Source organism: Nocardioides currus, from assembly GCF_003057875.1.
Lineage (GTDB): Bacteria > Actinomycetota > Actinomycetes > Propionibacteriales > Nocardioidaceae > Nocardioides > Nocardioides currus.
The window spans coordinates 1-55449 of record NZ_PYXZ01000013.1; the positions used below are offsets into that span (position 1 = coordinate 1).

Below are 55449 nucleotides of genomic sequence, written 5' to 3' on the forward strand. Positions count from 1 at the left end.
CAGACTATGGGGTTGATAGGCCGGAGGTGTACAGCAGTAATGCCTAGCCGACCGGTACTAATAGGCCGAGGGCTTGTCCCAACACCGTACAAAACCAATCACCACACGTACGAGACACAGACATACCCCGCGCACCATGAGAGCCGCTACAAAGCAGCCCGCGTCCACATGCAGTTCCCAACCAACACACCCACCATTGATACCCGGGTAGTGACGGCCACCAGAACCGAACAGCAGAACCGAACAACAGAACTGAACAACGAGCACAACATCAAGCTTGGAACACCCCCACACCAGACAATCGTGGGTGCGTGTGTTCCGCCAGAGTTACGGCGGCCATAGCGAAAGGGAAACACCCGGTCCCATACCGAACCCGGAAGTTAAGCCTTTCAGCGCCGATGGTACTGCAACCGAGAGGCTGTGGGNGGCAGAGGCCACCTGGTGACAGGTGGCCTCTGCTGCATTTGCGCGCCGCGCCCAGTAGCGTGGCAGCGCACCAGACATCAGCACAGCGAGCAAGCACCCCCGAAAGGTTCACGTCGTGGCCGAGGAACGTCGTAGTCAGCGCCCAGCAAGCCGGGGCGGGTCGAAGCCGCCCGCACGGGGAGGCAGCTCGACCGGCCGTGGGGGCAAGCCCGAGGGCCGGGGCGGCAAGCCCGAGGGCCGTGGTGGCAAGCCCGAGTCCCGCAGCGGGCGACCCGAGGCACGCGGCGGCAAGGCCGGCTCGCGAGACGCCCGCGGAGCCGGCTCCCGCGGTGGCTCGTCGCGCGCTCCCCGCGAGGGCGACTGGAAGCGCCCGCGGGAGGAGCAGCGTCCGCGCACGGTCGACCAGGCGGAGTACGACGGCCCGCCGCTGCCCGAGGAGATCACCGGCCAGGAGCTCGACCGTGCGGTGTCCAACCAGCTCAAGGGCCTGCCGGAGAAGCTGGCCGCTCGCGTGGCCCGTCACCTCGCGGCCGCCGGGATGTTCCTCGACGACGACCCCGAGACGGCGTACAAGCACACGCTGGCGGCGCGGGCGCGCGCCTCACGCATCGCCATCGTCCGGGAGGCCGTGGGCGAGGCGGCGTACGCAGCCGGTCACTATTCCGTCGCGCTCGCCGAGCTGCGCGCGGCCAAGCGGATGAACGGCGCCACGGCGTACCTGCCGATGATGGCCGACTGCCACCGCGCGCTCGGTCACCCCGAGCAGTCGCTGAAGCTGGCGAAGAGTCCGTCCGTGGCCAACTTCGCCCCGGAGGCCAAGGCGGAGATGACGCTGGTCGAGGCCGGCGCGCGTCGCGACATGGGGCAGCTCGACGCGGCCCTCCGCACGCTCGAGCTGGCGCCGCTCAACTCCAAGACGCGCGCCCCCTGGGTCGTCCGGCTGCGCTACGCCTACGCCGACACCCTCGAGGTGGCCGGCCGCGAGGCCGACGCCCTGGCGTGGTTCCACCGCACCAACGCGATCGACAGCGAGCAGCTGACCGACGCGTCCGACCGTGCGGACCTGCTCGAGAAGAAGATGGGCTGACGCAGCCCGTCCCATTGGCAAACTCAGGCCCCATGGGCCACAATGGACCCCTAATCACATACGTGTCACTCAAGCACCCTTGAAGCCGTCGCACAGACCGCTGGGGAAGGCGCATCTCAGCGTCGGAACTTCAAGGAGGTCACGGTGACCACACGCACTCACGCCCGCCCCGAAGCCGTCGGGACCCGGGGCATCCTCTACGTGCACTCAGCACCCTCTGCTCTCTGCCCGCACGTCGAGTGGGCCGTGGGTGGAGTGCTCGGCGTTGCCGTCAGCCTCGACTGGACCCCGCAGCCCGCTCAGCCCGGCAGCTACCGCGCCGAGCTGTCGTGGACCGGCTCCGTCGGTTCCGCGGCGTCGGTGGCGTCCGCGCTACGCGGCTGGAACCACCTCCGCTTCGAGATCACCGAGGAGCCCACCAGCGTCAGCGAGGGCACGCGCTTCTCCTACACGCCCGAGCTCGGCGTCTACCACGCCGTCACCGGCCTGCACGGCGACATCATGATCCCGGAGGACCGCCTCAAGGCGGCGGTCGTGAAGGCCGCGCTCGGCGACACCACGCTGCTCAACGAGATCGACAAGCTGCTGGGCAAGCCGTGGGACGACGAGCTGGAGACCTTCCGGCACGCGGGCGACGGCGCGCCCGTGCGCTGGTTGCACCAGGTCGTCTGAGCGCTCGTGGGTCACGGCCACGGCCACTCGCACTCCCACCGCGCTCCCGACGTCCACACCTCGGGCCCGATCACGCGGTTGCTGCTGGGGTTGCTCGCCCTCACCGCGATCGCCACCCTCGTCGGCGTGGTGGTCCTGTGGCCCGACGGTGAGCGGCCCACCACGCCGTACTCCGCCGACGGCGTCACCTATCCCGACGGTGAGGTGCTCCGGGTCGGCGAGGCCTGCCCGGTCGTGACGCAGGACTCGACGGACTTCCCGGAGATCTGCGACGACGTCGACGTCCGCCTCGACGACGCGGGCACCGTGGACGGCGTGCGGGTGCGACCGGGCGTCGTGGACGTGCTGCAGGTCGGGGACCGGGTCACGCTCGTCGCCGTACCGCAGCAAGGCGCCGACGAGCCGAGCTACGGCTGGGTGGGGGTCGACCGCAAGCCGCCGCTGGGCTGGCTGGCGCTGGTCTTCCTGCTCGTCGTCGCAGTGATCGCCCGCGTGCGCGGACTGCTGGCCATCCTGGGGCTCGGGTTCGCGGGGACGGTGATCGGCTGGTTCATGCTCCCGGCGCTGCTGGCCGGCAGCTCCGGCCTCGCCGTGGCGCTGGTCGGGTCGACCGCCATCATGTTCGTCGTCCTTTACCTCGCCCACGGTCCGTCGGTGCGTACGTCGACCGCGTTGGCCGGCACGCTGATCGGGCTCGCCATCACCGCCGGCGTCGGTCTCGTCGCCATCCACACGGCGCGGCTGAGCGGGCTCGGCGATGAGTCCAGCCTGCTCCTGCGCAACCAGGCCGACCAGCTGGACTTCCGCGGCCTGCTGACCTGCGCGGTGATCGTCGCGGGGCTGGGTGTGCTCAACGACGTGACCATCACCCAGAGCTCGTCGGTGTGGGAGCTGCGGCAGGCTGCGCCGCACCTGAGCCGGCGTGCGATCTTCACCTCCGGGATGCGGATCGGCCGCGACCACATCGCCTCCACGATCTACACGATCGTGTTCGCCTACGCCGGCACGGCCGTCGCGACCATGCTGCTGATCTCCCTCTACGACCGCCCGCTGATCGACGTCCTGAGCGACGAGGCGATCGCCGAGGAGGTCGCGCGCACGCTCGCGTCCGCGATCGGGCTGGTGCTGGCCGTGCCGGTGACGACGGCGATCGCCGCCGCGACGGTGGCCCCCGCCGTACGCCCCGACGGATCCCTCAGCGACGAGCGAGCCGGAAGCGTGTGACGGGCACGTAGGCGGGGATCGGCTCCGACGGGTCGTCGTACCAGTTGAGCACCGAGCGGATCCGGAACTTGCCCGGGACCGTGGCGTTGCGGCACAGCGTGAACACGGCGGTCCGGGTCTTCGGGTCCACAGGTCCCAGGAAGGCGAAGGACGCGACCGCCTGGCCGCGGCGGTCGACGATGGAGACCTCCATCGACCAGTCCTCGGTCGGGACCTGCACGGCGTAGGCGAAGCGGTAGTCCTGGCACCCCTTGCGCAGCACGCCGTCGAGCCCGGTGGTGTTGCCACCGATCACCTCGGTGTCGCGTGCCGCCGCGGCGGGCGCCGCGACCAGCGACACTAGCGTGACGGCCGACGCGAGCAGCAGGGCGATGGGGCGCGACATCGAGCATCCTCTCCGGAGTGACCACGGACACACTTCTCAACGTCCGTGGCGCCCGGGCGTTACGCCCCTCGCGTCAGAGCGGGATGTTGCCGTGGATGCCGCGGTGCACGCCGGAGGTGTCGATCTCGTGGCGGAACGCGGCCGCGATGGCGCTGCGGGTGCGGTCGGGCTCGACGACCTCGTCGACGACCCCGATCTCGACGGCCTTGTCGACGCCACCCGCGATGCGCTCGTGCTCGGCGGCCAGCTCGGCCTCGACCTGCGGTCGGATCTCGGGGGAGACCTCGGCGAGCTTGCGCCGGTGCAGGATGCGGATCGCCGCGACGGCACCCATCACCGCGACCTCGGCCCCGGGCCACGCCAGCACCCGGGTGGCACCGAGCGAGCGCGCGTTCATGGCGATGTAGGCGCCGCCGTAGGTCTTGCGGGTGACCAGGGTGACGCGGGGCACGACGCACTCGCCGAAGGCGTGGAGCAGCTTGGCCCCGCGGCGTACGACGCCGTCCCACTCCTGCCCGACGCCGGGGAGGTAGCCCGGGACGTCGACCAGCACGATCAGCGGCACGCCGAACGCGTCGCACATCCGCACGAAGCGCGAGGCCTTCTCGGCCGACAGGGAGTCGAGGCAGCCACCGAGGCGCAGCGGGTTGTTGGCCACGACGCCGACGGTCCGGCCGCCGAAGCGGCCCAGGGCGGTCACGATGTTGGGCGCCCAGCGGGCGTGCAGCTCCTGGGAAGTGCCCTCGTCGAGGACGGCCTCGACGAGCGGGTGCACGTCGTAGGCGCGCTTCTTGGACTCCGGCAGCATGGCGGCGAGGTCACGGTCCTCGACGGCGTCCTCGTCGAGGCTGCCCTGCGCGCCAAGCAGCGAGGCCACGCCGCGGGCGCGGTCGAGCGCCTCCTGCTCGGAGTCGGTGAGGATGTGCACGACACCGGAGCGGCGCCCGTGGGGCTCGGGTCCGCCGAGGCGGAGCATGTCGACGTCCTCGCCGGTCACCGAGCGGACGACGTCGGGGCCGGTGACGAAGATGCGGCCGTCGGGGCCGAGGATCACGACGTCGGTGAGCGCGGGACCGTAGGCGGCGCCACCGGCGGCGGGGCCGAGCACGACCGAGATCTGTGGGATCTTGCCGGAGGCCTGCGTCATCACCTGGAAGATGCGTCCGACGGCGTGCAGCGAGAGCACACCCTCGGCGAGCCGGGCGCCGCCGGAGTGCCACAGGCCGATGATCGGCACGCCGTCGGTGATGGCGCGGTGGTAGGCGTCGACGACCACGCGGCAGCCGACGTCGCCCATCGCGCCGCCCATGACGGTCGCGTCGCTGCAGAAGGCGACCGCGGTGGTGCCGTGGACCCGGCCGATGCCGGCCAGCATGCCGGAGTCGTCGTCGGCGGTGAGCAGCTCGAGGGTCCCCTCGTCGAAGAGCGCCGTCAGCCGGTGGACCGGGTTGCGGGGGTCCTCCTCGCGCGGCAGCTTCGCGGGCTTGGCGGCGGGGGCCTGGGTGGCGGTCACGACGCGCTCCCGAAGGCCACCGCGACGTTGGCGCCGCCGAAGCCGAAGGAGTTGTTGAGGGCCACGATGTCGCCGTCGGGCAGCGTGCGCGCGGACGTCGGGATGTCGAGGTCGACCTCGGGATCCTTGTCGTCGAGGTTGATCGTCGGCGGGCTGGTGCGGTCCTGGAGGGCCATCACGGTCGCGACGGCCTCGAGGGCGCCGGCGCCGCCGAGGAGGTGGCCGGTCATCGACTTGGTGCTCGTGACGACGCACTGGTCGACGTGGGAACCCAGCACGGTGTGCAGCATCAGACCCTCGGCGATGTCGCCCTTGGGCGTGGAGGTGGCATGCGCGTTGACGTGCACCACAGTGGCCGGGTCGACGTCGCCCTCGCGCAGCGCCATCTGGATGGCCCTGGTGCCACCGCGTCCCTCGGGATCGGGCTGGGCGATGTCGTGGGCGTCGTTGCTGATGCCGGCGCCGAGCACGGTGGCGTAGATGTGGGCGCCACGGGCATTGGCCGACTCCTCGGACTCGAGCACGAGGACGGCGCCACCTTCACCGAGCACGAAGCCGTCGCGGGCGACGTCCCACGGACGCGAGACGCTCGCGGGGTCGCGGTCGTCGTCGGTGCCGGTCTTGGACAGCGCCATCATGTTGGCGAAGGCGGCCATCGGGAGCGGGTGCATGGCGGCCTCGGTGCCGCCGGCCAGCACCACGTCGGCGCGACCGAGGCGGATCAGGTCGATGGCCATGGCGATCGCCTCGTTGCCCGACGCGCAGGCCGAGGTGGGGGCGTGGACGGCCCCGCGGGCGCCGTACTTGAGGCTGACGTTGGCCGCCGGGGCGTTGGGCATGAGCATGGGTACGGCGAGGGGCGAGACCCGACGCGCGCCCTTCTCGAGCAGCGTGTCGTAGTTGGAGAGCAGCGTGGTCACGCCGCCGATGCCCGAGGCGAGCGAGACGGAGAGGCGCTCGGGCTCGAGGCCGGAGCCCTCGAGGCCGGCGTCGGCCCACGCCTGGTCGGCGGCGACCATCGCGAACTGGCTGGCGCGGTCGAGACGGCGGGCCTTGACGCGCTCGAGGACCTCGGAGGGATCGACGGCGACGCGGCCGCCGATCTTGACCGGCAGCTGCTCGACCCACTCGTCGTCGAGGTGCCGGATGCCGGAGCGACCCGCGAGCAGGGCGTCCCAGGTGGTCTTGACGTCACCGCCGACCGGGGAGGTGGCTCCGAGTCCGGTGACGACTACGCGGGTCGAGGTCATGAGAAGTCCGTTCTGGTGGGGATGTCGCCGGCTCGAGGAGAGCCCGGCCGTGGAGCAGGGGAGCGGCCGGACCGCGGGTGGCGGTCCGGCCGCGGGTGGATCAGTCCTGCGCGCGCTCGATGAAGGCGACGGCGTCACCGACGGTCTTGAGGTTCTTGACCTCGTCGTCGGGGATGGTCACGCCGAACTTCTCCTCGGCGGCCACGACGACCTCGACCATGGAGAGCGAGTCGACGTCGAGGTCGTCCACGAAGGACTTGTCGAGCTGCACGTCGTCGGCGTCGATGCCGGCGACCTCGTTGACGATCTCGGCGAGGTCGGCGCGGATCTCTTCGGTGGTGGCCATGGGCCTTCCTTCCATTGATGGGTTGAACACTCGGGTGGGGGTGGTGCAGAACTACGGGATGGTGATGACCTGGGCGGCGTACGCCAGGCCGGCGCCGAAGGCGATGAGCAGGGCGGTGTCGCCGCTGCGGGCCTCGCCCTCCTCGATCATCCGGTCGAGCGCGAGCGGGATCGAGGCCGCCGAGGTGTTGCCCTGGTCGGCGATGTCGCGGGCGATGCGGACGTGCTCGGGCAGCTTCATGGAGCGCGCCATCGCGTCGATGATGCGCATGTTGGCCTGGTGGGGCACGAAGACGTCGAGGTCGTCGAGGGAGACCCCGGCGCGGTCGAGCGCCTGCTGGCCGATCTTGGCCATGGCGAAGGAGGCCCAGCGGAACACCGGGTTGCCCTGCATCACCAGGTGCGGCATCACTCCGCTGCCGGGCCGGTCGTCCGACCCGACGACGTCGCGCCAGTCCTCGCGCTGGCGGATCAGGTCGAACTGCTCGCCGTCGGAGCCCCACACGACCGGGGCGATGCCGGGCGTGTCACTGGGACCGACCACCGCGGCGCCGGCGCCGTCGGCGAAGATGAAGGCGGTGCCGCGGTCGGTGAGGTCGAGGATGTCGGTCAGGCGCTCCACGCCGATGACCAGGACGTAGCGCGCGCTCCCGCCCCGCACGAGGTCGGAGGCCATCGCGATGCCGTGGCAGAAGCCGGCACAGGCCGCGGAGATGTCGAACGCGGCGGCCTGCTCGGTGCCGAGCTCGTGCGCGATCGCGGTGGCGACGGCGGGCGTCTGGAGCAGGTGGCTGACGGTGGCGACGATGACGCAGTCGATCTGGCGGGCGTCGAGGCCGGCCCGCTCGATCGCGATCCGGGAGGCCGCGACCGACATCATCTGGACCGACTCCTCAGGCCCGGCCCAGCGACGCGTCCGGATGCCCGAGCGCTGCTGGATCCACTCGTCGCTGGAGTCGATCGCGTCGACGACCTCGGAGTTGGGGACCAGTCGCTCGGGGCGGTAGGCGCCGATCCCGAGGACCGCGGCGTGCGTGGCGCCGGGCGCCGGGGCAAGGGCGCTCATCAGTGGCCACCACCCTGCGGGTGCAGGCGCACCAGCGGCTGACCGGGGGAGACGATGTCGCCGTCCTCGACGAGCCACTCGACGACGTCGCCCCCGTGGAGGGCGACGATCGGCGTCGTGTCGCGGGTGCTGGCGACCTCACCGATGAGGCAGCCGGGCGGGAGGCTGTCGGAGCTCGCCGCCTCCTCCGAGCGGTGGAAGGTGCCCTTGCCGGGGGAGACGACCATCCGCCACGTCGGCGTGGTCTCGATGACCGAGCGCTCGCCGTGCTTGTCGACGAAGGCGCGGGCGTCGTCGAGCTGGTCGGGGGTCTTGAGGGCGAAGGTCTCGACGCCCTTCATCGCCCGCTTGGCGATGCCGGTGAGGGTGCCGGCCGGAGGCATCTCCAGGATGCCGGTGACGCCGAGGTCGAGCATCGCGTCCATGCACAGGTCCCAGCGGACCGGCGCGGCGATCTGGCCGACGATGCGGGCGAGCACCTCGCGTCCGCTGTGCACGACCTGGCCGTCGCGGTTGGAGATCACCGCGGTGCGGGGGTCGTGGACGGAGACGGACCGCGCGAGCGAGGCCAGGCGGCCCACGGCGGGCGCCATGTGCTCGGTGTGGAAGGCGCCGGCGACGCTCAGCGGCATCAGTCGCGCCTTGGCGGGCGGTGCGTCCGCGAAGGCGGCGAGCTGGTCGAGGGTGCCGGCGGCGACGATCTGGCCGGGGCCGTTGTCGTTGGCCGGGGTGAGCCCCTGGGCGGTGATCGCGGCAAGCACCTCCTCGCGGTCGCCACCGAGCACCGCGGTCATGCCGGTGGGCGTCTGCGCGGCCGCCGCGGCCATCGCGTTGCCGCGCTCGCGCACCAGGACCATGGCCTGCTCGGCGGTGATCACCCGGGCGCCGGCGGCGGCGGCGATCTCGCCGACGCTGTGGCCGGCCACGGCGCTGACGCGCTGGAAGGCGTCGCTGGGGTGCGGGAAGAGGTCGAGGGCGGCGATCAGTCCGGTCGCCACCAGCAGCGGCTGGGCGATCTCGGTGCGCCGGATGGTCTCGGCGTCCGCCTCGGTGCCGTAGTGGGCCAGGTCGATGCCGGCCACGGTGGAGAGCCAGTCGAAACGACTCGCGAACGTGGGGTCTTCGAGCCAGGGCGTGAGGAAGCCGGGGGTCTGGGCCCCCTGGCCGGGAGCGACGATGACGAGCACACCTCAAGAGTGACGGGTCCCGGGCTCTCGTTCGCGTCGGACCCGCACGAAACTTGCCGGTGATTGTTTGTCGGGTTCCTACAAAGACGTCTCGGGTGCTTGACGACCCGACTGGCGACCGAGTACGAGGGCGATCTGGAGCGTGAACGCCTCGCGGGGCGACGTCGGGGCGAGCCCGGTGACGTCGGTGGCCTGCCGCAGGCGGTAGCGCACGGTGTTGGGGTGGACGAAGAGGTGGCGTGCGGCGCCCTCGATCGAGGTGCCGTGCTCGAAGTAGGCCTCCAGCGTGTCGATCAGGGTGCCACGGGCGCCGAGCAGGGGCAGGTAGACCCGGTCGACGAGGTGGCGACGGGCGTGGCCGTCGCCGGCCAGCGCGCGCTCGGGGAGCAGCTCGTCGCTGCGGACCGGGCGCGGGGCGCCGGGCCAGCCCCCGGCCGCGCGGTAGGCCGACATCGCAGCCCGGGCCGACTCCTGGGCGTGCCCGAGGTCGGCCGTGACCGGCCCGACCACCACCGGCCCCGGCCCGAAGTGCTCGACGATCCGCGAGGCCGCCGAGTGGGGGTCGCGGACCCCGCCCAGGACCACCACGAGGCGGTCGCCCTGCGTCGCGCACAGCGCGTCCATGCCGGCCGCCTGCGAGACGCGTCGCACGTGCTCGAAGATGTCGTCGGGCGTACGCCGACCGGGCATCGCACCGAGCACGACGGCGACCTCCCCGCGGGCGCCCCAGCCCAGCGCGCTCGCCCGCGACAGCACCGCGTCGTCGGTCTCGGACCTCAGGGCGGCGTCCACGACCAGGGCCTCGAGCCGGGCGTCCCACGCTCCGCGCGCCTCGGCGGCACGGGCGTAGACCTCGGCCGTGGCGAACGCGACCTCGCGGCCGTAGCGCAGGATCGCCTGGTGCACGTCGAGGGCGTCGGCCGGGTCGATGAACGCGTCGATGTTGGCCTCGACCACGGTGATGCTGAGCCGGACCAGGTCGACGGTCTGCTTCAGGTCGATCACCCCGGTCAGCTCGCGCGGGGCGGCGCCGAAGACGGCCGCGGCGAGCGGGGCGGTGCCGTCGGTCTGGCTCTCGTCGCCGTACCAGTCGATGAAGCCCTTGATGCCGGCCTGCACGATCAGGCCCACCCAGGAGCGGTCCTGGGCGCGGAGCTCCTCGAACCAGTCGAGGTCGCTGGCCATCTTGGACATCGCCGCCGTGCTCAGCGCTCCGGTCGAGCGCTGCAGTGCTTCGGCGGCGCGCCGGCGGGACGTCTCTCTTGTGGACACCCGACGAATCTAGTCCCACCGTTCACTTCCGTCACCTGGGTGCACGAGCGGGTAACGAATCGGACCAGTTGTGCCGTTCGACCCCGGGGGGCGAGGCGAAACGGGAACGTGTTCTGGTTGAATCGCGAAAATCATCGACCCGGGAGTGCGTGTGAGCGAAATGCCAGAGCTCGAGTACGTCGACGTCCACGGACACCGACGTGCGTTCGTGAGGACGGGGTCGGGCCCGGCACTGCTCCTGCTGCACGGTCTCGGCTGCGACCACACGACCTGGGCGCCGGTCATCGCGTCGCTGGCGAAGCGCTACACCGTGATCGCGCCGGACCTGCTCGGGCACGGGTCGTCGGCGAAGCCGCGCGCGGACTACAGCGTGGGTGGCTACGCCAACGGCATGCGCGACCTGCTCACGGTCCTCGGCATCGACCGGGTCACCGTCGTCGGCCACAGCTTCGGCGGCGGGGTCGCGATGCAGTTCGCCTACCAGTTCCCCGAGCGGTGCGAGCGACTCATCCTCGTCAGCAGCGGTGGCCTGGGCCCGGAGGTGACGCCGGCGATCCGGGCCATCACCACCCCGGGCTTCCACCAGGCGATGGGCCTGCTGACCCTGCCCGGCCTGCGTCACATCGGTACGGCGGGCATGCGCGCGCTCGCCGCCACGGGCAGGCGCTCCCTGCGTGACCTGGGCGAGGCGGCCGACATCTTCGAGTCGTTCAAGGACCCCCACACGCGGGCCGCCATCCGGCACGTCGTGCGGGCCGTCGTGGACTGGAAGGGGCAGATCGTGACCGTCTCCGATCGTGCCTACCTGACCGAGGCGATGCCGATGTGCGTGATCTGGGGCCGCAACGACCAGATCATCCCGGTCCGCCACGCCGGCAACGCGGCCGTCCTCGCGCCGTCGGCCCGGGTCGAGGTGCTGCCCAACGCCGGGCACTTCCCGCACAAGGACCACCCACAGCGGTTCACCCGGATCGTCAACGACTTCATCCGCACGACCGAGCCGGCGACGTACGACCGGGAGCGCTGGCGCGACCTGCTCGAGGCCGGACCACAGGTCGTGCCGCTGCAGTCCGAGGCGGGCGAGGCGCCCGTGGCCCCGGTGCACGTGCTGGGCGCCGGAGCCTGAGACGACGAGACCACCGGGCCCCAGGGGCGCGGTGGTCTCGACGTGACGGGTGGTGGCGCCTACGCGTCGCCGCCCTCCTGCTTGACGTCCTTGACGGCCGTGGGGTCGTCGATGCGGTACTTCGCGGCGGCCTCGGCGACCTTCTCGGCCGGGATCTCGCCGGCGTCGGCGAGGGCCTGGAGCGCCTGCACGACGACGGACTGCGCGTCGATGTTGAAGAACCGTCGCGCGGCCGGCCGCGTGTCGGCGAAGCCGAAGCCGTCGGCACCGAGCACGCGGTAGTCGCCGGGGACCCAGCGCGCGATCTGGAGCGGGACGGCCCGCATGTAGTCCGACACCGCGACGACCGGTCCGCTGACGCCGGCGAGCTTGTCGGCGACGTACGCCGTCCGCTTGGCGTCGGTGGGGTGGAGCAGGTTGTGCTGCTCGGCGGCCACGGCGTCGCGAGCCAGCTCGTTCCACGACGTGACGGACCACGTGTCGGCGCGGACGCCCCACTCGTCGGCGAGGATCTGCGCCGCCTCGCTCACCCACGGCATGCCGACCCCGGAGCCCATCAGCTGGACCCGGGGACCGTCGCCCTCGGCCGTGCCGACCTGGTGGATGCCCTTGAGGATGCCCTCCACGTCCACGTCGTCCGGCTCGGCCGGCATCGAGACCGGCTCGTTGTAGACGGTGATGTAGAAGATGACGTTCTCGGCGTCGGCGCCGTACATCCGCTCCAGGCCCGACTGCATGATGTGCGCGACCTCGTAGGCGTAGGCCGGGTCGTAGTGCACGACCGCCGGGTTGGTCGCCGCGATCAGCGGGGAGTGGCCGTCGGCGTGCTGCAGGCCCTCACCGGTCAGCGTCGTGCGACCGGCGGTGGCGCCGATCAGGAACCCGCGGGCCAGCTGGTCGGCCATCGCCCAGATCGAGTCGCCGGTGCGCTGGAAGCCGAACATCGAGTAGAAGATGTAGAACGGGATCATGTGCTCGCCGTGCGTGGAGTACGCCGATCCCGCCGCCGTGGCCGAGGCCATCGCGCCGGCCTCGGAGATGCCCTCGTGCAGCATCTGGCCCTGCGTCGACTCCTTGTAGGACAGCAGCATCTTGCGGTCGACCGGGTCGTACTGCTGGCCGCCGGGGTTGTAGACCTTCGCGCTCGGGAACATCGAGTCCATGCCGAACGTGCGGTACTCGTCGGGCGCGATCGGGACGAGGCGGTCGCCGATCTCGGGGTTCTTCATCCAGTCGCGCAGCAGCCGGACGACGGCCATGGTGGTGGCGAACTTGTTCTTGCCCGAGCCCTGCTTGAGCTCGCCGTAGGTCTCGTCGCCGGGGAGCTTGAGCGACGAGGCGCGCAGCACGCGTCGGGGCACGGAGCCACCGAGCTGCTTGCGGCGCTCCATCATGTACTCGATCTCGGGGGAGTCCTGGCCGGGGTGGAAGAACGGCGCCCCGCCGGTCTTCTCGTAGGACTCCTCGAGGTCGCGGTCGCTGATCGGGAGGTAGAGCCGGTCGCGGAACTTCTTCAGGTCCTCCGGAGTCAGCTTCTTCATCTGGTGCGTGGCGTTCTTGCCCTCGAGGGCGTCGATCGTCCAGCCCTTGATGGTGTGGGCGAGGATCACCGTCGGCTGGCCGACGTGCTTGGTGGCGGCGTCGAACGCGGCGTACACCTTGCGGTAGTCGTGGCCACCGCGCGGCAGCTTCTCGATCTGCGAGTCGCTCATGTGCTCGACCATCTTGCGCAGCCGCGGGTCGGCGCCGAAGAAGTCGTCGCGGACGAAGCCGCCGTCCTCGGTGGAGTAGGTCTGGAACTGGCCGTCCGGGGTGGTGTTCATCCGGTTGACCAGGACGCCGTCGACGTCCTTGGCGAGCAGGGCGTCCCACTCGCGGCCCCAGATCACCTTGACGACGTTCCAGCCGGCGCCGCGGAAGTTGGCCTCGAGCTCCTGGATGATCTTGCCGTTGCCGGTCACCGGGCCGTCGAGCTGCTGCAGGTTGCAGTTGATGACCCACGTCAGGTTGTCGAGCTCCTCGCGGGCGGCGATGCGGATCGCGCCCAGCGACTCGGGCTCGGCCATCTCGCCGTCACCCATGAAGGCCCACACGCGCTGCTGCGAGGTGTCCTTGATCTTCCGGTTGTGCATGTAGCGGTTGAACCGCGCCTGGTAGATCGAGTTGATGCCCGTCAGGCCCATCGACACCGTGGGGAACTCCCAGAAGTCGGGCATCAGGCGGGGGTGCGGGTAGGACGGCAGGCCGGCACCGACACCGTGCTGGACCTCCTGGCGGAAGCGGTAGAGCTGCTCCTCGGTCAGGCGGCCCTCGAGGAAGGCGCGGGAGTAGATGCCAGGGGAGCCGTGGCCCTGGATGAAGAGCTGGTCGCCGCCACCGGGGTGGTCCTTGCCGCGGAAGAAGTGGTTGAAGCCGACCTCGTAGAGGGAGGCCGACGACTGGTACGTCGCGATGTGCCCGCCGACCTCGAGGCCCTTGCGGTTGGCGCTGGAGACCATGACCGCGGCGTTCCAGCGGATGAAGGCGCGGATGCGGCGCTCCACCTCCTCGTCACCGGGGAACCACGGCTCGCGCTCGGGCGGGATCGTGTTGATGTAGTCGGTGCTGCGCAGGGCCGGCACCCCGACCTGCTTCTCACGCGCGCGCTCGAGGAGGCGCAGCATGACGTAGCGCGCCCGCTCGCGACCCCGGTCGTCGAGCATCGCGTCGAAGGACGCGATCCACTCGTTGGTCTCGTCGGGGTCGATGTCGGGCAGCTGGGTCGGCAGGCCCTCGTGGATCACCGCGCGCGCGGCCGGCGCAGGAGCGGGGGTGGTGGATTCGGTGGGGGTGGACTCATCACTCACGCGAGCATCGTTGCACGCCGTCAGGCGCCACGAAATCTACTGACGAGTTGCACACCCGACGGTCACTACGCGGGACGGGCTTGCGTGTGTGTCGCAACTCCGGTGGACTACCCCCACTCCGCCTCGCGCGTGACGCAGGGGGGAGCATGGGAAGCCGCCAGCAGGCGGACATCGACGAACGGAGGCGTGGCGTGAGCTCGACGATGGGTGGCGGAGCCGCCCAGGCAACAGGTGCCGCAGAGCGGCTGGGCATCACGCCCGGCATGGTCGTCCAGGAACTCGGCTGGGACAACGACACCGACGACGAGCTCAGGGTCGCGATCGAGGACGCCATCGACGCGGACATGGTCGACGGTGACTACGGCAACGTCGTCGACGCCGTCCTGCTGTGGTGGCGAGAGGACGACGGCGACCTGGTCGACGGCCTGGTCGACTCGTTGACCGACCTCGTCGGGGGCGGGGCCATCTGGCTGCTCACCCCCAAGGTCGGGCGTCCCCACGCGGTGGACGCGGCCGACATCGCGGAGGCGGCCCCGATCGCGGGGCTCTCGCAGACCACGACGGCGGCAGTCAGCAAGGACTGGCAGGCCACGCGGCTGGTCACGCCCAAGACCCCTGCGTGACGCCTCCTCGTCGACCCACGACCTCCAGGAACCCCGCATGAGCAAGCTGGCCGATCGCGCCTCCGACATGGCCACCTCGCTGAGGATCCTCGGCGGCGCCGGCATCATCCGGCCCTACGGCCCCCGCACCCTCGCCGGACTGGGACGCACGGTGCTGCGCTGGGGAGTCGGACCAGCGGGCGGCTTCATGACGTTGGCGGTGCGCCACCCCGACCGCGTCGGCGTGGTCGACGAGCTCGGTGAGCTGACCTTCGCCGAGCTGCACGACCGCAGCAACGCGCTCGCCCGGGGGCTGGCCGCGCTGGGCGTGCGCGAGGGCGACTCGGTCGCGGTGATGTGCCGCAACCACCGCGGCTTCGTCGACGCGACCATCGCGGTCGCCAAGCTCGGGGCGGACATCCTCTACCTCAACACCGCCTTCGCCGGTCCGCAGCTCGTGGACGTGATCGCCCGCGAGAAGCCAGCCGTCGTCATCCACGACGAGGAGTTCGGCGCCATGCTCGAGGCCGCCGACGTCCCGCAGCGCGTGGTCGGGTGGATCGACAGCGACGACCAGGGCGGGCTGCCCACCCTCGAGTCACTCATCGCCGCGAACGACCATTCGGACGTCGTACCCCCCACCCGGCACGCGCGGATCGTGATCCTGACCTCGGGCACCACCGGCACCCCCAAGGGCGCGCCGCGCCGCGAGGCCGGGATCCCGGCGGCCGTCTCGCTGCTGTCTCGGATGCCACTGCGGTTCGGCTGGCGCACGCACATCGCGGCACCGCTGTTCCACACGTGGGGCTTCGCGCACTTCGCCCTGGCGATGCTGCTCGGCTCGACGGTCGTGCTGCGCCGTCGCTTCGACCCCGAGGACGCGCTGCGCGTCGTCGAGGAGAACCGCTGCCAGTCGCTGGTCGTCATCCCGGTGATGCTGCAGCGCATCCTGGGCCTCGACGAGGCGGTGCTCGAGCGCTACTCGCTGCCGAGCCTCGAGGTCGTCGCCTCGTCCGGGTCGGCGCTGCCGGCCGAGCTGGCGCTGACCTGGATGGACCGCTTCGGCGACAACCTCTACAACATCTACGGCTCCACGGAGGTGGCGTGGGCGACCATCGCCACGCCGGAGGACCTACGAGCCGCCCCGTCGTCGGCCGGGAAGCCGCCCCACAACACGGTCGTGCGGATCTTCGACGACGCCGACCAGCCGGTCCCGCTCGGCGGCACCGGGCGCATCTTCGTCGGCAACAGCCTGCTCTTCGAGGGCTACACCGGCGGCGGCTCCAAGGCGATGATCGAAGGCCTGATGTCGAGCGGCGACGTCGGTCGCTTCGACGAGGACGGCCGGTTGTACGTCGAGGGGCGCGACGACGAGATGATCGTCTCCGGCGGCGAGAACGTCTTCCCCAAGGAGGTCGAGGACTGCCTGGTCGGCCACGCCCTGGTCGTCGAGGCGGCGGCCGTCGGGGTCGACGACCCCGACTTCGGCTCGCGCCTGCGCGCGTTCGTCTCGGTCACCGGCGAGGTCACCGAGGACGAGCTGAAGGAGCACGTCAAGGCCAACCTCGCCCGCTTCAAGGTCCCCAAGGAGATCGTGATCATCCCCGAGCTGCCCCGCAACGCGACCGGCAAGATCCTCAAGCGGGAGCTGTCGAGCTGGGACGACGAGGCATGAGCGACCCCACGACGGGGCTCCAGCTCGGCGGCCCCGCCCCTGACTTCACCCTGCGCGACCAGTTCGGACAGGACGTCACGCTGAGCAGCTTCCGCGGCCGCAAGGCGGTGGTGATCCTCTTCTACCCCAACGCGTTCACCGGGGTGTGCACCGGCGAGATGGCCGGCATCCGCGACCGCCTGGCCGAGTTCATGACCTTCGACACCGAGGTGCTCGGGATCTCCTGCGACCCGGTCTACTCCTTGCGCGCGTTCGCCGACGCCGAGGGCCTCAACTTCCCGCTGCTCTCGGACTTCTGGCCGCACGGCGAGGTGGCGCGCTCCTTCGAGGTGTTCGACGAGGTGCGGGGCACGGCCCGCCGGTCGTCGTACGTCGTGGACCGCGACGGGATGCTGGCGTGGGCGGTGCACAACGCGAATGCGGACGGTCGCGACCTCGACGAGCACCTGAAGCAGCTGCGCGCACTGGTATGAGGACACGGGTCTAGACCAGTCGGCGCGTTTTGCGGCGTTCGCCTGACAGGCCTTGAACGCCCCCGTAATCTTCATGGTGTTGAACCGCTGGTGACCCGAGACGCCAGCGGTTCAACTCATTTCATAGGGTGTTCCCCTGCGCGTCGGTAGCTCAGCGGTAGAGCACTCGGTTTACACCCGAGCGGTCGGCGGTTCGAAACCGTCCCGACGCACCCGAGACCGTGCTTTCGGGCAGGTCCACCGCGAGGGGAGCCGTGCCAGAGTAGGCCGCATGTTCGTTCCCTTCTCCGTGACCGACTTCCTGGACCGCGCCGAGACCGTGTACGGCGAACGCGTCGGCGTGATCGACGAGCCAGATCAGCCCGCGGCCTCCCTCGGCGAGCTGACCTACGCGCAGATCGGGGCCCTCGCGCGCCGCCAGGCCGCGAAGCTCGACGAGCTCGGCCTCGAGGTCGGTGACCGGGTCGCCGTCGTGTCGCACAACAGCGCCCGGCTGCTGGCGTCGTTCTTCGGGGTCGCGGGGTCGGGCCGCGTGCTGGTGCCGGTCAACTTCCGGCTCCGACCCGACGAGGTGTCCTACATCGTCGAGCACTCGGGTGCGCGCGTGCTGTACGTCGATCCGGAGCTCGACGAGGCGCTCGCGGGCGTGACGGCGGAGCACCGGTTCGTGCTGGGCGACGACGACGACCTCTACGCGTCCGAGGGTGTCGAGCCGCGCGCGTGGGAGCCGGACGAGTCGGCGACCGCGTGCATCAACTACACCTCGGGGACCACGGCCCGGCCCAAGGGGGTCCAGATCACCCACCGCAACATCTGGGTCAACGCGGTCACGTTCGCGATGCACGCCGCGGTGACCGACCGCGACGTCTACCTCCACACGCTGCCGATGTTCCACGCCAACGGCTGGGGGATGCCCTTCGCGATGACCGGCCTCGGCGTGAAGCAGGTGGTCCTGCGCAAGGTCGACGGCGCGGAGATCCTGCGGCGAGTCCGCGACCACGGCGTGACCGTGATGTGTGCCGCCCCGGCGGTGGTCGCCGCCGTGCTCGACGCGGCGGCCGACTGGGACGGCGAGATCCCGGGCCGGGACACCGTGCGGATCATCTGCGCGGGCGCGCCGCCGCCCACGAAGACCGTCGTCCGCGTCGCCGAGGAGCTGGGCTGGGAGTTCATCCAGATCTACGGGCTGACCGAGACGTCGCCGCTGCTCACCTTCAACCGCACCCGCGCCGAGTGGGACGACCTGTCGGCGGAGGACCGCGCGGCCAGGCTGGTCCGCGCCGGGGCGCCGGCCCTCGGCGTGCGCCTGACGACCGACGCGGAGGGCGAGGTGCTCGCTCGCTCCAACGTGGTGCTCGAGGGCTACTGGGAGCAGCCGGAGGAGTCGGCGAAGGCGCTGGCCGACGACTGGTTCCACACCGGCGACGGCGGCGTGATCGGCGACGACGGCTACCTCACGATCAGCGACCGCAAGAAGGACGTCATCATCACCGGCGGCGAGAACGTCTCCTCGATCGAGGTCGAGGACGTCCTGTTCTCGCACCCGGCCGTCGCCGAGGTCGCGGTAATCGGGGTGCCGAGCGAGAAGTGGGGCGAGACCATCAAGGCCCTCGTCGTGCTGGCGCCGGGGGAGTCGGTCGACGAGGCCACGCTGATCGCGTGGTGCAAGGACAAGGCGGCCGGCTACAAGGCGCCGACCTCGATCGAGTTCCGTGACGAGCTCGCGCGTACGGCGACGGGCAAGCTGCAGAAGTTCAAGCTGCGTGAGCCCTACTGGGCGGGGCAGGAGCGGCAGGTCAACTAGTCCGTCCCCGATAATCAGCGCATGCCCACGCTCGCCGATGTCGTCGACCTCCTCCACGGGTGGTACCCACCCTCCACGGCCGACTCGTGGGACGCGGTGGGGCTGGTGGCCGGCGACCCGTCGGCGCCCGTCGTGAAGGTGATGTTCGCCGTCGACCCGACGCTCGAGGTCGCGCAGGAGGCGGTCGAGTGGGGCGCCGACCTGCTCGTCGTGCACCACCCGCTCTTCCTGACGCCGGTCAGCTCGGTGGCCGCGACGACGCCGAAGGGCCGGATCCTCCACACGCTGACCGCGGGCGGCTGCGCGCTCCTGACCGCCCACACCAACGCCGACCAGGCGGTCGACGGGGTGTCCGAGGCGCTGGCCCTGGCGCTGGGGCTCGAGGACCTCGCGCCGATCCGACCCGCGCGCGGCCTCGCGCTCGACAAGGTGGTCACCTTCGTCCCGCACGAGCACGCGGAGCCGATGCGCGCCGCCCTGGCCGCGGCCGGCGCCGGCGCGATCGGCGACTACGACTCCTGCACCTTCTCGACGCCGGGCGAGGGACGGTTCCGGCCCCTCGACGGGGCGGCTCCGGTGATCGGGTCGGTGGGCGAGCTCGAGACCGTGCCCGAGACGCGGGTCGAGACGGTGCTGCCCCGGTCCCGGCGGGCGGCGGTCGTCCGGGCGCTGCTCGAGGCGCACCCCTATGAGGAGCCGGCCTTCGACGTGATCGAGCTCGCCGACCCGCGCACGGCGGCGACCGGCACCGGCCGGGTGGGGACCGTCCCGGCGACGACGCTGCGCGAGCTCGCCGAGAAGGTGGCCGCGGCGCTGCCCGACACGGCGCACGGCGTGCGAGTCGGGGGAGCCCCGGACCGCGCCGTACGCCGTGTGGCGGTGTGCGGCGGAGCCGGGGACTTCCTCCTCGACGAGCTGGCCTCCTCGGACGTCGACGTCTACGTCACCAGCGACCTGCGACACCACCGGGCGGGCGAGTTCCTCGAGCGCGGCGGGCCAGCACTGGTCGACGTGGCGCACTGGGCGGCGGAGTGGACGTGGCTGCCGGTGGTGGAGGCGAAGCTGCGCGCAGCGATGGGCGATACGGTGAGCACTCGCGTCAGCACCCGCTGCACCGATCCCTGGCAGTTCCGCGCGTAGCCGCCCAGCTCATCGCACCTGAGGAGTCCCACGTCTTGAAGGCCGACCCGTCCGCACAGCAGCAGCTCCTCACCGTCCAGGAGCTCGACTCGCGCGTCGACCAGCTCCGCCACCAGCGCAGGTCGCTGCCCGAGATCGTCCGCATCGGCGAGCTCGAGACCGGCCGCGGTGACGTGGACGACCGGCTGCGCGACGCCCGCATCGTCGTCGAGGACCTGACGGCCGAGCAGAAGAAGGCCGACGCGGACGTGGAGCAGGTGAAGACGCGGCGTACGCGTGACCGGGACCGGATGGACCAGGGGCTGATCACCAACCCCAAGGACCTCGAGCGGATGCAGCACGAGCTCGAGTCGCTCGAGCGACGGATCACGACCCTCGAGGACGCCGAGCTCGAGATCATGGAGCAGCTCGAGGAGGCGCAGGGCACGGAGAGCACGCTGTCGGCCCAGCTCGCCGAGACCGACGCCCAGATCGCCGAGCTGGCGCAGGCGCGTGACGCCCGATGGGTCGAGATCGACGCGTCGCTGGACGAGGCGTCCGGGCAGCGGGCCGCGGCGGTCGAGGGGCTGCCCGACGACCTGCTCGCGCTCTACGAGCGCCTGCGCGCCCAGAAGGGCGGGGTCGGCGCTGCCGCCCTGCGCGCCCGCCAGTGTGGCGGCTGCCAGCTCACGATCGACGCCGCCGAGCTCGCGGTCATCCGGGCCGCCGCCGCCGACGAGGTCGTGCGCTGCGAGGAGTGCCAGCGGATCCTGGTCCGCACCCCGGAGTCGGGTCTCTAGACCTCGCTGACGACCACGTCGAGCTGGGTGCCGCGCGCCGTCGCCTCGCCGGTCTCGACGTGCCAGCCGAGGTCGCCGAGCGCGCCGGCGAGGGCCTTCGGCGTGCGCGGGTTGGCGCCGGCCTCCAGCAGGTCGCGCACGATCCGGCCCTTGGTGGCCTTGTTGAAGTGGCTCACCACCTTGCGGGTGCCGTGGTGCTCGTGCAGCACCCGCACGGTCGCCACCCGGATCGGGCTCGTGGCCGGCGGACGCCAGAAGGCGGCATACATCGTCGAGCGGAGGTCCACCAGGAGACCGGGCCCGACCGCCTCCGCGACCGCCGGGCCGAGGGCCTCGCGCCAGACGCCGGCGACGGGACCGAGGCCGGGCAGGGTGACGTCGCCCGAGAGCCGGTAGGACGGGATCCGGTCGCCGGGACGCACCAGGCCGAAGACCGAGCTGGTGATCGCGACCCGGCTGGTGGCGCGGCGCCGTGCCGCGCTGGAGAGGCCGGCGAAGCCCAGCGCGTCGTAGAGGACGCCGGTGTAGACGGCGTCGGCGCGGGCCGTCGGTGCGGTCCGGATGCGGGCGTTGAGGGCCACCAGGTCGGACTGCGTGCCACCGAGCCCCAGCACCGTCGCGGCATCGGGCCGCTCGGAGAGCGTCACGAGGGCCTCGATCACCTGCTCCCGGGCCGGTGTCAGGGCGGGAGCGGCGAGCCCACCGAGGTCGAGCGGGCGTCCGCGCCGGGGAGCGGTCTTGCCCTCGCTGGGCGGCAGCAGGATCAGCACGCGCGCAAGAGTAGGTGGAGGCACGGGGCCGTCACTTGGCTAGGGTGCCAGTCATGGCCAGCTCCCGTGTCATCACCGTCCGTGCGTCCGGCTCCGACCCCGACTCCGTGGCGGGGCACGCGCTGCGTGACGGCATCGCCGCCATCCAGGCCGAGATGAAGGTGTCACCGGAGTTCCCGGCCGCGGTCGAGGAGGCCGCGGCCGCGGCGGCCGCCGCCCCGCGCCTGCCCGACCTCGACCTGACCGACCTGCCGTTCGTCACCATCGACCCCGAGTCGTCCATGGACCTCGACCAGGCGATGTTCCTCGAGCGCGACGGCGACGGCTACGTCGTGCACTACGCGATCGCCGACCTCGCCGCCTTCATCACCCCGGGCGACCCGGTCGACGTCGAGGCCAACCGTCGCGGCGAGACGCTCTACGGCGCCGACTCCAAGGTCCCGCTCCACCCGACCTCGATCTCCGAGGACGCCGGCTCGCTGCTGCCCGACCAGGTCCGGCCGGCCCTCGTCTGGAGGATCACCGTCGACGAGACCGGCGAGGGCATCGACGTCACCGTCGAGCGGGCGCGGGTGAGGTCGCGCGCCAAGCTGTCGTACGCCGCCGTGCAGGCCGACCTCGACGCGGGCACCGCCGACGAGATGTTCACGATCCTGCGCGAGCTGGGCGAGCTCCGGCTGGCCCGCGAGGCCGCCCGCGGTGGGGTCTCGCTGCCGCTGCCCGAGCAGGAGGTCGTGGACGAGGACGGCACGTGGCACCTGGAGTTCCGCTCGATGCTGCCGGTCGAGAGCTGGAACGCGCAGATCTCGCTGCTCACCGGCTTCGGCGCCGCCTCGTTGATGGTCTACGCCCGCGTCGGCCTACTCCGCACCCTGCCTCCGGCCGATCCTCGCGACGTGCAGCGGCTGCACCGCACGGCCCGCGCGCTCGGGATCGACTGGCCTGCCGAGATGCTCTATCCCGACTTCATCCGCACCCTCGACGTGTCGAAGCCCAACCACGCGGCGATGGTGGTGGCCTGCACCCGTCTCCTGCGCGGCAGCGGCTACGTCGGCTTCGACGGCGAGCTGCCCGAGCAGGCGCAGCACTCGGCGCTGGCCTCGGAGTACGCCCACGTCACGGCGCCACTGCGGCGCCTCGTCGACCGCTACGCGCTGGAGATCTGCGTCGCGCTGTGCGCCGGTGAGGAGGTGCCCGACTGGGTGCTGACCAAGCTGCACGACCTGCCCGACACCATGCGCGAGTCCGGGCGCCGCGCCAACCAGTACGAGAACGCGGTGCTCAACCTCGTCGAGGCCGCGGTCCTCGAGCCGCGGGTGGGGGAGTCGTTCCCCGGCGTGGTCGTCGAGCTCGACGAGGAGGACGACCACCGCGGCGAGGTCACCATCCAGGACCCGGCCATCGAGGCCGTCGTCACCGGGTCGGAGGCCCTGCCGCTCGGCCAGGACGTGAACGTCACGCTGACCACCGCCGACGTGAAGACGCGGAAGGTCGAGTTCACGCTGGAGTGAGCGGCGGCGGGTGGTCGTAGTACCACCGGACGATGGCGGCGGGCCGGCGGGCGGAGGAGGCTGGGCCTCCACGTCGTACGGCAAGGAGTCAGTCATGAGCAGGTCCGCTCGCCACCTGGCGTGCCTGACCCTGCTCGTGGCCGGGCTGGGAGCGCCGGTCGCGGCCCACGCCCACGACGACGACCGGGTCGAGCGCCGCGGGTCGTGCCGGGGCGACGGCGACTGGCGGATCAGGGTCGAGCCCGACGACGGCAGGCTGGAGGTCGACGTGGAGATCGACCACGTCCGGGGCGGCCAGCGGTGGTCGTGGGTCCTGACGCACAACGGCACGCTGTCGGCCCGCGGGACGTCACGGGGTCGCGGCGGCTCCTACGAGGTGAAGCGCCAGACCGTCGACGCCGCCGGGGTCGACACCTTCCGCTTCCGTGCCCGGCGCGGCGGCTCCGTGTGCGTCGCGACCGTGACGTACTGAGCGCTCGGCATACTTCCCCCATGCCCGCACCGCAGCCGACCCGTGTCGGGCCGACCTGGCGCAGTCCGCTGTCGGTGTTCCTGGTCGTGGGGCTCCTCGCGCTGGTCGCCATCGTGGTGGGAGCCCGGGTGCTGTCGTCGCAGGCGGCCCGCGAGGAGGCGCTCTCCGACGCGGGCGCGACGACCTGGCTGCTGGCCCGCTCGGTCGCCCAGCCGGCCGTCCCGCGGGGGCTCGCCGAGGGCCGCGCGGGTGCCGTCGACCGCTTCGACCGCCTCGCCACCGACCGGCTGCTGGTGGGCGACGTGCGCCGGATCAAGATCTGGGACGCGGACGGGACCATCGTCTACTCCGACGAGGTGCGGCTGATCGGGGAGACCTTCCCCCTCGACGACGAGGAGCTGGAGGTCCTGCGCAACGGCGGGTCCGACGCGGAGCTCTCCGAGCTCGACGAGCCCGAGAACAGGTACGAGCAGGGGAACGAGGCGCTGGTCGAGGTCTACACCTCCATCACCTCGCCCGAGGGCGTGCCGCTGCTCTTCGAGGCCTACTTCACCCTCGACCGCATCGAGGCGCGCCAGGCCCAGGTCATCGCGCCCTTCCAGAAGATCACCCTGGGCGCCCTCGCCCTCGTCGTCGCCGTCGCCACCGGGCTGCTGTGGTTGCTGACACGGCGCGTACGGCGCACCGCGGCCGACCGCGAGCGGCTGCTGGTCGGCGCCGCGACCGCCTCGGACGCCGAGCGACGCCGGATCGCCCGGGACCTGCACGACGGCGTGGTGCAGGACCTCGCCGGCTCCGCGTTCGCGATCGCCGCGCTGGCGCGGGAGACCGACGGCGCTGCCCGCGCGACGCTGCTGGACACCTCGACCTCGCTGCGCCGCAGCCTGCGGTCGCTGCGGTCGCTGCTCGTCGAGATCCATCCGCCCGACCTCGACGCCGCCACCCTGCCCGCCGCGCTCGAGGACCTCTGCGCACCGGCGTCCGCCGTCGGTGTGCAGGTCGACGTGACGGTCGGCGACCTCGAGGGGCTTCGTCAGGTCGACGCCGAGCTGGTGTGGCGGGTCGCCCAGGAGGCGGTCCGCAACACGTTGCGGCACGCCCGGGCCGAGACGATGACCGTCGACGTGCGCCGCGAGGGCGCCTCGGTGGTGCTCGCCGTCCACGACGACGGAGTGGGTTTCGACCCGGCGTCGGTGAGCGGCACGGCACACTACGGACTGCGCGGGCTGGCGAGCCTGGTCCGCGACCACGGGGGATCGCTCGTCATCGACTCGGCTCCCGGCCACGGCACGACGACGCGACTGGAGACCCGAGCGTGACGATCAAGGTGGTGCTGGTCGACGACCACGCGGTCCTGCGCAGCGGGCTGGAGAGCCTGCTGGCCGGCGAGGACGACCTCGAGGTCGTCGGCACCGCGGCCGACGGTGCGGAGGCGCTGGACGTCGTGCGCCGTACCCGACCCGACGTCGTCCTGATGGACCTGCAGATGCCCGGCACGGACGGCGTGACCGCCACCCGCCACCTCGTGGCCGAGGGGGGCGTGGACGTGCTGGTGCTGACGTCGTTCTCCGACGCCGACCGGATCGTCGCGGCCCTCGACGCCGGTGCGGTCGGATACCTCCTCAAGGACGCCGACCCCGACGAGGTGATCGAGGGCGTGCGTGCCGTGAGCCGCGGCGAGTCGCCGCTCCACCCGCGGGCCGCGCGCCAGCTCCTGGGGGCCCGCAGGTCGCGTCCCGAGGTCGACCTGACGCCGCGCGAGATCGAGGTGCTGGTCCTGGTGCGCCAGGGACTGGCCAACAAGCAGATCGCGCGACGGCTCGGGATCTCCGAGCGGACGGTCAAGGCCCACCTCACCAGCGTCTTCGCGCGGATCGGCGTCGCCGACCGCACGCAGGCCGCACTGTGGGCGGAGCGCACGGGGCTCGGCGAGTCCTAGTACCTACGGACATCTGCCAAGCCGGACCCGACTGCTCCTAGCGTCGGGGGCAAGGAGAACGGCCGCCGACCGGTGGCCCTCTCACCCCCCGATGAAAGGAACTGTCATGGGCTTCAGCGCCTACCAGGCACGTGGACGTGGACGTGGACGAGGCCGCGGTGGCAACACCTCGACGCGCACCGGCACCAGCACGCGGGGTGGCACCAGCACCGGCACCCGCACCCGCACCGGTCACTGACCGGTCAGCCCGGACGAGCGGGGATCCCCCCCGGACCCGCTCGTCCGGCCCCGGGCCGACGGACCACCACCACCCAGGAGGACGCGTGAGGGACAGCGCGAGGACGAACGAGCCGCAGGCACCGCGGGTGCGCGACGTGCTGCGGCGGTTCTGGCCCCATGCCGCCCCCCGCAAGGGGTGGATGGGCGTCGCCCTCCTGCTCGCGGCCGTCTCGCCGGCGCTGATGTCGCTCGAGATCTGGCTGTTCAAGGTCGTCGTGGACGACGTGCTCATCCCGCGCGACTTCCGCCTCTTCTGGCTGGTGGCGGCGACGTACGTCGGCCTCACCCTGGTCCAGGCGGCCTGCGACGGCGCCGAGCGCATGCTCTCCACCTGGCTCAGCCAGCGCTTCCTCGTCGACGTGCGTACGGCGCTGCTCGACCACCTCCAGCGGCTGCCGCTGGAGTTCTTGAACCGCAACCGCCTCGGTGACGTGATGAGCCGGGTCGCCGGCGACGTCGCGGCCATCGAGGCCTTCCTCGTCTCGGGATCGAGCGCGGCGGTCTCCTCGCTCCTGCAGCTGGTGTTCTTCACCGCTGCCCTCTTCGTGCTCCAGCCCGTCCTGGCCCTCGTCGCGCTGGTCGTGACGCCGCTGTTCTGGGCGACCTCGCGCTACTTCGCGTGCCGCCTCAAGGCGATCTCCCGCGAGCGGCAGCGCCTGTCCGGCCGCCTCAACGCCTCCCTCGAGCAGACCCTCAGCACCCTGCCCCTCGTGCAGGCCTACGACGCCGGCGACCGCGAGGTCGGGCGCTACGTCGCGGAGGCGGAGGCCAAGTCCCGCGCCGAGATGGCATCCGCCCGGCTGCGCTCGGTCTACGCGCCCACCCTCGACCTGATCGAGCTGCTGGGCGTGCTCGTCGTGATCGGCACCGGCGCGTGGCTGCTGTCCCAGGACCGGATGAGCGTCGGTGCCCTGCTCGCGTTCCTGACCTTCGTCACCAGGCTCTACGGCCCGGTGCGTGGCCTCGGCAGTGCCGTGACCGGCGCCTTCTCGGCGGCTGCGGGAGCCGAGCGGGTCGTCGAGCTGCTCGACGAGCCGACCCTCCCGGCCGACCGACCGACCGCCGCGACCCTGCACACCGCGCGGGGCGAGCTGCGCCTCGAGGGCGTCGGCTACACCTATCCCGGCACGACGAGGCCGGCCGTGCGCGGGATCGACGTGGTCGCCGGTCCCGGCGACGTGGTGGTCGTCGTGGGCGCCAGCGGCGCCGGCAAGTCGACCCTGGCCCGGCTGCTGACCCGCAGCCTCGACCCCGACCACGGGGCGGTGCTGATGGACGGTCACGACCTGCGCGACCTGCGACGCTCGTCCGTACGCCGCCAGGTGGCCGTCGTGCTGCAGGAGACCCAGCTCGTCGACGGGACGGTCGCGGACAACATCGCCTTCGCCCGGCCCGGCGCCACCGCCGCCGAGATCCAGGTCGCGGCTCGCGCCGCCGACGCGCACGACTTCGTCGTCGACCTGCCGCAGGGCTACGACACCCAGGTCGGGGAGCGCGGGCGCCGGCTCTCCGGCGGCCAGGCGCAACGGGTCGCGATCGCGCGGGCCCTGTTGCGCGACGCGCCGGTCCTGCTCCTCGACGAGCCCACGACCGGTCTGGACGCCACGTCCGCGCGGCGGGTGATCGGGCCGTTGCGCAACCTGATGCGCGGTCGGACGACGGTGATCATCTCCCACGACCTCGCCATCGCCCGCGAGGCCACGGAGGTCCTCGTGATGGACCGCGGTGAGGTGGTCGAGCGCGGGACGCTGTCCGAGCTGCTGGAGCGCGAGGGCCACTTCGCCTCGCTGTGGCGGCAGCAGTCGCTGGCCTCGCACGAGCAGGCGTCGGCGTACGGCGAGGACGACCGTCGTCGGGTGGTGGTCGCGTGAGCGCGCTGGCCACCGAGCCGTCGGTGCTCGCCCCCGGCACGGAGATCGTCCCGGGGCACCGCGTCGTCGAGCACCTGTCCCGCGGCGGTGCGCTCGACGTCTACGAGGTGTGGTCCGAGGAACGCCTGTGCAGCTGCATCGCCAAGACCGTCCGCCCGGACCGCGCCGACGTGGAGCGGGTGCGTGACCGGTTGCTCCTCGAGGGACGGCTGCTCGGCGAGCTGGCCCACCCTCACCTGCCCCGCGCGTTCGCGACGGTCGAGGGCCCCGTCCCGGTCGTGCTGCTGGAGACCAACGTGGGGCTGACGCTCGAGGAGGTCGTCGACCTCAGGCTGCGCCGCCTCCCGGTGGTCGACCTGTGCCACCTCGGACGTCAGCTCGCCTCCGCCCTGCACTACCTGCACGCGCACGGCTACCTGCACCTCGACGTCCGCCCGGCCAACGTGATGGCCCACGGCGGCGTCGCGACCCTGATCGACCTGAGCATCGCCCGCCCGCCGGGTCCGGTGAGACGCGGGACGGGCACCCGGGAGTACATGGCCCCCGAGCAGGCCCGCGGCGACCTGGTCTGCGCCGCGACCGACGTGTGGGGACTGGGAGCGACGCTCTTCGAGGCTGCCACGGGCATCGCTCCCTTCGCGCCGCTCGACGAGGACGAGGACGGCCCCTTCGCGGCGGGTGAGTGCCTCCAGCTCGTCCGGCCGGCGCCCGCGCCCTCCTCGCTCGGCCGTCGGCTCCCGGCCGCCTTCTCGCGGCTGCTGCGCGACTGCCTTGCCGACGACCCGGCCGCGCGGCCCGGGATCCTCGACGTGCACGACGTGCTGGGCGAGCTGGCCGGGACCGCTACCTGACGAAGCGGAACAGCGGGCTGTCCGGGGCGACGGCCTCGACCCGCAGCGCCGACGCGTCCATCCGGGCCACCAGCGGTGCGTAGTCAGCGGCGTCCTGGAGCTCGATGCCGACGAGCGCCGGTCCGGTCTCGCGGTTGGAGCGCTTGACGTACTCGAACAGCGAGATGTCGTCGTCCGGGCCGAGGACCTCGTCGAGGAAGCGGCGCAGGGCGCCGGGCTCCTGCGGGAACTCGACGAGGAAGTAGTGCTTGAGGCCCTCGAAGACGAGGGCGCGCTCGACGATCTCCTCGTAGCGGCTGACGTCGTTGTTGCCGCCGGACAGCACGCAGACCACCGTGCTGCCCGCGGCCAGCGGCTCCCCGGCGAGACCGGCACGCAGGGCCGCGGTGGCCAGCGCCCCGGCCGGCTCGGCGACGATGCCGTCGGACTGGTAGAGGTCGAGCATCTCGACGCAGACGAGTCCCTCCGGCACCGCCTGCAGGTCGGGGGAGTGGCGCTGCACGACGGGCAGGGTGTGGTCGCCGATGCGGCGCACGGCCGCGCCGTCCACGAAGGAGTCGAGCTCGTCCACGGTGACCGGCTCGCCGGCGGCGAGGGCGGCCGCCATGGAGGTCGCGCCGGCCGGCTCGACCCCGACCACGCGGGTCGTGGGGCTGTGGGCGGCGACGTGCGTCAGCACACCGGCGACCAGGCCGCCGCCGCCAACGGGCACGACGATCGCGTCGGCGGTGCGGCCCTGGTCGGCGAGCTGGGCGAGGACCTCGAGGGCGACCGTGCCCTGGCCCGCGATGGTGTGGGGGTCGTCGAACGCGTGGACCGGGGTGGCTCCCGTCTTCCGGGCCCACTGCGCGGACGCGGCCGCCGCGTCGTCGTACGTGTCGCCCTCGATCACCATCTCGACCAGGTCGCCGCCCAGCGCCGCGATCCGCTCGCGCTTCTGCCTCGGCGTCGTGCGGGGGAGGTAGACGCGGGCGCGCACGCCGGCGCGAGCACACGCGAACGCCACGCCCTGGGCGTGGTTGCCGGCACTGGCACAGGTCACCCCGACGGCGCGCGCCTCGTCCGAGAGCTGCGCGATCAGGTTGTAGGCGCCGCGAGCCTTGTAGGAGCGGACGGGTTGCAGGTCCTCGCGCTTGAGCAGCACGTCCCACCCGGTCAGGGCCGAGAGCCGCGCGGAGTGCTGCAGCGGGGTGGGCTCGATGACGCCTCGCAGCCGCTCGGCGGCGGCCTCCACGTCCGCGTCGGTCACCGAGGTGTCGGGGCCGGGACTGAGGACCAGCTTGCCGCCGGGGTGGCCGCCCATCAACAGCTCGGTCGCGGCCATCGCATCCGCGAGCGGGAAGGTGCGGGCGACGGGGACGACGAGTCGCCCCTCGCCCGCCAGCCGCACCAGGTCGGCACGGACGGAGTCGCGGTAGGCCGCGCTGGCCGGCATGGACCCCGCGATCGCGGTGAAGCCCTCGCTCGACGCACGGGCCGGGGCGGCGATGGTGACGATCCGTCCGCGGTCGGCCACGAGGGCGAGGGACACGTCGACGGCCTCGTCGGTGCCAACGCAGTCCAGGGCGGCCGCGACGCCGTCGGGCGCGGCCTCGCGCACCCGCTGCTCGAGCCCGTCCCCGTAGGTCACCGGCGTCGCGCCGTACGCCCGGACGACGTCGGCGCTGGAGGCGCTCGCGGTGCCGATGACGCGTGCGCCGAGCATCGCGGCCTGCTGGAGCACGCTGACGCCGACGGCACCGGACGCCCCGTGGACGAGGATCGTGTCGCCCTCGCGGACCCCGGTGACGTGCAGCATCTCGGAGGCGGTGCAGCCGGCGAGCAGCAGGTTGGCCGCCTCGCCGAACGTGAGCGAGGCGGGCTTGGCGAAGACGTCGCGCGCGGGGACCGTCACCTCGCTCGACCAGCCGCCGCTGATGCGGAACGCCAGCACCTCGTCGCCGACGGCCACCGGCCCCGAGGCGATCTCGGTGTCCTCGCCGAGCGCGCTCACCACGCCGGCCACTTCGTAGCCGACCCCCCTCGGGAAGTCGGCCTCGTCGCCGCGGGCCACGTGCTTGGCGTCGGCCGGGTTCATCCCGGCGGCGCGGACGGCGATGGTGACCTCGCCGGGCCGTGGCGGCGCGGCGTCGTACGCCTCGAAGGAGAAGACGTCGAGGCCGCCCGGGCGGGTGGCGATCCAGTGCTGGGCCATCCCACGAACCTAGTCGGCGGTGCAGGACAATCGGCGTGAGCGTCGCGTCCGTGAACAGGAGGAGAGCCCGTGCCCTACGTCGACCTCGGTGGCATCGCCGGCTACTACGAGCAGCACGGGCCCGTCGACGGCGAGCCGGTGCTGCTCCTGCACGGCGGGCACTGCTCGATCGAGACGTGGGCGCCCCAGGTCGAGGCGCTCTCGCCGCGCTACCGCGTGCACGCCCCCGAGCGACCCGGACACGGCCGGACCGCCGACCGCCCCGGACCGTTCACGTTCCGGGCGATGGTCGACGACACCGTCGCCTACCTCGACGCGGTGGGGCTCGAGCGGGTGCACGTCGTCGGGTTCAGCGACGGCGCGATCACCGGGTTGATGCTGGCCCTCGAGCACCCGCAGCGCGTGCGGTCGCTGGTCTCCATCAGCGCCAACCTCGACCCGTCGGTGTTCGACGACGGGGACGAGCCCGCGGCCGGGGGCGACCCGGAGGAGGATCCCGAGGACGCGGCGTACGCCCGGCTCTCGCCCGACGGCCCGGCGCACCTCGAGGTCGTGGTCGGGAAGCTGGTCGCGATGTGGCAGGTCGAGCCGCAGATCGACCCCGCCGACCTGGCCCGGGTCGGGGCGCCCACGCTCGTGCTGGCCGGTGACCGCGACTCGATCCCGACGACCCACACCGTCGGCATCGCCCGAGCCGTCCCGGGCGCCCAGCTGTGCATCGTGCCGGGAGCCGGGCACCTGGTGATCCGCGAGAAGCCCGACCTCGTCAACCGGGCGATCGAGGACTTCCTCGCAGGGCTCGGTCGAGTTTCGGCGAGCCGTCAGCCGGTGTGAGCCGCCGCGCGGGCGGGCAGCGGAACGGGCTCGAGGAGCAGGCCGCGTCGCCACAGGCGGTGGACCACCATGGCCCCGACGACCGCGCCGGTGGTGCCCAGGGCGAGGTCGCCCAGCGTGTCGGCGTACACGAAGGCCCGATCGGTGGCGCGGCTGAGGAACGCGAAGTATTCCGCGAGCTCCCACGCGATGGCCCCGGTCGCACCGATGGCGAGCCCGCGCTCGACGCACCGCGCCAGGCCGCTCGAGCGGGGGAGCGTCAGCAGGATCACGGCGGCCGCGAGCAGGCCGGTGTTCATGAAGTGCATCCAGTCGTCGAACCACACGACCGTGTCGTAGAGGTCCATCCGGTTGCCGAGGATGTCGGTGAAGCAGGTGACGGTGATCAGCAGGTCGGGCACCCACGGGAAGGCCATCTTGTCCTTCCACAGCGTCCACCACAGGAACGGCACGGTGAACGACGCCAGCGGGTAGCCGACCGCGCGCATGCCGGCTGCCTTGTCCCGCATGTTGCCCTGATCGGGGTAGAGCAGGGCGAAGACGAGGAGCAGGACGAGCGCTCCCTTGGCCAGCACGTTGGCCGTCCTGGCCACCGGCGGGGTCGCCGACGACACGATCACTGCATCACTCACACGCACTCCCCGGGGTCGGCTGCGCCCCACGACAGGTCACGCGTTGCGGGGACAGTCTCTCACCCCGCCGGCGACGACAGCCCCCGGTCCGCCTCAGCCGGCGTCGAGCGACTCCATCGACCCGTCGGCGACGGCCACGACCGGCGCGTCGCCCGGCACGGTGACGGGCACGCCGATGCCGCGCGTGTAGTCGACGGCCGGTGCGCGCATCCCGTGGGTCACGCCCCACAGCACCGCCTTGGCGCGGCTGTCGACGCCGATCGTCTGGTAGCAGGAGCGGATGTAGGACTTGATGGAGTTGATCGACACCCCGAGCTGGGTCGCGATCTCCTTGTTGCTCAGGCCGTTGGAGATCAGCGAGAGCACGTCGGCCTCGCGTTCCGTCAGGCCGGCCGCACGCCCCGGCCAGTCGCTGCCGGAGGCGACGGCCACGGGGTGCATCGGGGCGACGACGCGACGACCGGAGTGGATCGCCTGGAGCGCCTCGATCAGGTGGGTGCGGGGGAGCGCCGTGGACAGGTAGCCGTCGTACCCGCGACGCAGCATGGTGTCCGACGCGGCCGGGTCGAAGCTGCGCGTGTAGGCGACCACCCGCTCGAAGCGGGGGTCGACGATCATCCGCTCGGCGCCGAGGTCGGGATCCTGTACGGCGGCGAAGGGGTCGTGCAGGACGAGGTGCACCGGGACCTGGGTGAGCCGGTTGGCGTCGACGACCTCGACGGGGACCCGAGAAAGCCGGAACATCGCGGCCACGCCGTGGGCGACGACCTCCTCGTGGTTGACGAGCGCTATCCGCAGGGTCATCGTCGCGGCCCCTGCCGGGTGCGCGTGCGTCGGGTCACGAATCGGGCCATGGTCTCTCCTGATGACGGGGAATGCTGGGTGCAGCACGCCCCCGTACCCGAATGTCCCGATCTGATTCGCAGCACCGGACGAGAGGTTGTCAGGGGCCGCCGCGCCAGTGGTCGATGCGGCGGTGATCGGGGAGGAAGCCGTGGTGGACGCCCCACAGGACGGCCTGGGTGCGGCTCTCCACGTCGATCTTGCGGTAGAGCTGGCGGATGTAGGACTTGACGGTGTTGGGGCTCAGGTAGGTCAGGGCCGCCACCTCGGCGTTGCTCTTTCCCTGCGTGATCAGGGCGAGGATCTCGGACTCCCGCTCGGTCAGACCCTCGGTGCGGCCCGGCCAGTCGCCGGGCGTCGCGGTCGCCCTGGTCGTGGGCTCGCTGACGACCTGCTCGCCGGCGTGGACCGACTCGAGGGCCGTCACCAGCTCGCGCGCCGTCAGCGCCTTGGAGAGATATCCCTGCACGCCCAGGTCGCGCGCCATCGACACCAGGTCGGGGTGGAAGTTCCAGGTGTAGATCACGACCCGGCGCGCCCGTGGGTTGTCGATCAGGGCCTTGACCTCGTCGTGGTCGGACTCCGGCTGCGCGAAGGAGTCGTAGAGCGCGATGTCGACGTCGTCGACCAGTGGTTTGTTGGTGTCGATCTCCGCCACCACGACCCGGTCGCGGTAGGGCTCCAGCATGGTGGCGACGCCGACCACCACGACGTCGTAGTCGTCGACGAGGGCGAGGTGGATCGGGCCCGTCCGCTCGGTCATGGCGGTGAGACTAACCCACCCAGGGGTGTGTTGCACCCCTCTCCGGGGTGGTTGCGTACACCCCAGGGGCGGCGACCGCGGCCCCTCGACGGAAAGGCACCCTCATGCTCGGACTCATCCTCACCATCCTCGTGGTCGGCGCGATCGCCGGCTTCGTCGCGCGCCTGCTCGTGCCCGCCCGCCAGGACCTGTCGGTCGTGGCCACGATCCTGCTCGGGATCGTCGGCTCGCTGATCGGCGGGCTGCTCGGCTACCTGCTGTTCCACAAGGACGCCGACGACGGGCTCTTCCAGCCCGCCGGCATCATCGGCTCGATCATCGGCGCCGTCATCGCCCTCGTCGTCTGGCAGATGTCGCAGCGCCGCAGCGCCAGCCACGCCTGATCCGGCCTGACCCGCGCCTGACCCGCGCCCGACCGCCGTGCTGGCGCCGGAGCCGCACCGGCTCCGGCTCTGGCGCCCCCACGGTGGTCTCGCTGGTCAGCCCCGGTCGTCCTCCACCTGCGCCAGCACCTGTTGCGCGACCCGGAACGCCGCGTTGGCGTCGGGGACGCCGCAGTAGACCGCGGACTGGAGGATGACCTCCTTGATCTCGTCCACGGTGAGGCCGTTGGTGAGGGCCGCCCGCACGTGCATCGCCAGCTCCTCGTGGTGCCCGCGGGCGATCAGGGCGGTCAGCGTGATCATCGAGCGGCTGCGCCGGTCGAGCCCGGGACGCGTCCAGATCCCGCCCCAGGCGTACTCCGTGATGAACGCCTGGAAGTCGGCGGTGACGTCGGTCGTCGCGGCGGTGGCGCGGTCGACGTGGGCGTCGCCGAGCACCTCGCGCCGCACGGCCATGCCGGCCTCGCGCACCTCCCGCACGGTCTGCTCGTCGCGGGTCGACGGGTCGCTCATCGGATCTCCTCGGGTGACTGGTCGGGGGCGGGCTGGGCCAGCACGGCGACGGCCCGGGCGAGCGGGGCCTCGACGAAGGCGTCGGTCGCTCCGAGGTAGTCGGCCGCGGCGGGGCGGCCGACGAGGTCGGCGAGGCTGCGCTGCTCGGCCCGCACGTCGTCGTACGCCGCGTGCAGGGTCGAGGCCATCCGGTCGGTGTGCACCTGGAGGCCGCGGAGGAGGTCGGTGGTCTGCTCCCCGGCGACGACGGCGCGGCGCAGCAGGGTGCGCAGCGTCGACCACTCGGCGTGCCACGGACCGGCGGAGCGCTCGTCGGTGGCCTCGGCCGCGGCGACGTGCAGCGTCGCCGCGAGCTGGGGGGTGGTGAGGGCGGCTCGTCGCACCAGCGTGGAGAGCACCGGGTTGGACTTGTGCGGCATCGTCGAGGAGCCCCCGCCGGTGCCCTCGGCGAGCTCGCCGACCTCGGGTCGGCTGAGCGTGATGACGTCACCGGCGATCCGTGACCACGCGTCGGTGCACCGCACGGCGCCGTCGCCGAGACGGGTGATCGTGGCGCGCGAGGTGTGCCACGGGGTCGAGGGGACGAGGCCGAGCCGGGCGGCGAGGTCCGTCGACACCTCGTGCACCACGTGGACCGGGTCGGGGTGTCCGCCGGCGAGCTCGACGGTGCCGGCCATCGTGCCGGCCGCTCCGCCGACCTGCACCGGCAGGACCAGGGTCGCCAGGTCGTCGTACGCGTCGAGGACACCGGTGAGCCAGCCGGCCGCCTTGAGGCCGAAGGTCGTGGGAACGGCGTGCTGGCCGAGGGTGCGCGCGACCATGGGGGTCGTGCGGTGGGTCTCGACGATCCGGCTCAGGACCTCGACCTGGGCGCGGAGCGAGAGCCGCAGTCGGGTCACCGCGCCCCGCGAGCAGCGCATCAACGCGGTGTCGAGCACGTCCTGGCTGGTGAGCCCGCGGTGCAGCCAGCGGGCGGCGTCACTGTCACCCGGCCCGTCACCCGGCCCGTCGCCCAGCCCGTCGTCCAGCCCGTCGCGCAGCCCGTCGCGCAGCCCGTCTCGCAGCCCGTCTCGCAGCAGGGCGACGAGCGGCATCACCGGGTTGCCGCCGTCCTCCGAGCGTGCGGACAGCTGACGACGGACCTCGGGGGTCACGAGGGCGCCCAGGTCGTGCGTGTCGGCGCCCGGGGGCGCGACGCCAGCGGCGACCAGCGCCGCGAGCCAGGCGGTCTCGACGTCGACCATCGCCGCGAGCAGCGCGTCGTCCGAGAGGAGGTCGCCCGCGCGCTCGTCGCCGGGCCAGAGGAGGTCAGCCATGGGGTCAGTGTCGCGGGTAGGTGAGGAAGACCGTCTCTCCCTCGCCCTGCAGGCGGACGTCGAACGCGAATCCCTGCCGGTCCGCGGTGGCCACCAGCGTCGAGCGACGGTCCGCGGGCAGCGACCCGAGGAGCGGGTCGCCGCCCAGCGCGGGCCCGGGCAGGTAGGCGCGGGTGAAGAGCCGGTTGGGCAGGCCGCGGGCGAACACCGTGAGCGCGAAGAAGGGCGCCCCGCCCGACACCGACCCCGGGGCCACGGTCGCGAAGGACCAGTGGCCGGCGTCGTCGGTCGCGCTGCGGCCCCAGCCGGTGAACGTGAACCCGTCCCGGCGCAACGAGCCCGGTTCGCGCGGCACGTGTCCGTCCGCGTCGGCCTGCCACAGCTCGACCAGTGCGTCGGGGACGGGCGTGCCGGCACCGTCGAGCACCCGCCCGTGCAGGCGGACGGCGTCGGCGCGACCGGGCGGCACGAGCTCGCTGTCGCCGGGGTAGGGGAGGGCGTCGTGGAAGAACGGGCCGACCGTCTGGCCGGGGGTCGGGGTGCTCACGCGTCGTCCTCCGTCTCGTCCTCGGTGGGGGTGCGGTGGGTGCCGGTCAACACGATGTCCCAGCGGTAGCCGGTGCTCCACTCGTGCTGCGAGAGGTCGTGGTCGTACGCCGCCACGAGCCGCTCGCGCGACCGCGGGTCGACGACGGTCTGGACGATCGGGTCGAGGTCGAACAACGGGTCGGACGGGAAGTACATCTGCGTCACGAGCCGCTGGGTGAACTCGGTGCCGAACAGCGAGAAGTGGATGTGGGCCGGACGCCAGGCGTTGCGGTGGTTCTTCCAGGGGTAGGGCCCGGGCTTGATGGTGGTGAACCGGTAGGTGCCGTCGTCGTCGGTCAGGCAGCGACCCATGCCGGTGAAGTGGGGGTCGAGGGCGGCGGGGTGCTGGTCGCGCTGGTGGATGTAGCGCCCGCCGGCGTTGGCCTGCCAGATCTCCACGAGCTGGCGACGCACCGGCCGGCCGTCACCGTCGAGGACGCGCCCGGTCACGACCATCCGCTCGCCGATCGGTTCGCCGCGGCCCTGCACGGTCAGGTCGGACTCGAGGGCGCCGACGTCGCGGTGCCCGAAGGCCGGTGCCCACAGCTCGATGCCCTCGGGGTCGACCTGGTGGAGGTCCTTCGTCGGGTGGCGCAGGACGCTGCTGCGGTAGGGCGGGTAGTCGAGGCGCGGTTGCGTCTCGCTCGCGCCGCGACCGAGGGTCCCGGCGATCGTCGCGATCTCGGCGCTGATCTCGGCCTGGGTGGCCAGCTGGTCGTCCGTCACGCGGAGAACGGTAGGGCGGGCGTGGTTCCCCGTGCCGCGCGTCCTTCCACTGACCGGAATCGTCGTGCGAGCATGGCGGCATGGCGGGACGGCTCTCCACTCCCGGGACGACCGTCACGAGCCGCGCCCTGGCGCTCCTCGGCGCGTTCGACGAGGACCACCGCCGGCTCACGCTCACCGAGCTGGCGGCACGCGCCGGGCTGCCCGTGCCGACGGCCCACCGCCTGGTCGGCGAGCTCGTCGCGTGGGGCGCGCTCGCGCGGGACCCGCGGGGACGGTTCGCCATCGGGCGACGGCTCTGGGACCTGGGCCTGCTGGCGCCGGTGCAGACCGGCCTGCGGCAGCTCGCGTCGCCGTACCTCCACGACCTGTACGGCGCGACGCTGGACACCGTGCACCTCGCGGTGCGCGACGGGCTGGAGGTGCTCTACCTAGACCGCCTCGCCGGCAACACCTCGGTGCCGGTCGTCAGCGACATCGGCTCGCGCCTGCCGATGCACAGCACCGGCGTCGGGAAGGTGCTGCTGGCCCACGCACCCCCGGAGGTGCAGGCCGACGTGCTGTCCGACCTGCGCCGCATCACCCCCTACACGGTGGTGCAGCCGGGGACGCTGCGCCGCCAGCTCGCCCGGGTGCTGCGCGACGACTACGCGACCACGGTCGAGGAGATGAGCCTGGGCGCCTGCTCGGTGGCCGTGCCGATCCGCGCCGGGTCCGACGTGGTGGCCGCGCTGGGGATCGTCGTGCCCGGCCTGCGCAACGACCGCGCCAAGTACGTCGCCGCGCTGCAGGTCGCCGCGCAGGGCGTCGGGCGGGCCCTGGCAGCGGCCCGCCGCGATCCGAGCTGATTCCGCCCAGCGGAAGATCGGCGTCGTCGTCGGACGATGCCGCGAGCAGACTGCGTGCATGGACCGCACCATCACGAGCACCAGCGTCGCGATCGTCGGGGGTGGCCCGGCGGGCCTGATGCTCAGCCACCTCCTCGCGCTCGCCGGCATCGAGTCGGTGGTCGTCGAGATCCGGACCCGTCAGCAGATCGAGGAGACGCACCGCGCGGGCATCCTCGAGCAGGACAGCGTCCGGCTGCTCGTCGAGTCGGGCGTCTCGGACCGCGTGCTGCGCGACGGCGACGAGCACGAGGGGATCGAGCTCGCCTTTGGCGGAGGCCTGCACCGGGTCGACTTCCGAGCGCTGGTGGGCGCGTCGTGCCAGCTCTACCCGCAGACCGAGGTCTTCACCGACCTGGCCGACGCCCACGCCCGGGAGGGCCGCGAGGTCCGGTTCGGGGTCAGCGACGTCACCGTCCACGACGTCGGGACCGACCGGCCCGCGGTGTTCTTCACCGACGCCGACGGCACCCACCACGAGCTCCGCTGCGACTACCTCGTCGGTGCGGACGGCTCCCGCAGCACGTGTCGTGGGGCCGTGCCCGAGGCGAGTCGTGCGCAGTACTTCCGCGAGTATCCCTTCGCCTGGTTCGGGATCCTCTGCGAGGCGCCGGCCAGCGCGCCGGAGCTGATCTACAACCACTCCGAGCGCGGGTTCGCGCTGATCAGCCAGCGCACGCCGGCGCTGCAACGGATGTACTTCCAGTGCGACCCCGCCACGGACGTCGCCGACTGGCCCGACGACCGGATCTGGGAGGAGCTGCAGACGCGGCTCCAGGCCAACGGGCACACGCTGCACGAGGGAGCCATCACCTCGACGTCGGTGCTGCCCTTCCGCAGCTTCGTGCAGGAGCCGATGCGCCACGGCCGGCTCGTGCTCGCGGGCGACGCCGCGCACACGGTGCCGCCCACCGGGGCGAAGGGTCTCAACCTCGCCCTCGCCGACGTCCGGGTGCTGGCCGAGGAGCTCGAGCGGGCGATCGTGCGGAAGGACCCGTCAGCGCTCGACGACTACTCCGTCCGCGCGCTGCGCCGGGTGTGGAAGGCGCAGCACTTCTCCTACTGGATGACCACGATGCTGCACACGCTGCCCGAGGCGTCGCCGTTCGACGTACGCCGCCAGGTCGGCGAGCTCACCACGCTGGTCGGGTCGACGGCCGGGTCGAGCTATCTGGCCGAGGGCTACACGGGGTGGCCGACCGCCCGGTGACCCAGCGCGGTGACCTAACGCGGCGTGGGGCTCGACCCCCGGGTCCGCAGCTCCTGCCACTGCCCCTCGGACACGACCTCGACAACGCCGTCGACCACCGCGATGGCGGTCTGGTCGTCCATCGCGTAGGCGGGGTTGGGGATGCTCGCCGCCCACTCCTCGGCGATGGCGATCGAGTTGCCGGGCCTGCCGTCAGCGGCGAGGTGCGGGCAGATCGAGAAGTCGACGAGCCCCAGCGTGGAGTCGTCGCCCGACGGGGGCCGCCACTGGATGAAGTCGTCGCCGACCACCGGGGTCATCACCATGCTCCCGGCGCTGAGCCCGACCCACACGGTCTGCGTGAGCGACGGGATCAGGTCCACGAGGCCCGACTCGCGCATCCAGTGGCACAGGTAGAGGACGTCGCCGCCACCCGCCAGCAGGACGTCGGCCTCCCGCACCACCGGCACCCACCGATCGTCACCGAGGCTCGGCAGCGCGGTCAGCTCCAGCACGCCGACCGACTTCCAGCCCAGGTCGACCATCGGGTTCTCGGAGGTGCCGCTGATGAACTCCCACGCCCTGACGCCCGAGGCGAGCATCGGATGCCCGTACGACGCCGTGGGGATGCACAGCGCGGTCGACTCCTCGATCGGCTTGCCGAGGAGCGACACGAGCGTGTCGCGGATGCTGGCGTTGGTCACGCCGCCGGAGGTGAGGAGCAGCTTCACGAAGCCTCCTGGGGGATGAGTGGCGACGCCGACGTTTCGGGCGGCCCTGAAGGATGGTGGCATGAGCGACGACACCGTGCGACCCACCCGCGTCCTGGTGACGGGCGCGAGCATCGCCGGCCCCGCGGCGGCGTACTGGCTCGACCGGATCGGCCACGACGTCACGGTCCTCGAGCGGGCCCCCGAGCCGCGCGAGGGCGGGCAGAACATCGACGTCCGCGGCCTGGCCCGCGACGTGCTCGAGCGGATGGACCTCCTCGACGCCGTGCGCGACGCCGGCACGGGCGAGGTCGGCCTCAGGTTCGTCGACGACGACGGCGGCACCGTCGCCGAGTTCCCGACCGACGCCGAGACCGGTGACGGCCCGACCGCGGAGCTGGAGATCCTGCGCGGCGAGCTGGCCCGCCTGCTGCGGGACGCCTGCGGCGACCGCGTCACCTGGTGGTACGGCGACCACGTCACCGCCCTCGACCAGGACGAAAGCTCCGTGACCGTGAGGCTCGACGGCGGCGACGCCCACGAGTTCGACCTCGTCGTGGTCGCCGAGGGACCGGGCTCGGCCACGCGCGACCTGGTGATGACCGGCGACGACGAGCCCGAGCTCGACCGCCTCGGGATGTACTGCGCGTGGGCGACCATCCCGCGCACCGCGGACGACGACCGATGGTGGCGGTGGATGAGCGTGCCGGGGTCGCGCTCGGTCAACCTGCGACCCGACAACCTCGGGACCACGCGGGCGATGCTCAACTTCATGACCGACGAGACCGGGCTGGCCGACCGGTCGCCGGCCGAGCAGCGCGCCGACCTCCGCGAGCGGTTCGCCGACGTCGGCTGGGAGGCGCCGCGCATCCTCGACGCCCTCGACCGTGCGGACGACCTGTACGTCGACGACCTCACGCAGGTGAAGTGCCCGACCTGGAGCCGCGGCCGCGTGGTCCTGCTCGGCGACGCCGCGTGGTGCGTCACGCCCATCGGTGGCTTCGGCACCTCGCTCGCGCTCATCGGCGCACAGGTCCTCGCGGCGCAGCTCGCCAGGGCGCCGTACACCGAGGCGTTCGCTGCCTACGAGGAGTGGCTGCGCCCGCTGGTCGACGACGTCCAGGACCTGCCGCCCGGCACCCCGCGCGTGGCCAACCCGCGCTCACGCCTCGGCGTCGCGCTGTTCCGGGCCGGGACGAAGCTCGCCGCGACGGCGCCGGCCCGGGCCGCGTTCTCGAAGCTGTCGAGCGACTCGGGCTCGGACCGCACGCTGCCGGACCTCTGAGGGCTGCGGCTCACAGGGGGAGTGAGGTGAGCACGGCGACCTGCCAGCCGTCGCCGGTGCGCGCGAGCTGGTAGCAGAATCGCTCCTGCTCGGTGCCGCCGTGGCTCCAGCGCACGTCGGCCCAGATCGCGTCGTCGCTCGCGGCCAGGATCGTGATGTCGGGTTCCGCGGTGTCGACGCCGTCGTACTGCGCCCAGGACGAGGCGAAGAACTGCTCGGTCTGGGTGCGGTCGCCGACCGCGATGGCCTGCCCCGGGAAGAGCACGAGCGCCGGCACGGCGTAGAGGGAAGCGACGGCTCGCTCGTCGCGGTCGAGGAGCGCGGCGGCGTACTGGTCGAAGAACTCGTCGGTGATCTGTGTGGTGTCCATGGCACCACCGTGACGGCCGAACCAGACACGCCGGTGTCGTGTTCCGAGGATTCGTCTAGCGTCGAGGGATGGATCTCTCGTCCGCCTCCCGGGACAGCCACCTCGCCCTGCGTCGGGTGGAGCGGCAGCAGTGGTTGGTGGAGCGGTTGTACGCAGCCCACGGCGCTCTCCTGGTCCTCGACGACCTGGCCCGGGAGCTCGGCGTCTCCGCCCGCACGGTCGCGCGGGACGTCGCGCGACTCCGCGACGCCGGCCTGCCGCTGGAGAGCCGCCAGGGCCGTGATGGCGGCGTTCGGCTCGACGTCACGCCGGACCGGTTACGGGCCGTCGACCTCGACCTGCCGGAGATCGCCGCCCTGCTGTCCTCGCTGGCCGTGCTCGGGCCGACCGTCAGCCCCAGCGCCACGTCCGCTGCGCGCAAGCCCGTCGCCGCGCTCCGCCAGCGAACGCCGACGGCGTCAGCGCCGCTCAGCGCGTCCTCGGGGGAGGTCCGCCCGCCTGATGTGAGGCTCGACCCATGACCGAGATGCCGCCCGAGGACAGGGCGTTGTTCAAGCGGCTCAAGGCGTGGAAGCACCGGCCGAAGGACTTCAGCCCCGGCTCCGAGGCGGACCCGACTCCTCGCCAGGTCTACGACCGCCTGATGAGGGAGTCGTTCGCGCCCGCGCTCCGGTCGGCGGGGTTGAAGGGGTCGGGCGGTCGCTTCGAGCTGCCGTCCGAGACGCACTGGTCGCTGCTGGGGTTCCAGAAGTCGAGCCACAGCGACTCGAACAGGCTCGAGTTCACGGTGAACCTCTCCGTCATCAGCAGGCAGGTGTGGGAGGAGCAGGCTCCGACCAGAGCACACCGCGGGACGAAGCCCGCTCCCAGCACCTTCTACGGGTCGTGGGCCGACCAGACCCGCATCGGGCTCCTCACCCCGTCCGGCGAGGACCTGTGGTGGTCGCTCGACCGAGGCGAAGATCCGCGCGTGGTGGAGGAGCATGTCGTCTCCACCCTGCTCGACCTCGCCGTGCCGTGGTTGGTGGCACGGTCGAGTGCGTAGGTCGGGTCGCGCGGAGCCGCCGGGCAGCTATCCGGCGGCGCCCAGCGCCTTCACCTCGTCGCGGCCGGCGACGACCGCCGCGTGCTGTCGGGTGACGACCTCGCGGAAGCCGGAGCTGAGGTCGAGCTCGAGAGCCTTCTCGTACTCCGAGACCGCGTGGTCCTCGCCGGTGGCGGCGGCCTTCAGGACGCCGGATGTGTCGTCACCGGTCAGTGCGTCCTTGAGCGAGATCCAGCCGCGGTGGAGGGCCGCCGCGGCGGACCCGCTCTCGTCGACGTCGTCGCCGTACTCGTGGCCGAGGGCGACGATCTCGCGGTGGAACCCGGCCCGCTGGCCGGAGAGGCGTTGGAGGGTCTCGGCCCACTCGGGGTGGTCGCTGTCGCGCAGCTTCTCGGCTGCGTCGGCGAAGCCGCGCTCGCCGTCCTTGAGCGTCTCCACCAGCTCCTTGGCGGCCTTGGCGTCGTCAGACATCGTGCGCTCCTTCGTGTTGGGGTCGCTCCATGGTCTCCTGCCGGGGCGGGCGCCGGATCACCCGTGAGGGTGCCCGGCGGCGTCGTGATGGCCCGTCGGGGTGATTCCACTGGACGGAAAGCGGCGGTGGTGGCCCGGATGTGGCGGGTGTCACGGTGAGGTCGCACCCGACCCCCGCCGAGGAGCCCACATGTCCACCGCCCAGACCGAGTCCGCACGCAGCGCCCCGTCCGCCGGGAGGGCCTGGCCCGTGATCCTGTGCTGGGTCGCGGTCGCCCTCGACGGGTTCGACCTCGTCGTCCTCGGAGCCGTCATCCCGACGCTGTCGAAGTCGGGCGACCTCGGGTTCACCGACTCCTCGCTCACGCTGGCCTCCACGCTGGGGCTGGTCGGAGTGGGACTCGGTGCCGTCACGATCGGACCCCTCGCCGACCGCTTCGGACGACGCCGGAGCCTGATCGCGAGCATCGCCCTCTTCTCCCTGCTGACCATCGCGGTCGCCTTCGCACCCGACGTCCCCACCTTCATCACGCTGCGCTTCCTCGCCGGCCTCGGGCTCGGCGCGTGCCTGCCGACCGCGCTGGCCTACATGACGGAGGCGGCGCGCCCCGGACGGGGCGGGACCGCTGTCACCCGGATGATGACCGGCTACCACGTCGGTGCCGTGCTGACCGCGCTGCTGGCCCTCTGGCTCGTCGAGGACCGCGGCTGGGAGTCCATGTTCATCGTCGGCGGGGTGGCCGGCCTGCTCGTCGTCCCCGTCCTCTGGGCCAAGCTGCCCGAGTCGGAGACCTACCTGCGTGCCGTGGCCGAGCGCGAGAGCGGCGCGGCGACGAGCGTCCCGCGCAGTGCCGACGTCGTGCGCGGCGCCTACCTCCGCGTCAGCATCGGGCTCTGGGTCGCGTCCTTCATGGGCCTGCTGCTGGTCTACGGCCTCAACACCTGGCTGCCCAAGATCATGGGGGAGGCGGGCTACTCCATCACCGCCGGCACCCAGCTGCTGCTGGTCCTCAACCTCGGTGCGGTCATCGGCCTGCTCGTCGCGGGCGCGATCGCCGACGTGCGGGGCAAGAAGCCGACCGTGCTCGCGTGGTTCGGCCTCGCCGCAGTGTTCCTCGCCCTGCTGTCGGTCAAGCTCGAGAGCACCCTCGCCGTGTACGCCGCGGTCCTGCTGGCCGGGATCTTCGTGTTCAGCGCCCAGGTGCTGGTCTACGCGTTCGTCGGCCACCTCTACCCGCCGGAGATCCGCGGCACCGCCCTGGGCATGTCGGCCGGCGTCGGCCGGATCGGTGCCATCGTCGGGCCGTCGCTCGGCGGCCTGCTCGTCACCGCCGGCATCGCCTACCCGTGGGGCTTCTACGCCTTCGCGCTGGCCGCGGTGCTCGCGGTGGTCGCAATGTCGCTGGTCCCCGCGCACGTCCGGGACAGGGCTGCCGAGGCCGCGCGCGCCTGAGCAGGCCCGTCTACGCTCCCTGCTGCGCGGGTGATCGTCACGGGCGCAGGAAAGCACGACGAGGGCCTCAACCTTCGGCCGGGGTGGTGTCTCTGTAGTGGTGATGGGACACGACGCTTCTTTCTCCGACTTCATGGCCGCCCGGTGGTCGTCGCTCTACCGCACGGCGTACCTCCTCACCGGCTCGCACCACCAGGCCGAGGACCTGCTCCAGGACGTGCTGGCGCGGACCTCGGTGCGGTGGCGCTCGATCCGCGACAAGAACCTCGCCGAGGCCTACGTCCGGCGTGGCCTGGTCAACCAGGCCGCGCGCGGATGGCGTCGGCGCGGTCGCGAGTCGCTGGTCGAGGAGCTGCCGGACGCCGGTCACGGCGGGGGAGTGGACGTGCACGCCGAGCACCTGGCGCTGTGGGACGAGATCCGTCGCCTGCCGCCACGGATGCGCGCCACGCTCGTCCTGCGCTACCTCGAGGACCGGCCCGAGAGCGAGGTGGCCGAGCTCCTCGGGGTGTCGGTCGGTTCCGTCAAGAGCCAGACGCACCACGCCCTCAAGCGGTTGCGTGCCGCGATGACCGAGATGGAGCCCATGCCATGACGATCCCCGACATCCGAGAGACCCTGACCGCGGTGCGCGACTCCGTGCCCGTGCCCCCGGTGGACCAGGTCGCCTTCCGGGCGCGAGTCCGTGGGGCCAGGCGTCGCCGCGTCGCGGTCCGCGCGATCGGTGTCGGTACGGCGGCCGCCGTGCTGGCCGCGGTCGTCACCGTGGCTCCCCGGCTGGTCGACGCCGACGGGCAGCAGGTGGCCGCGCAGTCGGCGGCGCCCCGGATCCCGGTCGCGGTCGGCGGGCAGGTCCGCCTCCTCGGCGACGACGGCGAGCTGACCGGCAGCGGGTCGACCGGCACGATCGTCGGCACCGTCGACGGTGACGTCGTCACCCTCGACGCGGGCGTGCTGAGCGGACCGGGGGACAGCCGCACGTCCGGGGTCGTCGCCGCCTACGCCAGCAGCGCCGGCGTCACGTACCAGTCCGACGACCTCTCGATCACGCTGCCGGACGGGCGGACGGCCCCCGCCGACGACCCGCTGGTCGCGGCGGGCGACGCGGGGTGGGTCACCCAGCACGATCGCGTCCTCACGGTCCACGGGCCGGCGGGCGACCACGTCCTGCGGCTCGGGAGCGACGGGTCGAGGTCCCAGCCAGGCACGGTCGAGGTCGGAGGCGCGATCGTCGCGGTCACCGCCGACGGAACCGTCGGCCTGTACGACGTCTCCGGCGCCCGCCGGGCGGGGTTCCTCGGCGGTGTCACCGGCGCGATCTCGCCCGACGGTGCGACGTACGCCTACGCGGCCAACGCCGAGGAGCGCGCCGCGGGGATGCGACCGGGCCTCGTCCTCCACGACGTCGCCACCGGCACGACCCGGGGTGTCTCCCTCGGCCAGGACGCGGTCGACCTGGCGTGGCACGACGGGCGGCTGCTCGTCCTCACCGAGGAGGGCACGAGCCGCACCCTCTGGGAGTGCGACGTCCTCGCCTGCCGCTCGCTGGTCACTGCTGCGGACGGGGACCTGTCGCTGCGGTGACGGGCAGGCGTACGACGAAACGGCAGCCGACGACGGAGTCGTCGCCGCCGACGTTGGCGACCTCCACGCTGCCGGCGTGGGCCTCGACGATGCCCCTGACGATGGCGAGGCCGAGACCGGCGCGGCCGGCGGCGTGGGGAGCGGCGGGGTCGGCGGGGGTCCGTGCCTCCGCACCCCGGAAGGCGATGTCGAAGACCCGGTCCATCGTCTCCGACTCGATCCCGCCGCACTGGTCGGCGACGGTGAGCTCGACCTCGTCGCCGATCGTCCGGGCGCTGACCTGCACCGAGCCGTCGGTCGGGGTGTGGCGGATGCCGTTGATGATGAGGTTGCCCAGGACCCGGCCGATCCCGGCGGGGTCGACGGCGACATGGAGCCCGGGCTGCACCTCACCACCGAGATGGACGCGTTGCTCGCGGGCGACGGCATCGGCTCCGGCGATCGCCTCGCTGACGAGGTCGCCGAGCAGCACCACCTCGGGGTGCAGCTTGAGCACGCCGGCGTGGATGCGGGAGAGCTCGAAGAGGTCGTCGACCATCGCGACCATCCGGTCGACCTCGCCGCGGATCTGGCGGTGGTAGCGCGGCGGATCGATGGCGATCCCGTCCTCCAGCGCCTCGGTCATCGCCCGGATGCCGGCGAGCGGCGTGCGGAGGTCGTGCGAGACCCAGGAGACGAGCTCACGACGCGACTCCTCGAGCCGTGACTCGCGGGCCGAGGCCTCCTCGAGCCGGGCTCGGGCACTCGCCAGCTCGCCGGCCAGCTCGCGCAGCTCGGTGGGGACACGGGGCGCCTCGGTGTCGGTGACGTCCTCGTCGCCGAGCCGCCGGACGTGGTCGCGAACGGACCGCGACCACCGCACCAGGGCGTGGGACAGGATGCCCGCGACCGCGAGGGACATGACCGCGGCCGACAGGGTCACCAGCATCACCACGCTGAGGTCGTGGGACGAGAGCAGCATCAGCTGGGCGACGGCGACGACCCCGACCAGCACGGTCAGGGTCGAGACGACCGACACCAGCGCGAGCTGCCAGCGCAGCGACCGTCCGCGCAGTGACCACCCGGCGAGCAGGCCAGCGACACCGACCACGGCACCACCACCGGCCGCAGTGAGGATGATGACGAGCTGGTCGTTCACGAGGCGGCGTCCCAGCGGTAGCCGATGCCCCAGACGGTCACCAGGCGGACCGGCGTGGTGGGGTCGGACTCGACCTTCTCCCGCACGCGGCGCACGTGGACGGTGACGGTGGACGAGTCGCCGAACGACCAGCCCCAGACGTGGCGCATCAGGTCCTCCCGGCTGAAGGCCTCACCGGGGTGGGCGGTGAGGAAGGAGATCAGGTCGAACTCGCGCAGCGTGAGCACCCGCTCGGCACCGGCCTGCGTCACGGTACGGCGCCGACGGTCGACGACGAGGTCGCCGTCGGTGGTGACGGGCGGCAGCGCGGGTGTCGCGTCGCCGCCGCTGCGCCGCAGGACCGAGTCGACGCGCAGCACCAGCTCTCGCGGGCTGAAGGGCTTGGTGACGTAGTCGTCGGCGCCCGTCTCGAGGCCCAGGACGCGGTCCTGCTCCGCACCGAGCGCGGTGAGCAGGATGACGGGGACATCGGACTGGAGCCGCAGCCGACGGCACACCTCGAGCCCGTCGAGGCCGGGCATCATCACGTCGAGCACCACCAGGTCGGCGCGCTTGCGCTGGTGGGCTCCGAGCGCTGCGGACCCGTCGCCCGCCTCGTCGACCTCGTGGCCGGCGGCCTCGAGGTAGGACACCACGACCTCCCGGACGGTGACGTCGTCGTCGACGACCAGCACCCGCGCCACGTCAGCCGCCCGTCCGACGGGCGCGGACGGCGCCGGCCACGCCGACCGCGGCCACGGTCGCCAGGGTGAGCAGCGACCAGGACACGAGGTAGGGCCGGTCGAGGAGGGTGGCGTTGTCGGGGCGCGCGCCGAAGCGTCCGAGCACCGGGATCGCCATCACCGAGACGCTGCCCCACACCACGAGTGCGAGGGTGGCGGGCGCGAGCCACGGTCGGGGCAGGACGCGTCGCGCGAGGACCGCCAGCACGATCGCGACGCCGGCGATGACGCCGTCGTGCAGCGCCACACCCGCGCCCAGCCACACGGCGACCTCGACCAGCTGCACCGGGTCCTGGCGGGTCAGCGCGAGCACGGCGCCGTACACCCCGAGCGCGACGCCGAGCGCACCGACGGTCAAACGCACGGGGCTCACGTCGTCACCTCCAACGAGGCCAGCCACTTGGTCTGGAGCACGCCGGGCCGGTTGGGCGCGATCACGCGGCACGGGAAGCCGTGGTCGACGGACAGCGGTTCGCCCGCCAGGTCGAGAGCCAGGAGCGTGCGGGCGTCGGCGGCGAAGCCCGCGGGCAGGATCGTCGCGCGATAGGGCCCGCTCGGCTGGAGCGAGCGCACGACCACGTCGCGGTCGGCCGGGGCGGAGGCAGCGGCCAGCACGTCGGCCACCCGGACCCCGGACCACCGACCCTCCGCGCTCCAGCCCTCGACGCAGGCGATGGGCAGGTCGACCTCGTGCTGGTCCATCGCCCGGAGGTCGGCCAGCCGGAGCCGCGAGCGCACCTCGCCGTCGACGACGACCTGCAACGCCCAGGCGGGGTCGGTCGCCGTGTCGAGCACGTCCGCCGAGGCGGCGCTCTTGTTGATCGGGACGCCGCCGGGCCCCTCGCCCGAGCGGACGGCGAGGACGCTGACGCGGCGCAGCCACGGCACCGTCCCTCCGGCGGTCGCCAGCACCGCCACGCCGGCGGCCACCCAGGTCGACCGGAGCAGCGTGCGGCGCGAGAGCACGCCGGCCGACCGGGCGGCGGGTCGGTCGAGCGCGTCGCTGTCGACGTCGGCCCCGAGTGCGGCCCGGATGCGCGGGAGCTTCACCGCGACGTGCACCAGCAGCGCTCCGATCGCGACCCAGGCGATGGCGTAGTGGGTGGTGCGGAAGGAGAACTCGCGCCACGGATACCACTGGGCCGCGTTGGCCAGGCCCGTCGCGAGCTGGAAGATCGCCGTCGCGACGAGCACGGCGATCGAGGCGCGCTCCAGGCCGACGCCGACGAGTCGGCGCCCCGCCCGGAGGTCCACCCGCTCGAAGAGGAGGGGATAGACCGACCAGAGCTTGACCAGCAGGAGCGGCACCGCGGCACACCCGGTGACGACGTGCAGCCCCTGGGTGAGGCGGTAGCCCCAGGCCGGGCCCGTGGGGAACGGCACGACGGGCGACGGCGTCTGCGCCCAGTGGCTGACGAGGCCGGTCAGGAAGCAGGTGCCGAAGCAGATGCCGAGCCACAGGCCGACGCGCGCCGCCACGGCCGGGCTCCGGAGCCGGGAGGTGAAGTCGTCGGGGTGCGGGATCTTCACGGTTGCTCCGCCAGCACGGTGGCCCAGCGGGCTTGCTGCGCGTCGTCGAGGGTGCTCAGCCGGTGCGCCGACACCAGCACCATCCCGGCGGCGGCAGCGACCGCGGCGACGTCGTCGACGGCCAGGAACGCCCAGCGGAACGGGCGGCAGCGCCCGTGGGGGACCTCCAGGGTCGACCAGCCCGACGAGGAGCCCGACCCCGGTGCGGCGACTTCGACGACGGCCTGCCCGCCCGGCCGGAGCACCTCGCGGATCCGGCGGAGCAGTCGCGCCGGGTCGCCCGCGATGCCCACGTTGCCGTCCGCGAGGAGCACCGTGCTCCAGGATCCCTCGTCCGGCACCGTGTCGAAGACGTCCGCCACCACGGCCTCCGCGCCGCGTTGCCGGGTGAGGTTCACCGCCTCGGCGACGACGTCCACGCCGAGGGCGCGGTGCCCCCGCAGCGTGAGCTCGTGGGTGAGTCGACCGGGCCCGCACCCGACGTCGAGCGTGGGGCCGTCGCACAGGTCGAGGAGGGCGTGGTCGTCGTCGTCGGCCGGGCTGGTCCACGACTCGACCGGCAGCTCCGACGGGCCTCGCCCGGAGGAGTGGGCGACCCGGGCGCGTGCACCGCGCAGGGCGTAGGTGAACGCGTCCGTGAAGGACAGCTCGGCGCTCACTCCCGCCCCTCCCATTCCCTGAAGGACGCGGCGAACTGTGTGTGCGGAGCGAGCCGGGCCACCTCGGCGGCGTCCGCCACCGTGTCGACGTCGCGCAGCGCGGCCGTCACGCCCACCCGGTGACCGGCGGCACGCAGCGCCGACCGGGTGTCGTCGTACGTCGTCGGGGTGGACATCGCGACCCCCGCGAGCGGCACCGACACGGCGGGGTCGCGCCGGGCGAGCAACCACCAGCCGCCGTCGTCGGCGGGCCCGAGACAGGCGTCGAAGGCCGCCAGGTCGGCCACGGCGCCGTGCAGCAGGTCGGGCGTCAGCTGCGGGGTGTCCATGCCGATCTGGAGGACGGTGCCGTGACCGGCGTCCTCGTGGGCGGCGACCAGGCGTTCGGCGAACGTCGCCCCGCGCTGGGGAGTGACGGTCCACCCGCTCACCGCGGCGGCGAGCTGGGCACCACGAGCTCCGCCGGCCAGGTCGCCCTCGAGGGCGAGGTGGCCGGTGAAGCCGGGGGCGGCGTCGACCGCGGCGATCGTGTCGAGCAGCGCGGCGGCCGCGAGGTCGGCCGCCACCTCGTCGCCCGTGGCCGCCGCGAGCCGGGTCTTGGCCCGACCGGGCACCGGGACCTTGGCCATCACCAGGACGGTCGCGGTCACGACAGCACCCGCCAGAAGTCGCGGGCCGCCCGAGCCGTGCCGACGATCGAGCCGGACACCTTGGAGCGGGTGCCCTCGGCCCGCGGGTGGTAGGCGACGTCGTGCTCGACGACCCGCCACCCGGCGCGGGTGACGGCCTGGAGGAGCTCGACGGGGTAGCCGAAGCGGCGGTCCTGGAGGTCGAGGTCGAGCATCGCCTGCCGGCGGAAGACCCGCATCGGTGCGATGTCGTGGACGGTCGTGCCGATCGAGCGCCGCAGCCACGCCAGGATCAGCGCGTTGCCCAGCCGGGCGTGCCACGGCCAGATCCCGCGGCGCGTCGGGCGCCGCCGGCCGACGGCGATGTCCGCGCGCCCCTCCCGCACGTCGGCGAGCAGCGGGAGCAGGTCGGCGGGGTCGAACGAGCCGTCGCCGTCCATCACCGCGACGTAGTCGTGCGTCGCGGCGACGAGACCGGCGTGGACCGCTGAGCCGTAGCCGGGCACCGGCTCGACGGCCACACGGGCGCCCACGCCGCGGGCCACCTCGGCCGTGCCGTCGCGCGAACCGTTGTCGACGACGATCACGGCGAGCTCCGCAGGCACCCTCGACAACAGGGCCGGGAGCGCCAGCGCCTCGTCACGGCACGGCAGCACGAGGTCGCAGACAGTGGTGGCGCTGGTCATGCTCTCGACCCTAGGTCGTCCGTTCGCTGAGCGAACCATCCCCAGGGCTTACGAAACTGTGACGGACGATCCCGCCAGGTGGGCCGTGCCCGTGCCACCCCTAGGGTCGAGGTCATGACCGCGAGGGACCCGGCCGTGCGAGTGGCCGCGCTGGGCCTGGTGGCCGCGGCGGTCGTCCTGCTCGCGTCCTTCCTCGTCCCTCCGCTCGCGGGGTGGGACGTCGACGCCCGCAGCGACATGCTCGGTGTGCCGCCCACCCACGGCTACTGGCAGGCCAAGGTCGGCGTCGGCACGCTGCCCGCCATCGTCCTGGCCGGCCTCGGCGTGTGGCGGGCGGAGGGGTGGGCACGGGCGTGGTCGTGGCGCCGGCTGCTGCTGGCGTCGTACGTCGTCGCGGTGGCGTGGCTGATCTCCCTGGCGCTCGTCGACGGGACCGACGGGTTGACCCGGGTGATGACCAACCACCACGAGTACCTCATCACCTCCCGCGAGGTCACCGACGTGCCGGCGATGCTGCGCGAGTACGTCGACCGGATCCCGAACTCGCACCCGGACAACTGGCCGACCCACCTCGCGGGCCACCCGCCCGGTGCCGTGCTGTTCTTCGTGGCCCTCGTCCGCGTCGGCCTCGGCGGTGACCTGGCCGCCGCGCTCTCGATCGTGGCGGTCGCGGCCAGCATCCCCGCGGCGACCCTGGTGACGCTGCGCCGGCTCGGCGTCGACCGGCTCGCGCGGCTGGCGGCCCCCTTCCTCGTGCTGAGCCCGGCCGCGGTCTACCTCGCGGTGTCGGCCGACGCGGTCTTCGCGGCGTGTGCGGCCTGGGGGCTCGCGGCGCTCGCGGCGTCGGCCACCTCGGTGTCACGGCGTGGTCTCGCCGGCTGGGGCGTCGTCGCCGGCGTGCTGCTCGGCTGGTGCGTGATGAGCTCCTACGGCCTGCCGCTGCTCGGTGTCCTGGCGCTCGCCGTGCTCTGGCTGGCCCGCTCGTGGTGGCCGCTGCCGATCGCTGCGGCCGCCGCCCTGGTCGTCGTCCTCGGCTTCGCCGTGGCCGGGTTCGCCTGGTGGGAGGCCTACCCGGTGCTGGTCGACCGCTACTGGGACGGCATCGCGGCGACCCGCCCGGCGTCGTACTGGATGTGGGGCAACGTCGGCGCGCTCCTCGTCTCGGCCGGTCCGCTGCTGGGAGCCGGTGTCGCCGTCGCGGCGCGCCGGCACTCGGGGGAGGCGCGGACGATGTCGGTGCTCGCGCTGGCTGCACTGGCCTCCGTCGCCATCGCCGACCTCACCCGGATGTCGAAGGCCGAGGTGGAGCGCATCTGGCTGCCGTTCGTCCCGTGGATGACGCTGTCGCTGGCGCTGCTGCCGACGACCTGGCGGCGGTGGGGGCTGGCCCTCCAGGTGCTCGCCGCGCTGCTCGTGCAGCACCTGCTCTACACCTCGTGGTGAGTCGAGTGCGCTCCCGGCAGTAGTTGCGCCGGGCCTGCGCACTCGACCGGGTCACGTCCGCAGCGGTGCCGTCGCGAACGCGGCGAGGCCCGTCGCCGGGTCGACCCCGGCGCGGAAGCCGAGCGCGCTGGCGGCCAGCTCCGGGGACGCGACCACGTGCCGCACGTCGCCGGGACGGAAGCCGCCCGTCACCTCGGGCTCGAGGTCACGCCCCGTCCCTGCGGTGACCTGCCGTGCGACGTCGAGGATCGTGATCGGCGTGCCCGAGCAGACGTTGTACGCCGCGAAGCGGGGCGTGGCCTCCGACGCCACCTGCTCGAGGGCCAGCACGTTGGCGCGGGCGACGTCGTCGACGTGGACGAAGTCGCGCACCTGGCCGCCGTCCTCGAAGACCTGCGGCCGCTCACCGCGCTCGAGCGACGACCGGAACATCGCCGCGACGCCGGAGTAGGGGGTGTCGCGCGGCATCCCCGGCCCGTAGACGTTGTGGTACCTCAAGGCCACGGCACCGGCTCCCGCCTGCCGCACCCACGACGAGGCGTAGTGCTCCTGGGCCAGCTTGCTCGCGGCATAGCTGCTGCGCGGGTCGAGCCGGGCATCCTCCGGCACCAGCGCCCACGCGAGCGAGCCGTCGCAGACGGGGCAGTGGTTCTCGAAGTCGCCGCCCTCGAGGGTGGCGACCTCGCGCGCCGGCGGCTGCTGGGCGCCGTGGTCGGGGCAGGTGTAGCGACCCTCGCCGTACACGACCATCGAGGAGGCCAGGACCAGCCGGTCGACGCCGGCCTCGTGCATCGCGGCCAGCAGCGCCGTCGTCCCGAGGTCGTTGTGGGAGGCGTAGGCCGGCAGGTCGCCGACGCGCACGCCCGCGCCGACCAGCGCGGCCTGGTGGCAGACGACGTCGGTGCCGCGCAGCAGGTCTGCCCACTCGTCGGACGCCGCCTCGCGGACGTCCATCAGGTGCACGCCGTCGGGCGGGACGGCGCTGCCGTGGGCCGAGTCCAGCATCAGGTCGACGCCGACGACCTCGTGGCCGGCGGTGACGAGCTGCTGCCCGATCGCGGTGCCGATGAAGCCGGCCGCACCCGTCAGGAGGACCCTCACCGGCCCGGCACCTCGTAGGTCAGCTCGACGCCGTCCCACCACGAGCCGCAAGCGCAGTCGTCGGGATCGGGCAGCGCGCCGATCGCGTCGGAGAGCAGGCCGGTCAGGCGCTCGAGGTTGGCCCGGAAGAGCGCGAAGACGTCCTCCTGCCCGACGCCCTCGCCGGACTCGGCGCCGGCGTCCATGTCGGTCACCAGCGCGAGGGAGGCGTAGCACTGGCCCATCTCGCGCGCGAGCGCGGCCTCGGGGGCGCCGGTCATGTTGATCAGGTCCCAGCCCTGCTCGGCGTAGTGGCGCGACTCCGCGCGGGTCGAGAAGCGCGGGCCTTCGACGACCACCATCGTGGCCCCGTCGTGCACGTCCGGGTCCGCACCGGACAACGCGGCGCGCACACCCGGGCAGTACGGGTCGGCGAACGGCAGGTGCACGGCGCCGGACTCGACGAACGAGCCGACGCGGCGGAAGGTCCGGTCGACCAGCTGGTCGGGGACGACGAGGTCCCCGGGCGCGACGCTGTCGCGGAGCCCGCCCACCGCGCAGGGCGCGAGCACCTGTCGTACGCCGAGCGAGCGCAGGGCCCAGGCGTTGGCGCGGTAGCCGATGCCGTGGGGTGGCGCCTCGTGGTGCTTGCCGTGGCGGGGGAGGAAGGCGACCGACCGGCCGGCCACCTCTCCCACCGCGATCGGCGCCGACGGGGCGCCGTACGGTGTCGCGACCTCGTGCTCCGTCGCGTCGCGCAGGAAGGAGTAGAACCCGGAGCCACCGATCACGGCCACGTCAGCGCGAGGGGTCGTCATGTCGTCACCCTAGCCAGCGACCCCTGTGGCGAATGGGCTGGCCTGTAGGCCGGGTTCTGTGACGCCCGGTTCGAGAACCGGGTGCCGGCGACCATCCATCTACGAGAGCCGTTGCCGACTCCCTCCAGCGATCTACCCGTGTGCTCGGGCGGGCCGCCCTCGGACGCACACTGTCTGATCTTGCTCCGGGTGGGGTTTACCTAGCCGCACCGGTCACCCGGCACGCTGGTGGGCTCTTACCCCACCGTTTCACCCTTGCCGCCCTCGGCCGGAGCCTCGTGCGGCGGTCTGTTCTCTGTGGCACTGTCCCGCGGGTTGCCCCGGATGGTTGTTGACCATCACCCTGCCCTGTGGAGCCCGGACCTTCCTCGGCGCTCCCCGAGGGGAGCGACG

At 72.7% G+C, this 55449-nt stretch carries 56 protein-coding genes, 1 tRNA gene, 1 rRNA gene and 1 other RNA gene (1 of these 59 only partly in view); 29 read left to right on the top strand and 30 right to left on the bottom strand.

The window, feature by feature from the left end:
- Positions 1-328: 328 nt before the first annotated feature.
- From rrf to C7S10_RS20990, 4 genes are all read left to right on the top strand, one after another.
- Positions 329-443 (top strand): 5S ribosomal RNA (gene rrf, locus C7S10_RS20975).
- 98 nt (positions 444-541) lie between these two features.
- Positions 542-1513 (top strand): tetratricopeptide repeat protein, encoded by a 972-nt coding sequence (locus C7S10_RS20980; RefSeq protein WP_108346729.1) that lies wholly within the window; start codon positions 542-544, stop codon positions 1511-1513.
- A gap of 144 nt (positions 1514-1657) precedes the next feature.
- The gene (locus C7S10_RS20985) at positions 1658-2185 is read left to right on the top strand and encodes a DUF3145 domain-containing protein (RefSeq protein ID WP_165807265.1); all 528 of its coding nucleotides are present in this window, start codon (positions 1658-1660) and stop codon (positions 2183-2185) included.
- Positions 2186-2191: 6 nt separating this feature from the next.
- Entirely contained in the window at positions 2192-3409 is a 1218-nt protein-coding gene (locus C7S10_RS20990) for a YibE/F family protein (RefSeq protein WP_243395522.1), read from the top strand.
- Here C7S10_RS20990 and C7S10_RS20995 read toward each other — a convergent pair.
- The 7 genes from C7S10_RS20995 to C7S10_RS21025 form a co-directional block, all read right to left on the bottom strand.
- A complete protein-coding gene (locus C7S10_RS20995; protein WP_108346731.1) occupies positions 3381-3794 on the bottom strand; it encodes a hypothetical protein in 414 nt (137 codons plus the stop codon). The two genes, C7S10_RS20990 and C7S10_RS20995, sit on opposite strands and share 29 nt — an antisense overlap.
- 73 nt (positions 3795-3867) lie before the next feature.
- Complete coding sequence (locus tag C7S10_RS21000) at positions 3868-5307, bottom strand: acyl-CoA carboxylase subunit beta (protein ID WP_108346733.1); 1440 nt, start codon at positions 5305-5307, stop codon at positions 3868-3870.
- Complete coding sequence (locus tag C7S10_RS21005) at positions 5304-6557, bottom strand: beta-ketoacyl-[acyl-carrier-protein] synthase family protein (protein ID WP_108346735.1); 1254 nt, start codon at positions 6555-6557, stop codon at positions 5304-5306. Before C7S10_RS21005 ends, C7S10_RS21000 begins: the two co-directional genes overlap by 4 nt.
- Before the next feature lie 100 nt (positions 6558-6657).
- Positions 6658-6903 carry an acyl carrier protein gene (locus tag C7S10_RS21010; RefSeq protein ID WP_108346737.1) on the bottom strand — a complete coding sequence of 82 codons (246 nt, stop codon included), beginning with the start codon at positions 6901-6903 and terminating at the stop codon, positions 6658-6660.
- 51 nt (positions 6904-6954) lie between these two features.
- Positions 6955-7968: a beta-ketoacyl-ACP synthase III gene (locus C7S10_RS21015; RefSeq protein WP_108346739.1), complete on the bottom strand. Its 1014-nt coding sequence runs from the start codon at positions 7966-7968 to the stop codon at positions 6955-6957.
- Positions 7968-9155 carry an acyltransferase domain-containing protein gene (locus C7S10_RS21020; RefSeq protein WP_108346740.1) on the bottom strand — a complete coding sequence of 396 codons (1188 nt, stop codon included), beginning with the start codon at positions 9153-9155 and terminating at the stop codon, positions 7968-7970. The genes C7S10_RS21015 and C7S10_RS21020 overlap by 1 nt, the downstream gene beginning before the upstream one ends.
- A gap of 78 nt (positions 9156-9233) precedes the next feature.
- The gene (locus C7S10_RS21025; RefSeq protein WP_243395523.1) at positions 9234-10427 is read right to left on the bottom strand and encodes a PucR family transcriptional regulator; all 1194 of its coding nucleotides are present in this window, start codon (positions 10425-10427) and stop codon (positions 9234-9236) included.
- 160 nt (positions 10428-10587) lie between these two features.
- Here C7S10_RS21025 and C7S10_RS21030 point away from each other — a divergent pair, with 160 nt between their 5' ends.
- Positions 10588-11553 carry an alpha/beta fold hydrolase gene (locus C7S10_RS21030; protein WP_108346742.1) on the top strand — a complete coding sequence of 322 codons (966 nt, stop codon included), beginning with the start codon at positions 10588-10590 and terminating at the stop codon, positions 11551-11553.
- A 59-nt stretch (positions 11554-11612) separates the two neighbouring features.
- Here the strand turns inward: C7S10_RS21030 and aceE are convergent, their stop codons facing one another.
- Positions 11613-14399, bottom strand: a complete 2787-nt coding sequence (aceE, locus tag C7S10_RS21035) for a pyruvate dehydrogenase (acetyl-transferring), homodimeric type (protein WP_423802731.1) — start codon at positions 14397-14399, stop codon at positions 11613-11615.
- Between the two features lie 203 nt (positions 14400-14602).
- Here aceE and C7S10_RS21040 point away from each other — a divergent pair, with 203 nt between their 5' ends.
- The 7 genes from C7S10_RS21040 (at position 14603) to C7S10_RS21070 (ending at position 20872) form a co-directional block, all read left to right on the top strand.
- Positions 14603-15022 (top strand): DUF3052 domain-containing protein, encoded by a 420-nt coding sequence (locus tag C7S10_RS21040; protein ID WP_108346961.1) that lies wholly within the window; start codon positions 14603-14605, stop codon positions 15020-15022.
- Between the two features lie 37 nt (positions 15023-15059).
- Complete coding sequence (locus C7S10_RS21045) at positions 15060-16676, top strand: AMP-binding protein (protein WP_108346743.1); 1617 nt, start codon at positions 15060-15062, stop codon at positions 16674-16676.
- Positions 16673-17149 (top strand): peroxiredoxin, encoded by a 477-nt coding sequence (locus C7S10_RS21050; RefSeq protein WP_108346744.1) that lies wholly within the window; start codon positions 16673-16675, stop codon positions 17147-17149. The genes C7S10_RS21045 and C7S10_RS21050 overlap by 4 nt, the downstream gene beginning before the upstream one ends.
- A 140-nt stretch (positions 17150-17289) precedes the next feature.
- Positions 17290-17361: transfer RNA gene (locus tag C7S10_RS21055), tRNA-Val, on the top strand.
- 59 nt (positions 17362-17420) lie between these two features.
- Positions 17421-18953, top strand: coding sequence for an AMP-binding protein (locus tag C7S10_RS21060; protein WP_108346745.1), 1533 nt, complete (start codon positions 17421-17423; stop codon positions 18951-18953).
- Between the two features lie 21 nt (positions 18954-18974).
- Positions 18975-20093 (top strand): Nif3-like dinuclear metal center hexameric protein, encoded by a 1119-nt coding sequence (locus C7S10_RS21065; RefSeq protein ID WP_108346746.1) that lies wholly within the window; start codon positions 18975-18977, stop codon positions 20091-20093.
- 35 nt (positions 20094-20128) lie between these two features.
- Entirely contained in the window at positions 20129-20872 is a 744-nt protein-coding gene (locus C7S10_RS21070) for a zinc ribbon domain-containing protein (protein WP_108346748.1), read from the top strand.
- Here the strand turns inward: C7S10_RS21070 and yaaA are convergent.
- Positions 20869-21642 (bottom strand): peroxide stress protein YaaA, encoded by a 774-nt coding sequence (yaaA, locus tag C7S10_RS21075; protein WP_108346750.1) that lies wholly within the window; start codon positions 21640-21642, stop codon positions 20869-20871. The two genes, C7S10_RS21070 and yaaA, sit on opposite strands and share 4 nt — an antisense overlap.
- A gap of 53 nt (positions 21643-21695) precedes the next feature.
- Here yaaA and C7S10_RS21080 point away from each other — a divergent pair, with 53 nt between their 5' ends.
- From C7S10_RS21080 to C7S10_RS21105, 6 genes are all read left to right on the top strand, one after another.
- Positions 21696-23153: an RNB domain-containing ribonuclease gene (locus C7S10_RS21080; protein ID WP_108346752.1), complete on the top strand. Its 1458-nt coding sequence runs from the start codon at positions 21696-21698 to the stop codon at positions 23151-23153.
- 94 nt (positions 23154-23247) lie between these two features.
- On the top strand, positions 23248-23625 hold the full coding sequence (locus C7S10_RS21085; RefSeq protein ID WP_108346754.1) for a hypothetical protein: 378 nt from the start codon (positions 23248-23250) through the stop codon (positions 23623-23625).
- Positions 23626-23645: 20 nt separating this feature from the next.
- Complete coding sequence (locus C7S10_RS21090; RefSeq protein ID WP_108346756.1) at positions 23646-24944, top strand: sensor histidine kinase; 1299 nt, start codon at positions 23646-23648, stop codon at positions 24942-24944.
- Complete coding sequence (locus tag C7S10_RS21095; protein ID WP_108346758.1) at positions 24941-25564, top strand: response regulator; 624 nt, start codon at positions 24941-24943, stop codon at positions 25562-25564. Before C7S10_RS21090 ends, C7S10_RS21095 begins: the two co-directional genes overlap by 4 nt.
- Positions 25565-25887: 323 nt before the next feature.
- Positions 25888-27714 (top strand): ABC transporter ATP-binding protein, encoded by a 1827-nt coding sequence (locus tag C7S10_RS21100; protein WP_207769505.1) that lies wholly within the window; start codon positions 25888-25890, stop codon positions 27712-27714.
- Positions 27711-28565 (top strand): serine/threonine-protein kinase, encoded by an 855-nt coding sequence (locus tag C7S10_RS21105; protein WP_108346760.1) that lies wholly within the window; start codon positions 27711-27713, stop codon positions 28563-28565. Before C7S10_RS21100 ends, C7S10_RS21105 begins: the two co-directional genes overlap by 4 nt.
- On the opposite strand, the gene ilvA is transcribed toward C7S10_RS21105, so the two are convergent.
- Positions 28558-30759: a threonine ammonia-lyase IlvA gene (ilvA, locus tag C7S10_RS22920; RefSeq protein WP_108346762.1), complete on the bottom strand. Its 2202-nt coding sequence runs from the start codon at positions 30757-30759 to the stop codon at positions 28558-28560. The two genes, C7S10_RS21105 and ilvA, sit on opposite strands and share 8 nt — an antisense overlap.
- Before the next feature lie 69 nt (positions 30760-30828).
- Here ilvA and C7S10_RS21115 point away from each other — a divergent pair, with 69 nt between their 5' ends.
- The gene (locus C7S10_RS21115; protein ID WP_207769506.1) at positions 30829-31593 is read left to right on the top strand and encodes an alpha/beta fold hydrolase; all 765 of its coding nucleotides are present in this window, start codon (positions 30829-30831) and stop codon (positions 31591-31593) included.
- On the opposite strand, the gene C7S10_RS21120 is transcribed toward C7S10_RS21115, so the two are convergent.
- The 3 genes from C7S10_RS21120 to C7S10_RS21130 form a co-directional block, all read right to left on the bottom strand.
- Positions 31581-32225: a DUF2238 domain-containing protein gene (locus C7S10_RS21120; protein ID WP_133176581.1), complete on the bottom strand. Its 645-nt coding sequence runs from the start codon at positions 32223-32225 to the stop codon at positions 31581-31583. The two genes, C7S10_RS21115 and C7S10_RS21120, sit on opposite strands and share 13 nt — an antisense overlap.
- 93 nt (positions 32226-32318) lie before the next feature.
- Positions 32319-33029: a response regulator transcription factor gene (locus C7S10_RS21125; RefSeq protein WP_108346766.1), complete on the bottom strand. Its 711-nt coding sequence runs from the start codon at positions 33027-33029 to the stop codon at positions 32319-32321.
- Positions 33030-33168: 139 nt separating this feature from the next.
- Positions 33169-33831, bottom strand: coding sequence for a response regulator transcription factor (locus C7S10_RS21130; RefSeq protein WP_108346768.1), 663 nt, complete (start codon positions 33829-33831; stop codon positions 33169-33171).
- Between the two features lie 104 nt (positions 33832-33935).
- Here C7S10_RS21130 and C7S10_RS21135 point away from each other — a divergent pair, with 104 nt between their 5' ends.
- Entirely contained in the window at positions 33936-34214 is a 279-nt protein-coding gene (locus C7S10_RS21135) for a GlsB/YeaQ/YmgE family stress response membrane protein (RefSeq protein WP_108346770.1), read from the top strand.
- Between the two features lie 96 nt (positions 34215-34310).
- Here C7S10_RS21135 and pcaC read toward each other — a convergent pair whose 3' ends face one another.
- The 4 genes from pcaC to pcaH are packed head-to-tail and all read right to left on the bottom strand — an operon-like array spanning position 34311 to position 37357.
- Positions 34311-34727 (bottom strand): 4-carboxymuconolactone decarboxylase, encoded by a 417-nt coding sequence (gene pcaC, locus C7S10_RS21140; RefSeq protein WP_108346772.1) that lies wholly within the window; start codon positions 34725-34727, stop codon positions 34311-34313.
- A complete protein-coding gene (locus tag C7S10_RS21145) occupies positions 34724-36043 on the bottom strand; it encodes a lyase family protein (RefSeq protein WP_108346774.1) in 1320 nt (439 codons plus the stop codon). The genes pcaC and C7S10_RS21145 overlap by 4 nt, the downstream gene beginning before the upstream one ends.
- A 4-nt stretch (positions 36044-36047) precedes the next feature.
- Positions 36048-36590: a protocatechuate 3,4-dioxygenase subunit alpha gene (gene pcaG / locus C7S10_RS21150; RefSeq protein WP_108346776.1), complete on the bottom strand. Its 543-nt coding sequence runs from the start codon at positions 36588-36590 to the stop codon at positions 36048-36050.
- On the bottom strand, positions 36587-37357 hold the full coding sequence (gene pcaH / locus C7S10_RS21155) for a protocatechuate 3,4-dioxygenase subunit beta (protein ID WP_108346778.1): 771 nt from the start codon (positions 37355-37357) through the stop codon (positions 36587-36589). The genes pcaG and pcaH overlap by 4 nt, the downstream gene beginning before the upstream one ends.
- Positions 37358-37437: 80 nt before the next feature.
- Between pcaH and C7S10_RS21160 the strand changes: the two genes are divergently transcribed.
- Together C7S10_RS21160 and C7S10_RS21165 are read left to right on the top strand one after the other, a co-directional pair.
- The gene (locus C7S10_RS21160) at positions 37438-38205 is read left to right on the top strand and encodes an IclR family transcriptional regulator (protein WP_108346780.1); all 768 of its coding nucleotides are present in this window, start codon (positions 37438-37440) and stop codon (positions 38203-38205) included.
- 58 nt (positions 38206-38263) lie between these two features.
- Positions 38264-39454: a 4-hydroxybenzoate 3-monooxygenase gene (locus tag C7S10_RS21165; RefSeq protein ID WP_108346782.1), complete on the top strand. Its 1191-nt coding sequence runs from the start codon at positions 38264-38266 to the stop codon at positions 39452-39454.
- Between the two features lie 14 nt (positions 39455-39468).
- Here C7S10_RS21165 and C7S10_RS21170 read toward each other — a convergent pair whose 3' ends face one another.
- Positions 39469-40164, bottom strand: a complete 696-nt coding sequence (locus C7S10_RS21170) for a Type 1 glutamine amidotransferase-like domain-containing protein (RefSeq protein WP_108346784.1) — start codon at positions 40162-40164, stop codon at positions 39469-39471.
- Positions 40165-40225: 61 nt separating this feature from the next.
- On the opposite strand from C7S10_RS21170, the gene C7S10_RS21175 reads away from it, so the two are divergent.
- Positions 40226-41428 (top strand): FAD-dependent monooxygenase, encoded by a 1203-nt coding sequence (locus C7S10_RS21175; protein ID WP_108346786.1) that lies wholly within the window; start codon positions 40226-40228, stop codon positions 41426-41428.
- Between the two features lie 10 nt (positions 41429-41438).
- Here C7S10_RS21175 and C7S10_RS21180 read toward each other — a convergent pair whose 3' ends face one another.
- The gene (locus C7S10_RS21180; RefSeq protein WP_108346789.1) at positions 41439-41798 is read right to left on the bottom strand and encodes a Cif family virulence factor; all 360 of its coding nucleotides are present in this window, start codon (positions 41796-41798) and stop codon (positions 41439-41441) included.
- A gap of 68 nt (positions 41799-41866) precedes the next feature.
- On the opposite strand from C7S10_RS21180, the gene C7S10_RS21185 reads away from it, so the two are divergent.
- Positions 41867-42319 carry a helix-turn-helix transcriptional regulator gene (locus C7S10_RS21185; RefSeq protein ID WP_108346791.1) on the top strand — a complete coding sequence of 151 codons (453 nt, stop codon included), beginning with the start codon at positions 41867-41869 and terminating at the stop codon, positions 42317-42319.
- Positions 42316-42843: a DUF4304 domain-containing protein gene (locus C7S10_RS21190; RefSeq protein ID WP_108346793.1), complete on the top strand. Its 528-nt coding sequence runs from the start codon at positions 42316-42318 to the stop codon at positions 42841-42843. The genes C7S10_RS21185 and C7S10_RS21190 overlap by 4 nt, the downstream gene beginning before the upstream one ends.
- Positions 42844-42870: 27 nt before the next feature.
- Here the strand turns inward: C7S10_RS21190 and C7S10_RS21195 are convergent, their stop codons facing one another.
- Positions 42871-43314, bottom strand: a complete 444-nt coding sequence (locus tag C7S10_RS21195) for a ferritin-like domain-containing protein (protein WP_108346795.1) — start codon at positions 43312-43314, stop codon at positions 42871-42873.
- Positions 43315-43504: 190 nt separating this feature from the next.
- Here C7S10_RS21195 and C7S10_RS21200 point away from each other — a divergent pair, with 190 nt between their 5' ends.
- The 3 genes from C7S10_RS21200 (at position 43505) to C7S10_RS21210 (ending at position 46351) form a co-directional block, all read left to right on the top strand.
- Positions 43505-44767: an MFS transporter gene (locus C7S10_RS21200; protein ID WP_108346797.1), complete on the top strand. Its 1263-nt coding sequence runs from the start codon at positions 43505-43507 to the stop codon at positions 44765-44767.
- A gap of 103 nt (positions 44768-44870) precedes the next feature.
- Positions 44871-45362 carry a SigE family RNA polymerase sigma factor gene (locus C7S10_RS21205; RefSeq protein WP_108346967.1) on the top strand — a complete coding sequence of 164 codons (492 nt, stop codon included), beginning with the start codon at positions 44871-44873 and terminating at the stop codon, positions 45360-45362.
- Complete coding sequence (locus C7S10_RS21210) at positions 45359-46351, top strand: hypothetical protein (protein WP_108346799.1); 993 nt, start codon at positions 45359-45361, stop codon at positions 46349-46351. The genes C7S10_RS21205 and C7S10_RS21210 overlap by 4 nt, the downstream gene beginning before the upstream one ends.
- On the opposite strand, the gene C7S10_RS21215 is transcribed toward C7S10_RS21210, so the two are convergent.
- From C7S10_RS21215 to C7S10_RS21245, 7 genes are read right to left on the bottom strand one after another with little or no spacing between them, the layout of a single operon-like run.
- Positions 46317-47489 (bottom strand): sensor histidine kinase, encoded by a 1173-nt coding sequence (locus C7S10_RS21215; RefSeq protein WP_108346801.1) that lies wholly within the window; start codon positions 47487-47489, stop codon positions 46317-46319. The two genes, C7S10_RS21210 and C7S10_RS21215, sit on opposite strands and share 35 nt — an antisense overlap.
- Positions 47486-48172, bottom strand: a complete 687-nt coding sequence (locus C7S10_RS21220; RefSeq protein ID WP_108346803.1) for a response regulator transcription factor — start codon at positions 48170-48172, stop codon at positions 47486-47488. Before C7S10_RS21220 ends, C7S10_RS21215 begins: the two co-directional genes overlap by 4 nt.
- A 1-nt stretch (position 48173) precedes the next feature.
- On the bottom strand, positions 48174-48575 hold the full coding sequence (locus C7S10_RS21225; protein ID WP_133176582.1) for a hypothetical protein: 402 nt from the start codon (positions 48573-48575) through the stop codon (positions 48174-48176).
- Positions 48576-48580: 5 nt separating this feature from the next.
- Positions 48581-49741: a molybdopterin-dependent oxidoreductase gene (locus C7S10_RS21230; RefSeq protein ID WP_108346807.1), complete on the bottom strand. Its 1161-nt coding sequence runs from the start codon at positions 49739-49741 to the stop codon at positions 48581-48583.
- On the bottom strand, positions 49738-50400 hold the full coding sequence (locus C7S10_RS21235) for a class I SAM-dependent methyltransferase (RefSeq protein WP_165807266.1): 663 nt from the start codon (positions 50398-50400) through the stop codon (positions 49738-49740). Before C7S10_RS21235 ends, C7S10_RS21230 begins: the two co-directional genes overlap by 4 nt.
- A complete protein-coding gene (locus tag C7S10_RS21240; RefSeq protein WP_207769507.1) occupies positions 50397-51050 on the bottom strand; it encodes a TIGR04282 family arsenosugar biosynthesis glycosyltransferase in 654 nt (217 codons plus the stop codon). The genes C7S10_RS21235 and C7S10_RS21240 overlap by 4 nt, the downstream gene beginning before the upstream one ends.
- Positions 51047-51715 (bottom strand): glycosyltransferase family 2 protein, encoded by a 669-nt coding sequence (locus tag C7S10_RS21245; RefSeq protein WP_108346811.1) that lies wholly within the window; start codon positions 51713-51715, stop codon positions 51047-51049. The genes C7S10_RS21240 and C7S10_RS21245 overlap by 4 nt, the downstream gene beginning before the upstream one ends.
- A 114-nt stretch (positions 51716-51829) precedes the next feature.
- Between C7S10_RS21245 and C7S10_RS21250 the strand changes: the two genes are divergently transcribed.
- Positions 51830-53158, top strand: coding sequence for a hypothetical protein (locus tag C7S10_RS21250; protein ID WP_108346813.1), 1329 nt, complete (start codon positions 51830-51832; stop codon positions 53156-53158).
- 51 nt (positions 53159-53209) lie between these two features.
- Here the strand turns inward: C7S10_RS21250 and C7S10_RS21255 are convergent, their stop codons facing one another.
- The 3 genes from C7S10_RS21255 to rnpB form a co-directional block, all read right to left on the bottom strand.
- Positions 53210-54259, bottom strand: a complete 1050-nt coding sequence (locus C7S10_RS21255; RefSeq protein WP_108346815.1) for an NAD-dependent epimerase/dehydratase family protein — start codon at positions 54257-54259, stop codon at positions 53210-53212.
- On the bottom strand, positions 54256-55056 hold the full coding sequence (locus tag C7S10_RS21260; RefSeq protein WP_108346817.1) for an S-methyl-5'-thioadenosine phosphorylase: 801 nt from the start codon (positions 55054-55056) through the stop codon (positions 54256-54258). The genes C7S10_RS21255 and C7S10_RS21260 overlap by 4 nt, the downstream gene beginning before the upstream one ends.
- A gap of 29 nt (positions 55057-55085) precedes the next feature.
- An RNA gene (gene rnpB / locus C7S10_RS21265) (RNase P RNA component class A) lies at positions 55086-55449 on the bottom strand (it continues 19 nt past the right edge of the window).

Excerpts from the sequence above, each read along its gene's own strand:
- C7S10_RS20995 (WP_108346731.1), bottom strand. The coding sequence starts at position 3,794 with ATGTCGCGCCCCATCGCCCTGCTGCTCGCGTCGGCCGTCACGCTAGTG.
- C7S10_RS21005 (WP_108346735.1), bottom strand. The coding sequence starts at position 6,557 with ATGACCTCGACCCGCGTAGTCGTCACCGGACTCGGAGCCACCTCCCCG.
- C7S10_RS21010 (WP_108346737.1), bottom strand. The coding sequence starts at position 6,903 with ATGGCCACCACCGAAGAGATCCGCGCCGACCTCGCCGAGATCGTCAAC.
- C7S10_RS21015 (WP_108346739.1), bottom strand. The coding sequence starts at position 7,968 with ATGAGCGCCCTTGCCCCGGCGCCCGGCGCCACGCACGCCGCGGTCCTC.
- C7S10_RS21030 (WP_108346742.1), top strand. The coding sequence starts at position 10,588 with ATGCCAGAGCTCGAGTACGTCGACGTCCACGGACACCGACGTGCGTTC.
- C7S10_RS21040 (WP_108346961.1), top strand. The coding sequence starts at position 14,603 with ATGGGTGGCGGAGCCGCCCAGGCAACAGGTGCCGCAGAGCGGCTGGGC.
- C7S10_RS21045 (WP_108346743.1), top strand. The coding sequence starts at position 15,060 with ATGAGCAAGCTGGCCGATCGCGCCTCCGACATGGCCACCTCGCTGAGG.
- C7S10_RS21050 (WP_108346744.1), top strand. The coding sequence starts at position 16,673 with ATGAGCGACCCCACGACGGGGCTCCAGCTCGGCGGCCCCGCCCCTGAC.
- C7S10_RS21060 (WP_108346745.1), top strand. The coding sequence starts at position 17,421 with ATGTTCGTTCCCTTCTCCGTGACCGACTTCCTGGACCGCGCCGAGACC.
- C7S10_RS21065 (WP_108346746.1), top strand. The coding sequence starts at position 18,975 with ATGCCCACGCTCGCCGATGTCGTCGACCTCCTCCACGGGTGGTACCCA.
- C7S10_RS21080 (WP_108346752.1), top strand. The coding sequence starts at position 21,696 with ATGGCCAGCTCCCGTGTCATCACCGTCCGTGCGTCCGGCTCCGACCCC.
- C7S10_RS21085 (WP_108346754.1), top strand. The coding sequence starts at position 23,248 with ATGAGCAGGTCCGCTCGCCACCTGGCGTGCCTGACCCTGCTCGTGGCC.
- C7S10_RS21090 (WP_108346756.1), top strand. The coding sequence starts at position 23,646 with ATGCCCGCACCGCAGCCGACCCGTGTCGGGCCGACCTGGCGCAGTCCG.
- ilvA (WP_108346762.1), bottom strand. The coding sequence starts at position 30,759 with ATGGCCCAGCACTGGATCGCCACCCGCCCGGGCGGCCTCGACGTCTTC.
- C7S10_RS21125 (WP_108346766.1), bottom strand. The coding sequence starts at position 33,029 with ATGACCCTGCGGATAGCGCTCGTCAACCACGAGGAGGTCGTCGCCCAC.
- C7S10_RS21130 (WP_108346768.1), bottom strand. The coding sequence starts at position 33,831 with ATGACCGAGCGGACGGGCCCGATCCACCTCGCCCTCGTCGACGACTAC.
- C7S10_RS21135 (WP_108346770.1), top strand. The coding sequence starts at position 33,936 with ATGCTCGGACTCATCCTCACCATCCTCGTGGTCGGCGCGATCGCCGGC.
- pcaC (WP_108346772.1), bottom strand. The coding sequence starts at position 34,727 with ATGAGCGACCCGTCGACCCGCGACGAGCAGACCGTGCGGGAGGTGCGC.
- C7S10_RS21145 (WP_108346774.1), bottom strand. The coding sequence starts at position 36,043 with ATGGCTGACCTCCTCTGGCCCGGCGACGAGCGCGCGGGCGACCTCCTC.
- C7S10_RS21160 (WP_108346780.1), top strand. The coding sequence starts at position 37,438 with ATGGCGGGACGGCTCTCCACTCCCGGGACGACCGTCACGAGCCGCGCC.
- C7S10_RS21165 (WP_108346782.1), top strand. The coding sequence starts at position 38,264 with ATGGACCGCACCATCACGAGCACCAGCGTCGCGATCGTCGGGGGTGGC.
- C7S10_RS21175 (WP_108346786.1), top strand. The coding sequence starts at position 40,226 with ATGAGCGACGACACCGTGCGACCCACCCGCGTCCTGGTGACGGGCGCG.
- C7S10_RS21180 (WP_108346789.1), bottom strand. The coding sequence starts at position 41,798 with ATGGACACCACACAGATCACCGACGAGTTCTTCGACCAGTACGCCGCC.
- C7S10_RS21185 (WP_108346791.1), top strand. The coding sequence starts at position 41,867 with ATGGATCTCTCGTCCGCCTCCCGGGACAGCCACCTCGCCCTGCGTCGG.
- C7S10_RS21190 (WP_108346793.1), top strand. The coding sequence starts at position 42,316 with ATGACCGAGATGCCGCCCGAGGACAGGGCGTTGTTCAAGCGGCTCAAG.
- C7S10_RS21195 (WP_108346795.1), bottom strand. The coding sequence starts at position 43,314 with ATGTCTGACGACGCCAAGGCCGCCAAGGAGCTGGTGGAGACGCTCAAG.
- C7S10_RS21200 (WP_108346797.1), top strand. The coding sequence starts at position 43,505 with ATGTCCACCGCCCAGACCGAGTCCGCACGCAGCGCCCCGTCCGCCGGG.
- C7S10_RS21205 (WP_108346967.1), top strand. The coding sequence starts at position 44,871 with ATGGGACACGACGCTTCTTTCTCCGACTTCATGGCCGCCCGGTGGTCG.
- C7S10_RS21210 (WP_108346799.1), top strand. The coding sequence starts at position 45,359 with ATGACGATCCCCGACATCCGAGAGACCCTGACCGCGGTGCGCGACTCC.
- C7S10_RS21245 (WP_108346811.1), bottom strand. The coding sequence starts at position 51,715 with ATGACCAGCGCCACCACTGTCTGCGACCTCGTGCTGCCGTGCCGTGAC.
- C7S10_RS21250 (WP_108346813.1), top strand. The coding sequence starts at position 51,830 with ATGACCGCGAGGGACCCGGCCGTGCGAGTGGCCGCGCTGGGCCTGGTG.
- C7S10_RS21260 (WP_108346817.1), bottom strand. The coding sequence starts at position 55,056 with ATGACGACCCCTCGCGCTGACGTGGCCGTGATCGGTGGCTCCGGGTTC.